General features: G+C 41.9%; 31 protein-coding genes and 3 pseudogenes. 20 read left to right on the top strand and 14 right to left on the bottom strand.

Translation table 11 applies throughout. The features are described from left to right. Positions 1-25: 25 nt before the first annotated feature. The 4 genes from F7734_RS36955 to F7734_RS36940 form a co-directional block, all read right to left on the bottom strand. Positions 26-2,227, bottom strand: coding sequence for a DEAD/DEAH box helicase (locus F7734_RS36955; protein WP_155749448.1), 2,202 nt, complete (start codon positions 2,225-2,227; stop codon positions 26-28). Between the two features lies 1 nt (position 2,228). Continuing rightward, positions 2,229-3,566, bottom strand: coding sequence for an ATP-binding protein (locus F7734_RS36950; RefSeq protein ID WP_155749447.1), 1,338 nt, complete (start codon positions 3,564-3,566; stop codon positions 2,229-2,231). Between the two features lie 71 nt (positions 3,567-3,637). Then, on the bottom strand, positions 3,638-4,915 hold the full coding sequence (locus tag F7734_RS36945) for a tellurite resistance TerB C-terminal domain-containing protein (RefSeq protein WP_155749446.1): 1,278 nt from the start codon (positions 4,913-4,915) through the stop codon (positions 3,638-3,640). A gap of 40 nt (positions 4,916-4,955) precedes the next feature. Then, positions 4,956-6,305 carry an ATP-binding protein gene (locus F7734_RS36940; RefSeq protein ID WP_155749445.1) on the bottom strand — a complete coding sequence of 450 codons (1,350 nt, stop codon included), beginning with the start codon at positions 6,303-6,305 and terminating at the stop codon, positions 4,956-4,958. Positions 6,306-6,488: 183 nt separating this feature from the next. Here F7734_RS36940 and F7734_RS36935 point away from each other — a divergent pair, with 183 nt between their 5' ends. After that, positions 6,489-6,809, top strand: coding sequence for a TMEM14 family protein (locus F7734_RS36935; RefSeq protein WP_155749444.1), 321 nt, complete (start codon positions 6,489-6,491; stop codon positions 6,807-6,809). Between the two features lie 387 nt (positions 6,810-7,196). Beyond that, positions 7,197-7,550, top strand: coding sequence for a hypothetical protein (locus F7734_RS36930; RefSeq protein ID WP_155749443.1), 354 nt, complete (start codon positions 7,197-7,199; stop codon positions 7,548-7,550). A gap of 91 nt (positions 7,551-7,641) precedes the next feature. Here F7734_RS36930 and F7734_RS36925 read toward each other — a convergent pair whose 3' ends face one another. Together F7734_RS36925 and adhE are read right to left on the bottom strand one after the other, a co-directional pair. Beyond that, positions 7,642-10,458, bottom strand: a complete 2,817-nt coding sequence (locus tag F7734_RS36925) for a bifunctional acetate--CoA ligase family protein/GNAT family N-acetyltransferase (RefSeq protein WP_155749442.1) — start codon at positions 10,456-10,458, stop codon at positions 7,642-7,644. Positions 10,459-10,518: 60 nt separating this feature from the next. Continuing rightward, positions 10,519-13,218, bottom strand: a complete 2,700-nt coding sequence (gene adhE, locus F7734_RS36920; RefSeq protein ID WP_155749441.1) for a bifunctional acetaldehyde-CoA/alcohol dehydrogenase — start codon at positions 13,216-13,218, stop codon at positions 10,519-10,521. Between the two features lie 353 nt (positions 13,219-13,571). Here adhE and F7734_RS36915 point away from each other — a divergent pair. The 6 genes and pseudogenes from F7734_RS36915 (at position 13,572) to F7734_RS36890 (ending at position 22,011) form a co-directional block, all read left to right on the top strand. Next, a protein-coding gene (locus F7734_RS36915) for an IS630 family transposase (protein ID WP_243147252.1) occupies positions 13,572-14,710 on the top strand; the annotation gives its coding sequence in 2 pieces (ribosomal slippage) (positions 13,572-13,992 and positions 13,992-14,710; 1,140 coding nt in all). A 76-nt stretch (positions 14,711-14,786) separates the two neighbouring features. Further along, positions 14,787-15,950 (top strand): annotated as a pseudogene (locus tag F7734_RS36910) (IS630 family transposase). Between the two features lie 136 nt (positions 15,951-16,086). After that, the gene (locus F7734_RS36905; protein ID WP_155749440.1) at positions 16,087-16,518 is read left to right on the top strand and encodes a hypothetical protein; all 432 of its coding nucleotides are present in this window, start codon (positions 16,087-16,089) and stop codon (positions 16,516-16,518) included. Positions 16,519-16,529: 11 nt separating this feature from the next. Continuing rightward, positions 16,530-19,232 (top strand): AAA family ATPase, encoded by a 2,703-nt coding sequence (locus F7734_RS36900; protein WP_243147293.1) that lies wholly within the window; start codon positions 16,530-16,532, stop codon positions 19,230-19,232. 92 nt (positions 19,233-19,324) lie between these two features. Continuing rightward, a complete protein-coding gene (locus F7734_RS36895; protein WP_155749438.1) occupies positions 19,325-20,371 on the top strand; it encodes a Fic family protein in 1,047 nt (348 codons plus the stop codon). Positions 20,372-21,297: 926 nt separating this feature from the next. Then, a complete protein-coding gene (locus F7734_RS36890) occupies positions 21,298-22,011 on the top strand; it encodes a hypothetical protein (RefSeq protein ID WP_155749437.1) in 714 nt (237 codons plus the stop codon). A 361-nt stretch (positions 22,012-22,372) separates the two neighbouring features. On the opposite strand, the gene F7734_RS36885 is transcribed toward F7734_RS36890, so the two are convergent. Further along, complete coding sequence (locus F7734_RS36885; protein WP_166482389.1) at positions 22,373-23,311, bottom strand: calcium-binding protein; 939 nt, start codon at positions 23,309-23,311, stop codon at positions 22,373-22,375. 800 nt (positions 23,312-24,111) lie between these two features. Between F7734_RS36885 and F7734_RS36880 the strand changes: the two genes are divergently transcribed. The 4 genes from F7734_RS36880 to F7734_RS36865 all read left to right on the top strand — a co-directional run bounded on the left by F7734_RS36880 (position 24,112) and on the right by F7734_RS36865 (position 29,595). After that, complete coding sequence (locus tag F7734_RS36880) at positions 24,112-26,619, top strand: tetratricopeptide repeat protein (RefSeq protein ID WP_166482388.1); 2,508 nt, start codon at positions 24,112-24,114, stop codon at positions 26,617-26,619. 54 nt (positions 26,620-26,673) lie between these two features. After that, positions 26,674-26,970 carry a DnaJ domain-containing protein gene (locus F7734_RS36875; protein ID WP_155749435.1) on the top strand — a complete coding sequence of 99 codons (297 nt, stop codon included), beginning with the start codon at positions 26,674-26,676 and terminating at the stop codon, positions 26,968-26,970. A 64-nt stretch (positions 26,971-27,034) separates the two neighbouring features. Beyond that, complete coding sequence (grpE, locus tag F7734_RS36870) at positions 27,035-27,802, top strand: nucleotide exchange factor GrpE (protein ID WP_155749434.1); 768 nt, start codon at positions 27,035-27,037, stop codon at positions 27,800-27,802. Between the two features lie 50 nt (positions 27,803-27,852). Then, positions 27,853-29,595: an Hsp70 family protein gene (locus F7734_RS36865; RefSeq protein WP_155749433.1), complete on the top strand. Its 1,743-nt coding sequence runs from the start codon at positions 27,853-27,855 to the stop codon at positions 29,593-29,595. Between the two features lie 104 nt (positions 29,596-29,699). Here the strand turns inward: F7734_RS36865 and F7734_RS36860 are convergent, their stop codons facing one another. Next, a complete protein-coding gene (locus tag F7734_RS36860) occupies positions 29,700-29,885 on the bottom strand; it encodes a hypothetical protein (RefSeq protein ID WP_155749450.1) in 186 nt (61 codons plus the stop codon). Between the two features lie 57 nt (positions 29,886-29,942). Between F7734_RS36860 and F7734_RS36855 the strand changes: the two genes are divergently transcribed. The 3 genes and pseudogenes from F7734_RS36855 to F7734_RS36850 all read left to right on the top strand — a co-directional run bounded on the left by F7734_RS36855 (position 29,943) and on the right by F7734_RS36850 (position 31,345). Continuing rightward, positions 29,943-30,359 (top strand): hypothetical protein, encoded by a 417-nt coding sequence (locus tag F7734_RS36855; RefSeq protein WP_243147292.1) that lies wholly within the window; start codon positions 29,943-29,945, stop codon positions 30,357-30,359. A gap of 133 nt (positions 30,360-30,492) precedes the next feature. Further along, positions 30,493-30,843: pseudogene (locus F7734_RS64260) on the top strand (HNH endonuclease); the annotation flags it as partial. A gap of 97 nt (positions 30,844-30,940) precedes the next feature. Beyond that, positions 30,941-31,345, top strand: coding sequence for a hypothetical protein (locus F7734_RS36850; protein ID WP_155749432.1), 405 nt, complete (start codon positions 30,941-30,943; stop codon positions 31,343-31,345). 50 nt (positions 31,346-31,395) lie between these two features. On the opposite strand, the gene F7734_RS36845 is transcribed toward F7734_RS36850, so the two are convergent. Then, entirely contained in the window at positions 31,396-32,556 is a 1,161-nt protein-coding gene (locus F7734_RS36845; RefSeq protein ID WP_155749449.1) for a M28 family peptidase, read from the bottom strand. A 329-nt stretch (positions 32,557-32,885) separates the two neighbouring features. Here F7734_RS36845 and F7734_RS36840 point away from each other — a divergent pair, with 329 nt between their 5' ends. Both F7734_RS36840 and F7734_RS36835 read left to right on the top strand, forming a co-directional pair. Continuing rightward, positions 32,886-34,133: a sulfite exporter TauE/SafE family protein gene (locus F7734_RS36840; protein ID WP_155749431.1), complete on the top strand. Its 1,248-nt coding sequence runs from the start codon at positions 32,886-32,888 to the stop codon at positions 34,131-34,133. Then, positions 34,108-34,797 carry a hypothetical protein gene (locus F7734_RS36835; RefSeq protein WP_155749430.1) on the top strand — a complete coding sequence of 230 codons (690 nt, stop codon included), beginning with the start codon at positions 34,108-34,110 and terminating at the stop codon, positions 34,795-34,797. Before F7734_RS36840 ends, F7734_RS36835 begins: the two co-directional genes overlap by 26 nt. A 100-nt stretch (positions 34,798-34,897) precedes the next feature. On the opposite strand, the gene galE is transcribed toward F7734_RS36835, so the two are convergent. Next, positions 34,898-35,896: a UDP-glucose 4-epimerase GalE gene (gene galE / locus F7734_RS36830; RefSeq protein WP_155749429.1), complete on the bottom strand. Its 999-nt coding sequence runs from the start codon at positions 35,894-35,896 to the stop codon at positions 34,898-34,900. 256 nt (positions 35,897-36,152) lie between these two features. Between galE and F7734_RS36825 the strand changes: the two genes are divergently transcribed. Together F7734_RS36825 and F7734_RS36820 are read left to right on the top strand one after the other, a co-directional pair. Further along, complete coding sequence (locus tag F7734_RS36825; protein WP_155749428.1) at positions 36,153-36,836, top strand: hypothetical protein; 684 nt, start codon at positions 36,153-36,155, stop codon at positions 36,834-36,836. A gap of 198 nt (positions 36,837-37,034) precedes the next feature. Next, complete coding sequence (locus tag F7734_RS36820; protein WP_155749427.1) at positions 37,035-38,786, top strand: ABC transporter ATP-binding protein; 1,752 nt, start codon at positions 37,035-37,037, stop codon at positions 38,784-38,786. Between the two features lie 422 nt (positions 38,787-39,208). Here the strand turns inward: F7734_RS36820 and F7734_RS36815 are convergent, their stop codons facing one another. Together F7734_RS36815 and F7734_RS36810 are read right to left on the bottom strand one after the other, a co-directional pair. Next, positions 39,209-39,526 carry a clan AA aspartic protease gene (locus tag F7734_RS36815; RefSeq protein WP_155749426.1) on the bottom strand — a complete coding sequence of 106 codons (318 nt, stop codon included), beginning with the start codon at positions 39,524-39,526 and terminating at the stop codon, positions 39,209-39,211. Next, positions 39,523-39,798: a hypothetical protein gene (locus F7734_RS36810; RefSeq protein WP_155749425.1), complete on the bottom strand. Its 276-nt coding sequence runs from the start codon at positions 39,796-39,798 to the stop codon at positions 39,523-39,525. The genes F7734_RS36815 and F7734_RS36810 overlap by 4 nt, the downstream gene beginning before the upstream one ends. An 81-nt stretch (positions 39,799-39,879) precedes the next feature. On the opposite strand from F7734_RS36810, the pseudogene F7734_RS64255 reads away from it, so the two are divergent. Then, positions 39,880-40,074 (top strand): annotated as a pseudogene (locus tag F7734_RS64255) (ABC transporter ATP-binding protein); the annotation flags it as partial. 302 nt (positions 40,075-40,376) lie between these two features. Here F7734_RS64255 and F7734_RS36800 read toward each other — a convergent pair. Then, entirely contained in the window at positions 40,377-41,639 is a 1,263-nt protein-coding gene (locus F7734_RS36800; RefSeq protein WP_155749424.1) for an MFS transporter, read from the bottom strand. A 76-nt stretch (positions 41,640-41,715) separates the two neighbouring features. Continuing rightward, complete coding sequence (locus tag F7734_RS36795) at positions 41,716-42,399, bottom strand: Uma2 family endonuclease (protein WP_155749423.1); 684 nt, start codon at positions 42,397-42,399, stop codon at positions 41,716-41,718. Positions 42,400-42,887: the final 488 nt, after the last annotated feature.

Here is a 42,887-nt window from a genome sequence, read left to right as displayed (position 1 = left end):
GGTGGGGTAATAAATATTTGATACATCAATCATGACTTTGAAAACATCCTCTAAGCTCTATCATGTCTAAGTAATCGTTAGCAAATGCTTTCCGTAGAAGTGGGTCAGGAATAAATTCATCGTACTTTTGCATCTGCGGCGCTTCCGAAGTACTGACTAAAGCTTCATTAGGAATTCTTTGCTCGCATAAAGACATGATTTCTGATTGTAAATATTTTACTTTTTCTGGCGCTAGTTTTATAACTAAAAAATAAGGATTACTCCCATTCATACTTTTAATTTCTAGAGATTCCCGACAAAAAGAGTTTAGCAATCTTTCTAAAGTTCGATAAGCAACTGTTCCCATCCAAGGAAAAATGCAACACTTGCCTTTTTCTAATTGCACAATATAACTTGTATCTAATCCAGAGGCTTTTGCCAATTTGCGAGCAGATCGCAACCGTTGTAAGGCATTTTTTTGTAAATAGCTGTATTCTGTCTCTTCACACAAAACTTGACGCATTTTTTGCAAAATTTTTGTATGAATATTGCCACTACCACCACGCCAGTAAATACTCGATTGACCTTCTCCCGGTTTTACCAAAACAATTCTTTTCTTGAAATCAACTTCTGTAACTTCCCAAGTTCTCCCCGCTAAAGCAAAGGTATTTCCTACAGGAAGTGGTTTGACTATACTACCAATTTCTGTATTTCCTTGTTTGACACTATACTCCCGCTCTTCGGCAAAAACAGCATAAAATTGAAATTTTCCTACAACTTTTTCTCCAGCCAATCCAAGAATAATTTTCCCTTGCTCAGTTAATTGAATGTGATTGATATCAAGCAAATAATTTATGAAAATTTTAAAATCATCTCTAGAAATATCGGCAAAAGTTGGCAAACTTAAAACTTGTTTTGCCAAGTAAGCAGGTGAAATTTCCCCTTCAGACACTAAAATACTCATCATTTGTTGATACAACAAACTCAAAGGATATTTAGGAGTCTTAATTGGCTCAATCCAACGCTCCTCTAAATAAAGTTGAATAATCGCAATACACTGCAAAAGTTGCCATGGGATTTGTTCTGGTAACGACTTTTCCGAAGATATCTCCTCTTCAGCACAGACAAAACGCATATCAGCCGCTTCTCCTCTTCTCCCAGTACGCCCCAACCTCTGTAAAAAACTCGCAACAGAAAGAGGAGATTCCAACTGAATCACGCGTTCCAAATAACCGATATCAATACCCAATTCCAAAGTTAAAGTTGCAGCAGTCACAGCCGGACGATTCGGTTCCCGCATCGCACTTTCAGCCGCTTGGCGCAAACGAGCAGAAATACTCCCATGATGCACGTAATAAATATCCTCCTCCCCCTCCTCACCAGCAATTTTACGTAACGCCCCAATAACCGATTCCGTCTGAGACTTATTATTAGCAAAAATCAAACACTTTCGCCCTTTACTCAAACTAAAAATATACCTCTCACACTCACTTATCTCCTCCTCTCTTTCCTCAGCGCCCTCAGCGCCTCTGCGGTTCATCCCACTAATATAAAAATGCTCCACAGCCAATTTAATTTGACGCTTACCCACCTCCACTCTTGGAGTTATCACCGCTCTTTTAGTCCCAGAACGCAACCACTCCTCAGCCATGGAATAATCTCCCAACGTCGCCGATAAACCAATTCTTCGAGGTTCTTTTTTAATCACCCTCTCCAACCTAGCCAACTGGCAAAGAATTTGACCCCCACGTTCCGAACCCATAAAAACGTGAATTTCATCAATAATGACAAACCGCAAATCTCCAAACAGACGAAACAATTCATTGTGCTTGTTAATCAACAAACTTTCCAAAGATTCCGGCGTAATTTGTAAAATTCCTCTAGGGTTTTTCAAAAGCTTATTTTTATGACTTTGAGAAACATCACCATGCCAACAGCAAACAGGTATCTCAGCTTCTTTTAACAAGTCATTCAAGCGTTCAAATTGGTCATTAATCAGAGCTTTAATAGGACCAATATACAAAGCGCCAATTGTAGTCGCAGGATTTTCATATAATTCAGTCAAAACAGGCAGAAAAGCTGCTTCCGTTTTTCCAGAAGCAGTTCCAGCCGTCACCAGTAAGTGAGCATCCGTGTTAAAAATCGCTTTACAGGCTTCGATTTGAACGGGTCTTAACTCAGTCCAGTTGCGATCGTAAATATATTCCTGAATAAAGGGGGCAAGTTTAGAAAAAATAGCCTCTCTCATTTCACAAACTTATTTCCGCAACATCATCATCTTCATCCAAATTAATCTCTATATTTTTACTACCAGAAGTGGGTTTAAATTCATTGCCATGAATGAGTTCTTTGAAAGTAAAACTAGGATGTTGGTAGAGAAGATTCATGACACTGATAAAATCTCGGACAATTTCACCTGGAGTCAGTAAGGCTTCAGCCCCCAACCGACTGACAATTTCTCTGACAAACTCTTTCAAGTCTCGATTTGTCAAAGTTGGTTCGTAACCATAGTTAAAAGCATGAATCTCAGCTAACCTTTGCAAAAGCATGAGAATTTCCTCTTCTTCAAGCGGATTCAGCCGCAGCACGGGACCTAGAAATTCCTGCACACCTGCTTGTGACACAAAACGACTTTCTTTGGTACGTCTTCGCCAAGCAGAATCAGAAAAAAGTCCCCGATTTGGATCTTCTAAAAATCTTGTGGTTCCACCAATAATAATCCCAAGATGTTCTGCTTTACACTGCATGGTGTCGTTAAACATCCCCAGCAATCTGTTGTAATTTTTCTCACGGGTGACTGTAGTCGGTATTTTGTACAAATACACGGCTTCATCAAGCAGAACAACAAGCCCTTTATAACCAATTTCAGCAACAAACTTGGCTAGTAACTTAACATAGTCATACCAAGTTTCATCGTCAATAATGACGCGAACTCCTAAGGCGGCTTTTGCCTCAATTTTTGTGGCAAATTCTCCCCGCAACCACTTGAGGGCAGCATTCTTTAAATTATCGTCATCCAAACGATAGCCCCGCCAGTAAGCAACAATAACGTTTCCAAAATCAAAACCATGAACTAAATCTTCGATATACTGAACAACTTCTCGAATTTTGTCTTCAACTTTGTCATCAAAACCTTCATCGTTGGGACGCATTCCAGTGTCTTTTGCGACCTCTTGTTGGATTTTGTTAATCCATCCTTCTAAAATGGAAACTAAAGCACCACCATCAGGGCGAGTTTTTGTGGCGAGGTGGCTCATTAATTCTCGATAGGTTGCCAAGCCTTCGTTGTTACTTCCTGCAAGCCGACGTTCTAAGGATAAATCGGCATCAGCAACGACAAAACCTTGCTCCATCGCATAGCTGCGAACTAACTGTAGCATGAAGCTTTTTCCAGAACCATAGTTCCCAACTACAAAGCGAAATGCTGCTACACCTTCGGCTATATCATCAAGATTTTGCAATAAACTTTTTAGTTCTTTTTCTCTCCCTACTGCTATGTGTTCTAACCCTACTCTTGGTACTACCCCTGCACCCAGAGAGTTCATTAAAGCAGTGGATACTTTTTTTGATATTTTCAGCTTTGCCATGTAAATCACCTCGTTCTATTCTCGTTGTTTGGCTTAGCTCCAGTGACGAGAATATAAATATGTAGATGCCTTTATTTTCTTGAGGTTTGCCTAGCCATTATATCTTGGTGGATTGCGATCGCTTTTCTGACATCTGTCATGTACTCTTGATAAATTACAGGATTTTCCGACCCTGTATCAATTAACAGTTCACCAATTGTATCTCTAGCGAGTTCGTTGATAGAGTCAATGAGCAAATTTGGCATTGTGATGTTGTCTTCCGCGATCTTTTTGATTGTAGGATTGGGATTCTCTTGTTCTAGTATAGCTTTTAAAACCTGAATTTCATAATTTGGTAGCTGTTCGACAAATTTAGCCCATTCTTCAGTTGAATCTTCCGAATTATCTGCTAAACTATTTACTGGTTCTAAAGAATCCATAAATTCAGAGAAGGGGAAAAACTCTGCTTCTCTGTTTTGCTCATTGTTATCAAATGAAGGATCGGATGTTAAAGTTTCCATTTGTTGGAGCAACTCCCAGACTTGGTTTTGTAATTGGTCGCGTTCCTCAAGAAGTAATGAAACTTGTCCTTGTAACTGTTCTAGCTCTCGACGTTGCTCCGTAAGTTCCTCCTGTAAAGAATTTAAGCTCGCTTCTATGCTTTCTCGCTCAGCTTTTTTAGCTGTCAGTAACTGAGATTGCTGTTGTTCTTTCACTTCCATCTCGTGAATTTCAACCCGCAACTCATATAATTTTTCTTCAAGTTGCGGCTTGAGTCTGTTAAGAAGGGTAATACTACTTTCTAGTTCTTGTTTCTGTTGTTGAAGTTCAAGAAGCTGATTCTGTAAATTGGCGATTTCAGCACGAGATACATTACAATTTAATTCTAAACGGCGCTTTTCAGAATTGAGAGCAGAGAAAGAATGGTTCAAATCTGTTTTTGTTTTATCCAAAGTTTGTAACTCGTTTTGAAGATAATTAATTTCTGCTTCTAACTTTTGTTTTTCTATAAAAAAAGAGCTAAGCTCTCGATGGAGACTATCTCTCTGATTGCGCCGTTCTACAAGCTGATTTTGTAATTTACTTGATTCCGAATATAATAGAGCATTATGTGCTTCAAGTTGCTTAATTTCTGAAAAAATGCGAAATTTAAGCCCCTCAAGTTCTTGAATTCTCCTTTGGAGAGAATCTAAAACAAGCATTTCATGATTTCGGCGTCGTTTATCTACAAAAAATGCAGCTAGATAGGTTGCAGGTACAGTGACTAAACCTGTAAGAAAAGCTTTATTAAAATCCCAACTCAGGAAGAGGCTGAGAGCAAAACTCACACAAAAAGCAATTATACCTATAATGAACCGATTACTATTCATAGTTGATTGGTTACTAGTAATTTTTAACATAATCAAGTTATTAAAAAAGGGATTGGTCACTGGTCAGGTGGTCACTGGTCACTGATTTAGATAGTGCCAAATCTGATTTTAAGAAGTCAACAAATTGTCGTGCTGTCCTTCCAGAACGACCGTTATGACGGGTTGCCCATTGTAAAGCTTGACGTTCTAAGTCCTCCTGAGATATTTCAATTTCCGCTTTTAGTGCAAGATGACGGACAATTTGCAGGTAAGTTTTTTGATTGGCTGGTTCAAAAGTCAAAGTTAAACCAAAGCGATCGCTAAAAGACAGTTTTTCCTGCATGGTATCCCAAGCATGAATTTCGTCATTTTCCTTAGGAGATGGTCTCTCGGCAAAAAATTCTCGAATTAAGTGACGGCGGTTTGATGTGGCATATACGACTGCATTTTGAGGTCTTGCTGTCAAGTTCCCTTCTAACACCACTTTGAGTGCTTTAAAAGCATCATCATCTTCCTCAAAAGACAGGTCGTCAACAAAGATAATAAATTTTTGTGGTAAACCCCGTAACTGTTCCACAATTTTTGGTAAATCTTTTAATTCAGATTTTGCCACTTCCACCAAACGTAAGTTCTGTTTCCCATATTCATTTAACAAAGCTTTGACTAAAGAAGATTTGCCCGAACCACGGCTCCCGTACAGTAGTACGTGCAAAGCTACCTGTCCTGACAATAAAAACTCAGTATTTTTTAACAAAGCTTCCTTTTGAGCCTCATAACCAGTCAATTGATTCAAACGAATTGGATCGGGATGGTATATTCCAACAAACTGTCCTGCTTCCCAGCGCAAAGCTTGACACTCTGCAAACAAACCAGTACCGGATTTACGATAATATACAGCTAATTCTTCTACTGCGTCAGCCCAAGTTTCTAAATGTTGTAGTTTTTTTATAACGGGTAATTCATTATCTCCCACCGCCTCCTCTGGCTCCACATACCACACGACTGGTGATATCGGTAAATATGCCCCTGTTTGCACCCACTCGCTTAAAGTCGCGCTGCTGCATTCATAAAGACTTTGCAGTGCTTGTAAATCGTGCTCTGCTGCTGCTATCAAAGAATATGGCAATTTCTCGAATTGTTGCTTTTGAGCAAGTCGAGAGAAAGGATTGTCATCTCTAAGGATTTGAGTCACGAGATAATCTTCCCAGTTTTGACCTCTTGCAGCTAAGCATCTGAAGTAACTGCCGTAGGCTTGAAGACAACCTCGCGCATCCGCATCAATATAGCGTATAGCTTGCAACAAATCAAGAAACGCTTTCCCCGCTTCGCCTTGGAGAACAGATTGGTAGAGTAAAAGTGATGCCGCTTGACGTTGGAGGAACTGAACCTTTGCAACTACTTGATTATCCATCAATTCATACCATTTTGGATTTTGGATTTTAGATTTTGGATTGATAAAGCCTTGCTAGGGCTTATTTTCACCCAATTATCTGTAGCATTCTTCAAATGGTATATTAAAGTGATGTGGGTTAAGAGTTGTTGTAGATGGTCTGCCAATGCTTGCAGCAAAATCAAAATCTACCAGGTTTTAACAATGACTTTAGGTATTGTTGCAGCGCTTGCCTACGGCATATTAGTCGTCATTGGTGGTATTATTGGCTACTTTAAAAGTAGTAGTACAATTTCGCTTGTCAGTGGTAGTTTAAGCGGCGTATTATTGCTTTTCGCGGCTTTTGTCCAATTTCAAGGACAAAGTTGGGGAGTAATGCTAGCATCTGTCGTCACTGCTGTTTTAGTCGTTTTCTTCGCATTCCGATTAGCTAAAACGCGGAAGTTTATGCCTGCGGGATTGATGATTCTCCTAGGTGCATTGGCACTAGCAATCATGGTGAAGCAATTAACAGTGGTGAAATAAACTAGTACTCGCTCCCACCTCGTTCCCAGCCTCAGGCTGGGAATGCCTCACCGGGAGGCTCCGCCTCCTGTGCTCTACCTTACCCACCGCTCGGCAGCCAGTTGCGATCGCGTCTTGACCTGGGAAAGACTTTCTGTACTCTATCGTACCTGGAGTGCGAGGCAGAGCCTCGCAACCTGCATTCCCAGGCAGAGCCTGGGAACGAGAGGTATGCGGAACAAGTGGCAGGTGGAAGTTTATAAAACTTAATAGTAATTTCAATAGATTTACGGTTGCGATAGCCCACCCTCACAAGTTCCTCATATTGATTATCTACATTGAGAGCATAAAAGTAGAACCTGTATACAAGTCCCAATAAAAGGTTTGTAGGGTAAGGGAGACGGCATTATGAAAACTATTGTTAATTTAACTTTGGCTGCTGTTGCTAGGGAAATTGAAGAGGTTTTAGAAACTTATCCCCATCATCCCTATCAAAAAGCTTTTTCGATTCCCGACTTACGTCAAGAACTGACTGCTCATGTTCTCAGTCAAATTTCTAATTGCTATGTCGTTGTCGATCATACTCAAAAACTATTCATTACCCTTAATTCATTGCCTTGTTCTTTGGACGAAAAAGAATGTATTAAAGACTTGATTCATCGGGAAATTGAAAATGTTTGGCATAAAAAAGAAAAAGAGCTTAGCCATCAAATTCCTGAAGAACTTGACCCTGGCTTTGCTCCTTCCCATTGGTTTGGTTAATTTTGTTAGTGGTTAGTGGTTAGTGGTTAGTGGTTAGTGGTTAGTGGTTATTAGATACGAACCACCAACAAACAACAACCAACCAACAACATTATAAACGTATTTCCGCTTTCACTACAGAAGCTTCTGAACTGCGGTAGATATGGAAACCTAGTTTTTCACAAACTCGTTGCATTCCATAGTTTTCTGCCAAGATTTCGGCAGAAATTCGCTCTAACTTTTCATCGCGACCAACTTGTATCAGTTGTCTAACTAACTCCGTTCCCAATCCGCGACATTGATATGGATCGCTGACAAGCATGGCAAATTCTGCTTCATTTTTGCCGTGCAATTTGCTTAACCGCCCCACTGCTAAAATCTGATGTTCTCCTGTTTGGGGATTGGTATAATCAGCAACGAGTGCCATTTCGCGATCGTAATCAATAAAACACATCCGCGTGAGCCTTTCGTGAGCTACTCTGGATTTCAACTTAATCATGTGGAAGTAGCGCAAATAAACGCTTTCTTCAGATAAAGTTTTGTGAAATTTTACTAACAAAGGTTCATCTTCTGGCTGGATGGGGCGAATGACGATTGGAGTTCCATCTGCTAATGTCCATGGAGCTACATATTGGGTGGGATAAGGTTTAATGGCTAACTTGGGAAGTTGCTCTAGATCGGTATCCGCATCATGCAGAACAATGCGAGCATCTAAAGCAATGAGAGAGGGGTGTGGGGAGGTACTATTTTCTTCTACAGGTTTTGCCAATAAGGGATTAATATCAATTTCTTTAATCCATGGTTGCTCAACAACAAGTTGGCTAAATCGAACGAGCAGTTGCTCTAATGCTCCCATATCTACTGATTCCCGTCCCCGAACTCCTTGGAGTGCTTTGTAAATTCGGGTTTGTTCCATCATCCGACGTGCTAAAGTGCTGTTGAGTGGTGGAAGAGCGATCGCACGATCTCCAAATACCTCTACAAGTTGACCACCCGTACCGAACAATAACACCGGACCAAACTGCGGATCTATACTGCTACCAATAATTAACTCATAGCCATCCAGTTTGACCATGGGTTGCACGGTGACTCCTTCAAAGAGAGGGGAATTATCTTCATCTTCTTGCTTTCTTGTCTCTGCCCACTTAGCAACGGAAGATTGAATAGAACGGTAAGCACTCCGGACTTCGTCAGCATCGGTGAGATTTAACTTCACACCACCAACATCAGTTTTGTGAGTAATCGTTTTGGAAAGCAGTTTGACAACAACAGGGTAACCAATAGCTTCTGCACAAGCAACTGCTTGCTCTTCACTTCTTGAAATACACGTTTGTACGGTAGGGATACCGTAAGCTGCTAGCACCTGTTTTGATTCAAACTCAGTGAGCAGAGTCCGGTTTTCCTGTTGGGCATTTTGAATAATTTTTTCAACCTGAGTGCGGTTGAGTACACCTTCCCCAAAAGCACACGGTAAAACTGGTGTTTCGTAAATCCCTCTTAAGTTATAGCTAGACTTCCACATATAGCTAAATGTCCGAGCCGCCGCATCAGGATAATTATAAGTGGGAATACCTGCTTGATTGAGAATAGCTTCTCCTTCTGCTACATCGGTTCCACCCATCCAACTTGCTAGAATCGGCTTACCGCGCAGGGATGTTGTCTTTAAAGTCTCTACAGAAGCTTGAAACTGTTTGGCTGTTTGGCTTGGGTCAGTCATAGCTTGAGGGGTAAGTATGACTAACAATCCATCACTTTTGCGATCGCCTGCTGCAATTTCCAGTGCTTTAATATACCGTTCTGGGTCAGCATCACCCAAAATATCTATAGGATTGCAGTGACTGCCATGCGGTGGCAGGATCTTTTCTAGAGCTGTGTGTGTATCGAGAGATAAATCTGCTAATTCTCCACCACTACCAATTAGGGCATCTGTTGCCAGAACACCCGGTCCCCCTGCATTGGTAATAATTGTAAGGCGGGGTCCTTTTGGACGGGGCTGCTTTGCCAGCACTTCTGCCATATCAAACAAGTCAGCGATACTATTAACTCGCAGTACGCCACAACGACGAAAAGCTGCATCTAGAACAGCATCACTACCAGCCAAAGCCCCTGTATGGGAAGCTGCGGCTTTTGCAGCTGCTTCAGTACGACCTGCTTTAATGACAATAATTGGTTTGGTGAGGGCAACTTCCCGTGCTGCTGAAAGAAAAGAACGGGCGTCCCCAATAGACTCCATATAAATAACTATACTTTTTGTCTGCGGGTCATCACCGAGATAGTAAATCAGATCGCCCCAATCTACATCCAGCATGGAGCCAATGGAGACAAAGGCGCTAAAACCTACATTCTCCCGTCTGCTCCAATCTAAAATAGAAGTACAAAGCGCTCCACTTTGACTGATAAAACCAACCGTACCGGGTCGAGCCATGCCATTAGCAAAGGTAGCATTTAAACCTGTAATGGGATTCATGACACCCAAACAGTTAGGTCCGATCAGTCGCATCTTGCCTTGGCGTACTCGCTCAAGCACTTGCTGTTCCAATTCAACTCCAGCCGCCCCTGTTTCCTTAAAGCCGGCTGATAAAATTATTGCGCCCTTGACTCCTGCATCCACACATTGACTGATAATCCCTGGAACCGTGGGGGCTGGTGTCGCAATGACAGCTAAATCCACTTGTTCTGGGACTTCCGCAATGCTGGTATATGCTTTAATTCCTAAAACATGACGACGCTGTGGATTGACAGGGTAAACCGTACCGCCAAAAGAATTACTGATGAGATTCCAAAGTAAGGTACGTCCAACACTACCAGGTCTTTCTGTTGCGCCAATGACTGCGATCGCTTTGGGTGTAAAAATAGTATCTAGAGGGCGGTATTCGGCGCGGAGAATATCGTAGGCGCGGTCTGGTGTGCGTTCCGTTAACTGTTGCATGATTGAAATTCCTTATTTAAGATTTGTAAAGACGCGCCACGGCGCGTCTTTACAGGAGCCCTAATTTGCTGCTAATTCAGTCGTAGGTGTTGCATACGATTCTTCATGAAATGGAGCCGCACTTTTCTGACAGCCCAAGTAAGCTAAGATGTACAATTCCTTGAGATCGCCAATCAAAGGATAACGTGGATTTGCGCCCGTACACTGGTCATCAAAAGCACGTTCCGCCATCTCTTCAACTTTGGCATAAAACTCTTGTTCTGTCTCGTTAAGAGTTTCTTTAATTGTGGCAGGCACTTCAACTTCCCGCTTCAAATTTTCCACAGCTTCCACAAGTTTCTCCACTTTTTCCTCAAGAGTATTGCCACCCAATTTCAGATAATCGGCAATCTCTGCATACCGTTCTTTGGCACGAGGATATTTATATTGTGGGAAGATAGCTTGCTTAAAGGGTATATCTGTAGCGTTGTAGCGGATCACGTGAGAAATCAGCAGTGCATTTGCCAACCCGTGAGGAACGTGGAAAGTCGATCCCAACTTATGCGCCATGGAATGACAAACTCCCAGGAAAGCATTCGCAAATGCCATCCCAGCAATTGTTGCTGCATAGTGGACTTTCTCTTTTGCCTCTGGATCTTTAGCACCATTCTGATAAGAACGTGGCAAATACTTAAACAGTAGCCCAATTGCCTCAAGCGCCAATCCTTCTGTAAATTCCGTTGCTAAAACCGATACATAAGCTTCAAGAGCATGAGTCAGAGCATCCAAGCCACCGTAAGCTGTGAGTTTCTTAGGCATACTCAGCACTAACTCAGGATCGACAATTGCCATGTTTGGTGTCAAGGCATAATCGGCAAGAGGATACTTCACTCCCACACTGTCATCTGTAACCACTGCAAAGGGTGTTACCTCTGAACCCGTTCCAGAAGTTGTGGGGATCGCTACCATTGTTGCTTTTTGACCCAATGCGGGGAGTTCGTAAACTCGCTTGCGGATATCCATAAACCGCATAGCCAATCCTTCAAATTCTACTTCTGGATGTTCGTACATCAGCCACATAACCTTAGCAGCGTCCATTGGTGAACCACCGCCAATAGCAATAATCACATCTGGTTGATAGTTTCTGAGTAAAGCCAGCCCCTGATTGACATTGGAGAGAGTGGGATCGGGTTCAACATCATGGAAGATATCGTAACTGACTCCGAGTTCATCTAGAACTCTAGTCACCTTATCCAGGATGCCTAAATTAAACAATGGTTTGTCAGTGACAATAAAAGCTCGTTTTTTATCTGCTAGTTCGCGCAATGCGACAGGTAAACAGCCGTACTTAAAGTAAATTTTGGGCGGTACGCGGAACCAGAGCATATTTTCCCGTCGTTCTGACACTGTTTTAATATTAAGTAAGTGGTGAGGAGCGACGTTGTCTGAAACTGTATTACCGCCCCAGGTTCCACAACCTAGAGTCAGAGAGGGGTCGAGTTTAAAGTTGTAAAGGTCGCCAATCGCACCTTGAGAAGAAGGAGTGTTGATGAGCAGTCTTGCTGTCTTGAGAGTATTCTCAAAGTAGACGATATCATCTAAATTCGCTGGGTCTGTGTAAAGTGCTGCAGTGTGTCCGGGACCGCCAAAAGCGACCAATTTTTGAGCTTTTTGAACGGCTTCGTGATAATTGCTAGCTCGATACATAGCAAGTATTGGCGAGAGCTTCTCATGAGCAAAAGGTTCGCTACTGCTAATCTCTTCTACTTCAGCCACTAAAACTTTGTAACTGGTGGGTAATGGACAATATGCTCGTTCTTCACCATTTGCGATCGCAACCCGTTTCAAATCAATTCCTGCCAAAGAAGCCAGAGACTCAACCGATTGTCCAACAATCGCTGGATTTAAACGACCATCTTTCAGCACTAAATTGCCTAATTTTTCTTTTTCTTCCTCTGAGAGAAGATAAGCCCCACGACGGATAAATTCTTGTTTAACTTGCTCGTATACTGAATCCACTACAATGACAGACTGCTCGGAAGCGCAAATCATGCCATTATCAAAGGTTTTACTGAGAATAATGGAGCTCACCGCCGTTTGAATATCTGCAGAACTATCAATGACAGCAGGAGTGTTTCCAGCACCTACACCTAGTGATGGATGTCCCGATGAATAAGCAGCCCTCACCATTGCAGGTCCGCCTGTTGCCAAAATCAGCTTCACTTCAGAGTGTTGCATCAATGCTTTGGAGAGTTCCACAGTAGGTTCATCGATCCAACCAATGATATCTTCAGGCGCACCCGCAGCTACAGCCGCATCTAGGACGATTTTTGCCGCTTCCATCGTGCAACGAGGCGCACGGGGGTGAGGAGAGAAGATAATGGCGTTTCGTGTTTTGAGAGAAATGAGGGCTTTGAAGATAGTGGTTGATGTCGGGTTGGTGATAGGAACAATCCCGGCTATGATTCCTACTGGTTCGGCAATTTTTTGAATACCAAAAGATTTATCGTCTTCAATGACGCCACAAGTGCGTTCTTGCTTGTACTTGTTATAAATATATTCAGACGCAAAGTGGTTTTTAATAACTTTGTCTTCTACAATGCCCATACCTGTCTCCGCAACCGCCATTTTTGCTAGGGGTATGCGTTGGGCGTTTGCAGCTTGAGCCGCTTTTTTGAAGATGTGGTCTACTTGCTGTTGAGTGTAGGTGGCAAAGACGTCTTGAGCCGCTTTGACGCGTTGGATAAGTTGTTCTAGTTCTTCGAGATTTGTGACTCTCATAGTTTGTTTGTGTCCTTTGTGAAATATTTGTGGAATATTCACTTGCCTCACTTGTTAAGTTAGAAGCCAAAATTGAGGAAGTTGTGAAGAACTAGTGGTCTACCACATAAATTTCGATGGGCTGTCACCTCGTTCCCAGGCTCAGCCTGGGAATGCCTTACCGGAGGCTCAGCCTCCCGAATGCGAGGCTCTACCGAGCAGACTGCATTTGTGGTAGAACCACCGGATCGAGAGAGGAAAAATCATTTTACCCATCAAATTAAAAGTTGCACCACTAGTAGTCCGCCACACCAACTTTGCTGGGTGAGGCAGATTTTATGATACCCTTAGTTTAAGGCTTTGAGGGTAGCATCATGGCAAAAAAGTATACCGTAAATTTGAGTAATGAGGAAGTCGAAAAGCTGCAATCGCTAATCAAAAAGGGTGAGGCGAAAGCTAGAAGCATCACCCGCGCTCACATACTGTTGATGGCAAGTGAAGGCGAGATAGACACAACGATTGCGGAACGCTTGAGAGTACATATTTCGACAGTAGAACGAACCCGTGCAAAGTATGCCCAAGGAAGAATCGAGCAAGCGCTATTTGACCGCCAACATCCTCCCAAACCTCGGAAATTAGATGGTGAACAGGAAGCGTTTTTAGTTGCGACAGCATGTTCAGCACCACCTGATGGCAGAACTTGCTGGACAATGCAACTTTTAGCAGACCGATTAGTAACCATAGGTATTATCGATTTAATTAGCGATGAAACGATACGTCGCACTTTAAAAAAAACGAAATTAAACCGTGGTTAAAGGAACAATGGTGTATCCCCAAAGTGGATGCTGAGTATGTTTTACGAATGGAAAATTTGTTGGATTTATATAGCCAGCCTTACGATCCAAAACGTCCTGTAGTTTGTTTTGATGAGCGTCCATACCAACTTTTAGAAGACGTTAGAGAACCTTTGCCTACTCAACCTAAACAGCCAGAACGCTATGATTATGAGTATCAACGCAATGGTAATGTTAACTTGTTTGCTTGCTTTCAACCGTTAATTGGGTGGCGACATATTGAGGTGACTGAGCAACGTACTAAGGCTGATTTTGCATTGCAAATGAAAAATTTAGTAGATATATATTTTCCAGATGCTGAAGTAATTCGTCTAGTATTAGATAATTTAAACACCCATAATCTCGCTGCTTTATATGAAGTTTTTCAACCCCAAGAAGCACGTAGAATTGTAGAAAAATTAGAGTTGCACTACACCCCCAAACATGCTTCTTGGCTAAATCAAGTTGAAATTGAATTATCTGTATTGTCTCGTCAGTGTTTAGAACGACGAATTAGCGATCGCACGATTCTGGAGTTTGAGATTGCCGCTTGGGAAAAACAGCGTAACCAAGAAAAAGCAAGTGTCAATTGGTGCTTTAAAACCACTGATGCACGTAGAAAGATGGGACGCTTATATCCATCTTTTTCACCCAGCAAAGTTGGTGTGGTGGACTACTAGTAGTCTGTCACATCAACTTTGCTGGGTGGCGCTGATGTTATGGTAAGCTATTTACAAAAGTGGTCAAGGTGACATCATGGCAAAAAAATATACTGTAAATTTAACTAAGGAGGAAGTAGAAAAACTGCGATCGCTAATTAGGTGCGGCAAAAGTAAAGCCAGAAGTATTACCCGCGCCCATATACTTTTGATGGCATGGGAGGGAGAGACAGACAAAGCGAGCCTCCAGGCGGAGGAGCTTCGCTAACGCAGACAGATTGCGAGTCAGCATCTCGACAGTTGAGCGCACCCGCGCCAAGTACGTTAACAGTGGAATTGAGGCTACGCTGAGCGATCGCGAGCATCCACCCAAACCACGAAAACTCGATGGTTTTCAAGAAGCATTTCTGATTGCAACAGCGTGTTCAGAACCTCCGGATGGACGTACAAGATGGACACTACGGCTTTTAGCAGACCGGATAGTGAGTTTAGATGTTGTGGATACTGTTAGTTATGAAACTGTGCGTTCCTATTTAAAAAAAACGATGTCAAGCCGTGGCTAAAGGAACAGTGGTGTATACCTAGGGTGGATGCCGAGTATGTTTTACGGATGGAAGATTTGTTAGATTTATATGGCGAACCTTACGATCCAAAACGTCCGGTAGTTTGTTTCGATGAACGTCCATATCAATTGTTAGAAGATGTCAGAGAACCTTTACCAGCCGAGCCAGAACAACATCTTCGATATGATTACGAGTATAAAAGAAATGGTAGTGTCAATATATTTGCTTTCTTTCAACCATTAGCAGGTTGGCGACATATGGAAGTGACACAACAGAGGACAAAAGTAGATTTTGCAAAACAAATGAAGGATTTAGTAGATGTTTATTGCCCAGAAGCTGAAGTTATTCGTCTAGTACTTGATAATCTGAATACACATAATCCAGCCTCTTTGTATGAAGTTTTTGAGCCACAAGAAGCGCGTCGAATTATCCAAAAATTAGAGTTTCACTACACACCAAAACACGCCAGTTGGTTAAATCAAGTTGAAATTGAATTTTCTGTTTTATCCCGACAGTGTTTAGAGCGACGGATCAAAGACGTACAAACGTTGTCGCAGGAAATCGCTAGTTGGGAACAACAACGGAATGCTGTCTATGCCAGTGTAAATTGGCGCTTTAAGACTACTGATGCACGGAGAAAGATGGAGCGCTTATACCCAAGTGTCTTACCCAGCAAAGTTGATGTGACAGACTACTAGTACCTAACCAAATTGATTCTGAAGCGAGCATCCAAAATGTGCAAAATGCCCTCAGAATAGAATTCTGGGGCTATACAAACAAAGGGGGCGCTATCCCAGTCCCTCAATTACAGTAAACCTGCATATTTTACTGAGTATGGAAGATTATCAGTCTGCTTTTATGCATCGTCATATTGATACTGAAACACTACATCGATCTGGAAGAAAAATAGCTACTATGCACTTCGGTGGTATTACTATTGAGTGTCTGCTAAAGTCAATGATTTTTGCCACTCTACCGAAAGGGGCGAGTCAGGAATGGAAGACAGAATCGAATAATCCCGGACATACTATCACGAACCCAGGACATAGCTACACTGAGGCTTTGAATCGACACAATCGGCTAAGATCCAGATTAGATAAGTTTCCAGAAGTAAGAAAATGGCTCGATGAGGTTGAAAATCCCAGCCAACATTTCATTGATATGCGTTATTGTTGCAATGAGCCTGACGATGAAAATTACAAACGTTGGTTAGATAAATATCAGCGTCTCATAAAGTGGTTACAAAAGCAAGCCACTTCACTGTAAGGAGGATGAAAATGCAACAAACAAGGCAAGGCTCGCTTAAGCAGCTAATTACAGCACAATTTGTGAATAATCCTCAAGAGTGGCTTGAGATGAATATTTCTACATCAGGCTTGTTGAATCTGACTATTGTGAGCAATCGCTTTGTTGGTTTATCCATACCTCAGCGCAAAGAGCAAGTGCTGAGTTTCCTCGACCAATCACAGGTTCCTCATTTCTCTCCTGGTTTTTTCTCCTTATATACGCTTCAAGAAGCTGAATCTCTTAATATTTCGCGTCCACAAGTTATTAATGAAGCATCGATATACACATGGCAAGATTTAGCAATAAGTGCAGCAAACCCTCAAAATCTATCTCAAGCACAAGTGCGAGAACCTCGTGTACCCCGCACAGTGACATTTTATTCCTTTAAAGGAGGGGTAGGTCGAACGACTGCATTAACTCATGTCGCTTGGATTCTTGCGATGCGCGGTCGCAAGGTTGTTGCTGTTGATTTAGATTTAGAAGCACCTGGGTTAAGTACAGCATTGAACCTAAATCCGCAACCAAAGTACGGGATTGTTGACTATTTTTATGAGCGTTCTTACTTACCGGAGGGGAGTAGTCCTAGTATTTCAGTTTCTCAAATATTTGGTGAGGTTAGAATACCTAATGCTACAGGAAGGTTATTTGTTGTCCCTGCTGGTGATTTAAATCTTGATTATCTTTCTAAGGTTGATGACCTGAGGGCTACCACCATTATTGGTAGTGGTGACAATCTTTGGTCTGTTTTTAGCAGTGAAATTATAGAACAGTTAAAGCCTGATATTCTCCTGGTTGATTCACGAACTGGAATTAATCAATGGGGAGCTTTTTCCTTGCTTCAAGCAGCTGATGAAGTGATTATATTCCTATTCCCTAATGAACAAAACCGACAAGGAATTGATTTGCTTCTACAATCACTTCAAGTCTTAAAAAATCTTTCAATCAACTTCGTTTTCACACCAGTTCCAGATGTAACTGAAGTTGGGATGGCTAAAGTGAGAAAGATTTGGAAGTCTTTGTATGAAAAGATTAATAAAATAACATATGAAAACGATGAAAGAAATGAAGATGAAACCTATAGTAGTGGATTAGATTTAGATGAGCCTCAGTCTGAAGTTGCAGATCCTCTGGTAGTTCCTTATCTATCACCAATTGCTTTGGCAGAGAACTATCCTGTACCAGCGTTGGTAGATTACTACACTCGAATTGCTAATTTCATTGATGAGGAAACAGACGATTTACAAAGAAGAACCGTTTTAAGTAGCACAGATAATCGCTGGGAGATTATTGAAAATCTTCAATTTCCTGAAGTAAATGCTGCCGATCCAAGACAAAATCTCAGCCTACTATTTCAGCGAACTACTGATTTTGAAAGATTTTTAGATGATACTACTTGTCTCATACGAGGTCGGAAAGGAACTGGCAAAACAGCACTTTATTGGCTTCTGCTGCAACATAGTGAAGTGGCTCAAAAATTAGCTCGTGGTCGGTTAGATAATACAGTTTGCTTTTCATCTCACGGTAGATTTTATGAGAGTCGCCCATCTCGTGATGAATTTCGAGTAATTCATAGGAGTTTACAAGAAGGAGGGTCTTGGGAAGCTTTTTGGAGAGGTTATTTACTTCTAAGAGCTTTTCAGGAAGAACATTTTAGTTTTCCCAGAGGTCAACAAGGTAAAAAATTTAGTGATTTTAAAGAAATTATAAATAATCTATCTAAAGAAAGATGGCAATATGAACACACTCAAGCACTAGTGCAATTATCTACTGAACCTCGGTTGCAACTTATAGTCAAAGATGCAATAGATATTATTAATGAAAAGGCTCGAAAACAATCTCAGATAATTTGGTTTCTTTATGATGATTTAGATGAAGATTTGCCGGAAGAAGGTGAGGTTAGACAGCAAGCTTTAACAGGTTTGTTCCAGTTTGTCCAATCTTGTGATGCACGTCGATTGACAGCAATTCGGTTCAAAATATTCTTAAGAGAAGACATTTGGAATCGCCTGAGTTTCGACAATAAAAGTCATTTTAATGGGCGTGATATTCTCTTGCAATGGACTAGAATTGACTTTCTGCGATTAGCACTTCGACAAGCAATTCAATCAACAAAATTTAAGAATTTGGTTGATAGATTCTCTCCAGTTGAGAGTATCGATCAAGCTAGCGAAGAGGCGATAGATCGAGCCTTGGAATTGCTTTGGGGAAGTCGTCGAAGACGTGGTGACAAAGCTAAATATGTATCTAGATGGGTTTATGAACGTTTAACAGACTCCAGTAGTACTACTTTTCCTAGAAGTTTAAGCATTTTGCTTCAAGGAGCAAAAGAGCAAGAGTTAAGCTACAGAGGACAAACATCGATAAAGTCGCCCACAGATCGATTACTTAGAGGAAAATCTCTGGAAATCGGATTGAAGAAAGCATCCGAAGAACGCTGTAGTGCGATTAAAGAGGAATATCCTAATTTGAGTAGGTTTTTTGACTCTCTCAAGGATGTCTCAGCTCTATTGTCAAAAGAAGAATTGCAAACTATATGGCGGGAATCAGCACAAGATGTCATATCATCATTTGATAACTTCGCAATTTTCTTGAGCGAAATTGGTCTTGCTGAGTGGCGTGAAAAAGAGCAACGCTACAAGTTTGCAGATATTTATGTATATGGTTTTGAGATGATTCGCAAAGGTACGGTGTAGCTGCTAAAATTGCTCAAGAAATATGTAAAATACCTATTAAATAGGTACTGAGCAACTGTGTAGTACCTATTTAACCGAGATAAGGTCACTTCATGCAATCGTTTGAACCAGGTTTTATTGAGCGCCAACCAATTTCTCAAAATTTACTGCGTACCATCCGTCTTCTTGGAGAGTACAAAGGGAAGCAGGAGTTATTTAAAGAACAATCGCCTCAAGTTCTTGAAACCTTACGCCAAGCTTCAATTATTCAGAGTACCGAGTCTTCTAACCGGATCGAAGGCATTACAGTACCTCTACAACGAATTAAAGAACTAGTCTCTGAAAAAACAACGCCTCGCGATCGCTCCGAACAAGAAATTGCTGGCTATCGAGATGTGCTAAATACTATCCATGGTAGCTATGCTTACATTCCCTTTACTCCTGGGGTAGTCTTACAGCTGCATCGCGACCTTTACCAGTTTACTGTTGGTGAAGGTGGACGGTGGAAGTCAGTAGATAACGTTATTAGCGCAACTTATCCAGATGGTACAAAAATTGTTAGATTTGAGCCAGTTAAAGCTGCTGCAACGCCGTTAGCGATGGCAAGCTTACATGAAAGGTTTAATACTCTCTGGCAATCTGGAGAGATTGAGCCATTACTGTTAATTCCTACTTACATCTTAGATTTTTTGTGCATTCATCCTTTTAGTGATGGTAATGGAAGGATGGCTCGCCTGCTGACGCTACTGCTTCTGTACAAAGCAGGTTACGAAGTTGGTCGGTTTATCAGTTTGGAACGAATTGTAGAACGTACAAAGGAAAGCTACTATGACACGCTTTACCAATCTTCACAAAATTGGCATACAGGAAAGCACAGCTTATCTCCTTGGTGGGAATATTTTCTGGGAGTCGTGGTATTGTCAGCATATCGAGAGTTCGAGAAACGGGTTGGATTGGTAACTTCTGCAAAAGGTGCCAAAACCGCAATGGTTCTAGATGCTGTCAGCAATATACCCGGAGATTTTTCTATCAAAGATGTACAAGAAAGATGTCCTACAGTGGGGATCGATTTGATTCGCCGTATTCTCCGCCAAGAACGAGATGCTGGGAGGCTGGAATGTTTGGGACGAGGTCCAGATGCCCGTTGGCGAAAGAAATAGGTACTGTACCTATTAAATAGGTACTGGCAGGCATCATAGTACCTATATAAAAAAGGAAACATTTTATTAACTCGTAGACAAAATTCATTATTAGTATAATTCAGCACCATGAGATGATACCTATTTTCATCTTTTAAAAAACGCTATATTATCTTGTGTTATGTAGATTAACAATAGAGTTACTCTATCCGGAAAATGAAAATATTCTCTGGTAGATAAAGGTTGTGGCTAAGTATTTCTCATAATACAAACAGGTAAAGGGTGACAAGCTCTAAGTAACAATCGCCAGCTTGGCAATTGTTTATAGCAACCATTTAAGCAGCGCAGGTATGTGAAAGCATAGGAGTTGAGGATGGCAAAAGTTGCATTACTGGTTGGGGTCAGTGAATATGAATTAGGTTTAAACCCTTCTAACAAACTAATGAATGTACGAATGCTCTAGAAGCCAAGAAATTACTTAGAATAATTTTATTCAAATCTTTGATAGAAAAATTATCCTGTAAAAAAAAGCACAAAAAAAAATAAAAAACATTAGTAGTGACAAAAAATAAATATAATAATAATCACAAGCGCTCGGATTAAAGATTCATTTCTAAAAAACTTACTTCTCTACATACATACTTTTTTCAAGTTTTTAGTAATATAAGATACATTATCATATAAATTTTTATTGCAAAAAACCTTCATATAAAGAAAATATTTCAGGCAAGTTAAACCTTGCTACTTTCATATTTCCTTCATAAGCGCTCCTCAATACTTAGATTTTTTACAGTTTCTTTCTTGATTATCAAAGATTTTTATGGCATTGATGACATAACAAAAATTCAGTTATTGTGCCGATTTGAAAACAATTTAGGCAATGTTAGTCTTTAGGCAGTTGAGAGATATCAACTAAAAACTTTTTTTAAATAAATGGGAAGTGAAAAATGATTAAGCGCACAGTAAGTAAATTTTTGCTTGCTTCAACAGCAGGATCTGTTATTGGTTTAGCAACAATTATTTCATCGATTAGTAACTCTCTTGCTGCGGTACAGTCTGTGACTATTAATACTCCAAACACACATTCAATATCACATATCGTTCTGTTCTTACAATCTCCTTCTGGAACAATTAGCAGAGTTAAAATTGATGGTTTTCCTGACGGGATTATGAGTTACGACCCAACTAAAATTTTGAGCGAGAATTCAGATTCTAAACTAATAGCTTACTCAGTCAAAGCAGGAAACAATAAAGTTGGTGATACAAGCGATGGAAAGCCAGTTTTTATCGATAAGAGTCTAGAGGGTATTCTACTGCCGACTACTCAAGCGGATCAAAATAACACTCCAGTATACGACTACAAGAAATATCCTACTGGTAGCAGCACCATTCCTGTAGCTTCAAATCCAGCCCCGGAACCGACTGCTCCTGAATCTCCAACTCCAGATCCTGAAGTCAGTGCTCCTGAATCTCCAACTCCAGATCCTGAAGTCAGTGCTCCTGTGGCTTCAAATCCACCCAGTGTTAACCTAGAATCTAGCCAGCCTGATAGTGGCATACCTCATGGTTCTAAGACAACTCAAGTTCCCGAACCAGGTGCAATCGCTGCGCTTGCCTTCTTTGGTTTAAGTGGCTTGCTTGCCAAGAAAAAAGTCAAGTAGTAAAATTGCGTGATTCACAACATCATTCCTAGGGCTTGCTACTGGTTAGCATCTATTTTCACCAGTTACTCATAAAAAGTAAGATTGGCATTCCAGATCTGAAAACTCAAATATATGTCCGGAGAACTGGTAAGCACATGAGCCATCAAAAATCATCAAAATCCCCTCACTAACAATACTGCAAGGGATCTCGAGTTTTTGTAGGTTGGGTAAACCCTTGTGTGAAACCCAACAAATGTTTGTAAATGTTGGGTTTCGTTCCTCAACCCAACCTACGTAATTTCATTGTTTAAGCTTAACCGACAAGTATTGCCCTCACTAAAAATTTTAGTGAGGGGAAAATTATCTGAGTTTGCTTTCTTTACAGAAATTGGAAGTAATCGTCCTCAAGATTTAAACTTGATACACCTTGCACGATCGCAATCAATTCCTGCAAATTACCACTCACAACATGAATTGCCACCCCTTCTGAGGAACCAAACGGAGACGATCCCAAAATATAGTCAGTACTTTTTCCTACTAGCTGGATAATATCCTCATTGGGTTTAAAGTCAGCAATTACGGCATAGTCATCATCATGACCAGCGCTTGTTTCATAGAGATCGTCATAGTAAACAGAAAAAGTCCCAGCAGCATTTCGTCCCCCTAACTGAAACGTATCTCTCCCTTGCCCTCCAACGAGGATATCTCTTTCATTAAGACCAAAGATACCACCAGTCTCAGAGGGGATAAAGCCAGCCGCAGTCAATCGATCGTCACCGTTTCCACCAAAAAGGCGATCGTTTCCTTGCCCGCCATCAAGAACATCATCTCCATTTCCACCATCAAGAACATCATCCCCATAGCCTGTTTTGTAACTGCCATCATATAACACATCGTTTCCGTCACCACCGATGAGGTTATCATTACCAAAACCGCCATCTAATTTGTCATTCCCATGACCCCCATCCAGATAATCATCACCCCAAAGAGCCTTTATTATGTCATTTCCAGACTCACCATATAAAAAATCTCTTCCAAAAGAGCCAAAGAGTAAATCGTCGCCTTTACCTGCGTACAACGTATTCTCACCTTGTGGATCTGCTCCATATCCCGGTGTATAAGATAAATGACTTAGCCCAGCATAGAGCATATCATTTCCATCACCCCCCTCTATGCGATCGCGACCTTCTCCTCCCTCCAAAAAATCATCACCAGATAGACCAATGAGAATATCATCTCCTAAATCACCAATCAGGAAATCATCGTCTTGCGTTCCCTCTAAATAATCGCTTCGTGTAGTGCCTTGAAGAATAACCATAAAAATTCCCTCTTGAAAATAGGGCATTGGGGAGCCAGTGCGTTGCACGAATAGCAGCGCTGTCCTCTGGTTACCACCAGTTGTTCGCGAAGCGTCTCCGCGACTGAGATAGCTCCGGGCGTCATTGAGTATGGGAAAAGAATTATTTTTATGCCCGGTTTGTGAGCAATCGCCTCTAACATCTGGCTAAGTAATTTAAGTTTGACATTGTAAAGCACATCTGAAATCAATCAATGGGTAGGATTGATTGGTTAAAGAAGTCAAAAAATAAATTATCCCATCTTGTGCGTTACATATCCTTGTGTGTCCTTTATTAGTAACAGGCTTTTCTCCAGCACACACAAAATTTTGGAATATTTTTTTATTTGGAAATTTTCGATCTAAATTTGTTATCTTAGAAGATCTTCTAACTAGTGACTGTAACTAGTCCAGCGGTGCAGGTTGGTTTCCCGCGCTCTGGCGACTGGCATATAAGCCTTGCTGGCATGGCCTGCGGCATTTGCTCTAAAAGTAACAATTTATGTAGTTTGTAATACCAAGCTACCAAAAATCGCTCACTCTCTTTTGGATGACGAATGGTGTTTTAATATAATACGTAACTAATCCTTGAATGGTTTTGGAAAATTCTTGCTTTTTTTTAGTTTGGTTGGTCAAGTTTTACGTAGTTCATGGGCAGGGAAACTTTACAGAGGGTTGTAAAATTCATGCGATTGCCATACTAATATTGAAATTAACAGAGTCGTTAAAGCTACCCTTTCCTCTAAGGGGGAAAATCTGAAAACAATCAGGAAGACAGTCCAGTGGCTAAACATCAGTCCAAACACCGCTCCGAAAGACACGTCTCTAGCACAGGGACAGAGCTTACTGAAAAATCCTTTGAGATGCAACTGCAAGAATTGCTGAAGCAGAAAAAATATCGGCAGGCATTGGAAGAAATCAAAAAAATTCAGCGATCGCACCCTGAAATTGAATTTACTCCCAAAGAATCAGAGATTTGGTTTTTGCGGGGTCAGGAGGAATTTCAAAAGCACGATTTTAAACAAGCAGAAAAATCCTTTGGACGCGCTCTAGAATTAGGTCTGGTAGGAGATATTTACTACTGGCAAGCTAAATGTCTGTTGGAATTGAATCGATTGGACGTGGCTCTAAATTTACTCCGAGGTGCTTTTGAAGCAGGCAACCTCATCAAAGACTACAGCATCTGTTATCTCAAGCTCCTATTACTTAAAGGAGATACTGCCACAGTTGAACAGTTAATCAAGCAACAATCCAAAAGGTTTAGTGCAGCCCAACTCCATTGGATACGCGGTGTGCTGGCTCTCAAGCAAGGACAACCAGAAGACGCTTTGACATCCTTTCAAAAAATTAAGCGCCCCATCACACCAGGAGATTTACCAAATGCTTGGATTATTTACAGCCAGCAAATGAGCGGTAATTGGAATGCAGCTGCTAATCTGTTGGGGTTGCAGTCATCTAAAAAGATCGTCGGCAGACCAAAGTATTTAGAAAATCCAATTTTAGAGCGATTGGCAATTGCCCAGCAGGCAAAGACAGGAGAACTCCCCCTAAAACCCCAGAATCTAGAGCAAGAAGATCCATTTATCCAAGACGCAGTATCAACCTTGACGATTGTACAACTCGTTAATGCAGGAAATCATCACGATGCTGCCCATGTCTTGGTACGAAGAGAACGGCGTTCAACTCGCTTCCCGGAATTAGAAAGCCTGCGGATACCTCTGTTAACCCTGGCAGGTCAACAGGCACTGAACCAAGGACAAACAGAGTGTGCAGAGCTATTTTGGCAGCCTTTGTTATCAGAAAAACCCTTCAACCCCCAGTTGGCAGTCAACCTGTTACAAGTTTTGAATGCTAATGATTCTGACAAAAAACGCCAAAGTGTTTTAACTCAATTGTTGCGGTGGCTGGAGCTCGAAGGGAAACAAAAACCGCAAGAATGGCCAGATACACGCTTAAAACCAACCTTAGCTCATCTGCACTGCTGGATGGCAGATGCTTACATGGCAATACATCGCGAACGCGCCGCTTTAGGAGCTTTGCAACAAGCAGAACGCATCTGTCCCACATCGCCAGAATTATTGGGGCGCAAGGGATTAGTCGCGGCAATGGAGGGAAATTATACTGAAGCGATCTCACTGATTACCCAAGCTCTTGAAGGCGGGTGTCGTTATAAAGAAGCTTACGATACCTTACTGACTTGTTTGGATGAACTGGGAGATAAACAAGCACGTAATGAAACCCGTCGCCGTTTTGGTAAACACTTTGGTGACCTAAGTGTTGAGACTGAGGTGGAAAGATTACCTTGGGTAGATGCTTTATCTACGTTAAATTATCCCTTATTTAGTCGTTCGGTGCAGGCAAAAGATAAAAAAGATCCAGCTATACGTGCTTGTCAGATATTCGCGAATGCAGTACAAAGTCAAGTCAATTCCGGCGGTCGAGTTTCGTTGAACCAAAAAGCAGCAGTCGAAGCATGGGATAGTCTGCTGCAAAAATTATCTGGAAGCGAGCAAATTCCTGTGTTGCAGGCGATCGCTCTTTCTATCAACCTCTTCGCCAAAAAGGAAAAAGGCATCGCCGCTTTAATAAATCAGTATGTACAAAAATTGTTCAACCTATCAACAGAACACCCAGAAGCTAGAATTGCCCATTTAGTTGTCTTAGCTGTCAAAGAAAATAGTCCTCAAAAACTAGAGTTTCCCTTGCGCGTTTACCTTGACACCATGCCCCAACCAGGTAATGCTTTAGCAAACATTCAACTTCATGCCCGTCGTTTTGGCTGCATAACCACACTCGTTCCTGCCTTAGAGGAAGCACTACGTCGAGAACCGCAAAACCCATTGCTACTACTAGCTAGAGCTACTACCTACCATGTCGAGCACCCAAAATACGAAGAATTGAAGCAAGAGGGATTTGAATTAGCCCGTCGCCTGCAAGATGCCAAAGCATTACAAGCATTTCGGGAAGAACAGGCGTTTCTCTTTGCTCGAGAAGCGGTTAGCATCATGCCGACTCCAGAGGAATTGGAGAATCAGAATGTGTCAAATCTGGACGATTTATTAGAAGGGATGCTTCAAAAATTATTTGGTAACAAAATTCCCAAAGCTGAGTTTGAAAGGATGCTTCCAGAACTTAAGCAAAAGATATTAAACAAAATGCCTGATTTCTCAGATGAGGAGGAGGATGATGATGATGATGAACTAGATTTAGACTTTATCTTTGGAAACTTACCGCCTGCGTCTAGAAAACAAAAAAATAAGAAAAAAAGAGGTTTCCAGGAATTCTTGTAAAAGAAATAGAAGTTTTTTAAAGAACTACGAATTACGAATTGGAGCACTCGCGACTTGACTTCCCACTACGAACAATTAGGAATTTCTCCAGGAGCTACTCCCGCCCAAATTAAAGCAGCATATCATGCTAAGTTGCGGGAATTTCCTGCTCACACTCATCCAAAAGAGTTTAAGGCAATTCGAGAAGCTTACGAAGCACTTCGCAAAGGCGAGACAACTCAAAGAGATGATTTATTGAACATTCGTCCCCTAGAAGCAGAACTGAACCCAGAAATATTAAAACAGGTGGAAGAAAAAGCGATCGCTCAACTAGAAGTTAATCTAGATGATTTAATTCGTGCCACATTTTAAACTATAATTCATAGTGGTGAGTTATTGATTTTTCTAAGACCCGCTAACTATTGACAAATAACAAATGACTAATGATAAAGAAGTTTTATTTGCCAAATTTTTAGATTATTTACAATCAGAACAATCATCTCCTGAGTATTTGGGTGAACCACCAGAATCTGCTAATTCTTTCGATCCCTATCAAATGGTGGCAGAATGGACTGCCCTACGCCATGAACTCAAACAACAGGGGAAATTACTGCGTTCAACTCAAGATGCTCTGGAGCAAGCATTGGAAGTAACTCGCGCAGATCGAGAACAGCTGCAAATACGTCTGGAAGAAACCCAAAAACAGGCATTGGGACAATTCGAGCAACAGCAAGAGAAACTACTAAAAGATTTGCTGGGTATCCTGGATGCTTTAGATCGGGCTTGTACTTACTGGCAAGAAGAATTAAAAGTGTTATCTGCTACTTCCATTCCAGCCCCAGAGGCACAAAAAAGCTTTTGGAAAAAGCTAAAAGAGTGGTTTGCTGGTAAAGAGCCTCAATCTACGGTGTCTGAAAAATCACAAATGTCGGAATCCTTAAGTGAAATTTTAAGCAGCAATCAACAGGGTGTGGAGTTAGTTAGGCGATCGCTTTTAGAGGTGTTGAGACAAAGGCGTGTTGTTCCCATTGCTGCTCGGGACAAACCATTTGACTCCCAGACAATGTATGCTGTGGGACGTGAGTTAAAAACAGACGTTACAGAAAATACTGTGATTAAGGAAGTAGTACGGGGTTATTTATGGGGCGAACGCGTGCTTAGGGAAGCACAGGTGATTGTGGCGGTACGGGGAACTGGTGATTAGGACTGGGGACTGGAGAAATTAACACAGTTAACTTAGAAATTTTGAATTTTATGAAAGCAGTTGGTATTGATTTAGGCACAACAAATTCCGAAGTGGCAGTTGTCGAAAACGGACAGGTGCGGGTATTGCCAGGAGAAGATGGCGACCTAATTTTACCTTCCTGTGTGGGATTTAGCGATACGGGAAAACTACTAGTAGGACGTGAAGCACTCCGTCAGTATGCAGCAGCACCCGAACGCACCGTGAAGTCAATTAAGCGGTGGATGGGAACTGACCACAAAACCACTTTAGGAGATAAAGAATACTTACCTCATGAAGTTTCTGCTATTATTCTCCGCGCCTTGAAACAACGGGCTGAGAATGCTTTGGGAGAAACAATTACCCAAGCAGTGATTACAGTTCCAGCCTACTTTACAGACGCTCAACGGCAAGCAACTAAAACAGCAGGCGAGATAGCTGGTTTGGAGGTACTGCAAATTATCAACGAACCAACGGCGGCGGCTTTAGCTTATGATTTGCGCTCCGAAGAGACAGAACGGGTTGTCGTTTATGACTTAGGAGGCGGTACTTTTGACGTGTCTGTTGTGGAAATTACTGGCGAAGTCACAGAAGTACTAGCCAGTCATGGTAATAACCGCTTGGGTGGAGACGATTTTGACAGGCTTTTGCAACTCTATCTAGCAAATTTATTCCGCAAACAGCATGGTGTGCATGTGCCAGATGATGCTGCCACCCAGGCACGTCTTTTGCGAGCAGCAGAGCAGTTAAAAATTGACTTGAGTTCCCATGCTTTTGCCACAGTTCGAGAGGCTTTTTTAGGTAGTAAAGGCAAAACTCCACTACATCTAGAGATAGAAGTAGCGCGAACAGATTTTGAAAAATTGATTCGCCCACTATTAGAAGAAACCTTAGAGGCTATTGACCGCGCTCTCACAGATGCGAACTTGGAACCAAAAGACATCGATCGCATTATTCTCGTTGGTGGTTCCACACGCATTCCTATAGTGCAACAAATGATACAAGAGCATTTGGGGCAAACTCCCACTGATGGTATTCAACCAGACCTTTGCGTGGCGTTAGGAGCCGCTTTGCAAGCTGGGGTAAGGACAGGGGAATCTGTGGATGCCATTCTTGTAGATGTCATTCCCCATTCTTTGGGTATTGCTGTGGCTGTACCTACACCAATGGGTATTATGCCTGGGTTTTTTAGTGTCATCATTCCTCGCAACAGCGTTGTTCCCGTTTCTCGCTCTCATGTTTATTCCACTGTGTTTGACGAACAAGAAGCAGTAGAAATTGAAGTTTTTCAGGGTGAAAATGCGGTGGCTGAGGAAAATGTTCCTCTCGGTTCCTTTAAAGTAGAAAACTTACCATCCAAACCAGCAGGAAGCATTCAAATCGAAGTTCACTTTGACTTCGATCTCAACGGTATTCTCACTGTTACCACCACCGAGAAAGATAAAGGGCAACAAGGGACATTAGTAGTCAATAATGCTGGTATACAAAAACTTTCTAGCCATGAATTAAAGCAAGCAAGGGCAGATTTAGAGGCATTATTTGAAAGTGATGAAACAGTTGAAGTTTCCTCAGAAGATATCAGCGATCCCGTAGAAATCTCACCAGAATTAGCAGCACTTTTAGAGCGTGCTCAACAAGCACTTCTTACCGTAGATGCAGAACAAGCAGAGGAATTACAAGATTTATTAGACCAGATTAAAAACGCGATCTCTAACGATAGTGCAGAATTACCCCAGTTACAAGAAGAACTAGAAGATTTTCTTTACTACACCTAAAATACGAGGGAGCGTGGTAGCCCCGAAATACGAATCTCAAGAAATTAAATGAATTGAGATTCGTATGTTATTTATATCGGGGCGGAAACGCGACCCGACCCGATTTATCGGGCGTGACATTTTCTTATCAATTGCTCAAGGTATTCACTACAACTTATCCCACTTTTAGCTGATGTTTCTTGAACTAAGCTCCAAGATAAATCAGTCAAATAAACGCCACGCATCTTTTTCAATCCTTCATATAGAACTGGTTTATTTTTTACTCTTTTTATGCCTTTACCTGTTGACATATCTAGAACCATTAGTTATACTCTATAGAGTTTAACAGTACAAGGAGGTGATTGTAAATGGCTCGGAAAAAGGTTCCATCATTCATTACAGAGATTCCATTGATAGTAGACAGCACTCAAGAAAAAGAGTTGTTGTCTAAATTTGAAGCTTCTAGGCAACTCTATAATGCTTGTCTGAATGAAGCGATAGTCAGAATGGAGTTAGTACGTAATTCCGAGTTATTTAAAACCGCAAAGAAAATACCAAGAGCTAACAAAAAAGAACGAACAGATGCTTTTAGTGCGGCACGTCAAGCTTATAGGTATTCCGATTACGACCTTCAAGCTTACGCCAAGTCTAAAAATCGTGCGGTTGTCAATGAAATCCTAAGACATGGCAATGTAATTAAAGCTGAAAAAGTATCTGTAAAGGCTTGGCAGAAACGTTATGGTAAAGCAATAGCCGCCAAGTCACTCTTGTTTTGTACAATCTGAATTGCAACGCAAAGCTGAAAATGCTGGCGGAGCGTTCATTACATTTTCTACTCAAAAAACTGCACTGTCACAAACTCATTTGAATGGGCAACGTATCAAGAAACCCAACAAGGTTTGCCAAAAACTCACGCTTATTGACGCTGCCTGTGTTGGTCAGTCCACTCCAACATTGAACACCAAAGGGGTTAGACCTTTACTAATCACAGCGAACGGTCACGGCACGAGGCAGATGTGCGGCACCGATAAATACGGTTTCCCGACTCGTCATCGCTCCAGAACCAAGTTCCACTTTGGTTTTCAAACTGGCGATATTGTCAAAGCGGTTGTCACCAATGGCAAAAAGATTGGTCGATATGTTGGTAGAATCGCAACTCGTGCTACTGGGAACTTCAACATCTCGACCAACAATGGACTGGTTCAAGGCATCTCACACAAATACTGCGAACTTGTTCACTCAAAAGATGGCTACAGTTATGCATTTTAGGATTTTTTCACGCCCGATAAATCGGGTCGTGTCGAGGTTCCTCCGCGAACTAAAGTTACGCGGCTTCCCCTCTCCCAGAGGTTTTTAGGTGAGAAATATGAAATGTCCTGTCTGTGGTGCAGTTTATCGTCCACCAAAGGGAAGCATAGAATCTCCCTTATTTAGCACTGCTTCTTCCTCCCCAAGTTGCAGACGCTGTAAAGCGGATTTGTCTGACTTGGTCCGTCTGCACGACCAAGCCATCTGGTATCACAAACAAGCAGTACATTTATTGGCACAAAGGCTTTATCCAGAAGCCGCAGCGCATAACGATCGAGCTCTAGCTTTGTATTACGGCAATGCAGACTTTCATGCCTTGGCGGGTAAATTATCAGCATTGCAAGGAGAATTTCGAGAAGCGAGCTCATCTTGGCAACAAGCACTCAAGTTTGACCCACAAAATGCCATCGCTTGTCATTGCCTGCAAGCGATGGAGCTAATGGCAAAAAATTATGATACCTAGTCTCATCTCGTTCCCAGGCGGAGCCTGGGAACGAGAGTGGGGGCAGTGCATTAACCACGTTCCAACAACTTACTTGCCGCATTCACAACAAGTTGTGCTGTTCCCGTAAAAAACTCACGGTCAAGAGTCGCTGGGACATCAGTGGGTTTATGATAGTGAGGAGTACGTAAATTAGCTGTATCCGTCACCAAAACAGCACCAATGCCTTGATACCAAAACGGCGCATGATCGCTACGCAATACATCGGGTGTGAGCAAACCTTTGAGAGGTACTGGCAGAGTCAGTACGGATGGCAATGTAGGAGAAGAAGTGATTTCACCCTTTACCTTTTGGGCTTCCTTATTGAATGCAGTTTGGGAAACATTTGCTTGGTGAAAAGCATTGAGAATTGGCAAGTGTTCGGCATCGCCAACGACTGCTACAAAATCACCTTTGTCGCTGGTAGTCGTCACAGGCAAACCCGATGGGTACTTCTGACATCCGGAAGTATGGCAAGCATAACCCACCATATCCATTACAATAACGCCCTCTAGATTTTCTAAGTGAGCTTTATTTTTGACATACGCTTTGCTACCTAAAAGCCCTGCTTCCTCCAAATCAAAAAAAGCTAACTGTAGAGTTTTGGCAGTAGGGCGCGAACCGAGGAGTCGTGCAAGTTCCAGGACAACAGCAACTCCACTAGCATTATCATCAGCACCAGGGGAGAAGAAAACGGTGTCGTAGTGTGCTGCTACTAGGATAGAACCTGCTTCTTTACTTGTACCGGGTCTTTCCGCAAAAATATTAATGCCTTCTCTAGTTGTATCTAACTGTTTTTCAGTAAATTCCTCAAATTGGGGTTGCCAACCTAATTTCTTGAGTTCCGAACTGATGTAAGAGCGTGCTCGCGATCGCTCCACGGGAGTATGACGTATAAAATTTAACTTTTGAAGATGAGAAAACAGCTGCTCGCCAGACACTTGTGGGGTACTGGTTGTCTGTTCTCCATCTGCCTTTTCTTGTAAAGACGGATGTGGAGAAGAGGCAGTGACTTGAGGGCTCCCCGTGTTCTTATTAACCACATCTTTCTTTACAGGAATAGAATTCTCAACTCTAATACTATAAATAACCGATTCCTGATGCTGTGGAAACAATCCTTTAGCAACCAGTACAAAAACCATTGTTGTCAAAGCCAACAGCAACAACCACAACCATTTTTTCTTTGCTTTCATTAAATAAACCCTTTCTTGTTTATTTTGCACCGGACAGCGTTCGCATGGCAGCGCCGCCGTACCCGGCTTATCGTCACTCCAGCTAATAAAGTAACGAGCTGCCTGAGAGTGTCCTAATTTTCCGACATCAGACGTTGTCACCACTCTTGTTTGACACTTTGTCTTTTGACAGAAGCACCAACTTCATCTAGAGTTCCCCATATGGTTGTCAAAGTACATACGATGCTCCAAAAATTTTATCGCCCTTCGGGCAAATCAGGAGACAGGAGGCAGCTATGTAAGAATTGTGTTGTACTAAGCCAAGCCTTCTTCAATTATTGAAAGTTCTAATGTTACATTTGTTGCTCATCACAACCCTGGGGTTTCTTGGAAGTTTTGGACACTGCTTTGGAATGTGCGGTCCTCTTTCAGTGGCATTTTCTCTATCGCATAATTCAGAAACAGGAAGTGCGAGATCTGGGCAACCCGGTTGGCAAGAGCAATTCCGGTTTCACCTATTGTTAAACTTGGGGCGAATGTTAAGTTATACTCTGGTTGGTGCTGCAATTGGTACGCTAGGTGCTGTGTTACTCAAAAGCGGACATTTAGCAGGAATTGGTAGTGAATTACGCCAATGGATGGCTACTATAACCGGTATTCTGCTGATTTGGTTTGGTATTAGACAAATAAATCCAGAGTTTTTGCCCAGTCTTCCAGTGTTACATCCTTTTTTGCAAGGCAATTTACATAACCGCCTGAGTGCAGAAATGGTCAAGCTTTCCCTACAAACTAAGTGGTGGACACCTGCACTTTTGGGGATAACATGGGGTTTAATGCCCTGCGGATTCCTCTATGCTGCCCAGATTAAAGCGGCTGAAACTGGTAACGGGTGGATGGGGGCAGCCACAATGCTAGCTTTTGGCATAGGCACTTTACCCACAATGCTGGGTGTTGGCGTATCTGCAGCCTTAATCGGTAAAGATAGGCGCAGTCAGCTATTTCGCTTGGGTGGTTGGGTGACTCTCACTATAGGTGTACTAACACTTTTGCGAACTGGTGATACTATGGTAGATTACAGTGGGCATATTGCGTTGGTGTTTTTAGTACTGGCGCTGATTGCTCGCCCCATTAGCGGTTTGTGGGCAAAACCTCTACGTTACCGTCGTGCTTTGGGAGTTGGTGCTTTTGTGCTGTCATTAGCTCATACAACTCACATGATGGAACATTCACTACAATGGAACTTCGCCGCCTTCTTTTTCCTACCACAAGAGTATCAGTTAGGAATGGTGGCTGGTTCTGTAGCATTGGTTTTGATGACTCCTGCTGCCTTCACTAGTTTTGATTCCTTGCAAAAGTTCCTGGGCAAGTTTTGGAGACTAATTCATTTATTAAGTTTGCCTGCTTTACTGTTAAGTACTTTTCATGCTGTGACAATTGGTTCTCATTACTTAGGTGCTTTACGGTTAAGTTGGGAGAATAAGTTAGCAGTGTTGCTTCTGGGCGTTGTAACACTGAGTGTTTTGTTGGTACGTTGGCGCTTTTTTTGGTCAATTTTATCTATACAAAAATACTATGTTTCCTCTACTAAGTCGCGTTAACTCCACTCCTTCTCTCTCTTCTCATCCAGAGTTAAGCAAAAGTACTCCCCATTCTCTGCTGGTTAAGAAAGTTATCTGGTGTAATATAATACTTTTTGTATTTATTTTTCTCCCAAATTCTACTGCCCATGCTCACAAGGTGAAAACTGCAGCAGATGTGGGTGCGACTCTCCATTTAGAACCAAATGATAATCCTCGTGCTGGGGAAGCAACAAAAACCTGGTTTGCTCTCACTCGCCGAGGGGGAAAGGTTATTCCTTTAACTGAGTGCAATTGCCAATTAGCTGTTTACGCTGAACCTTATTCTCAGAAAGAACCTCCTTTGCTAGAACCATCTTTACAACCTGTAGTAGCAGAAAAGTATAAAGGCATACCAGGCTCGGAGATTATCTTTCCCAGACCAGGGGCTTATTTATTACAGCTAAGTGGCAAACCAAAAAAAGAAGGGAGTTTTCAGCCCTTTGAGTTAAAGTTTTCCGTCACAGTCGCTGCAGGTTCAGCAACTACAGAACCTGTAGCAGTAAATAATACACAAGTACAAGACCCCAGTTCTGATGTTAACCCCAGCCAGTCCCAAGGTACACCAATTTGGGCGATCGCTTCATTAGCCCTTGCTGTTTTAGGTGTATCTTTTGCAGTACTGCGAAGCAGAAAGAGGGACTAGGGAATTGGGACAAGGAAGAGGGGGTAGACAAGGTAGACAAGGAAGCAAGTTCTACGTTGTCTCCCTTGTCTCCCTTGTCCTCCTTGTCTCCCTTGTCTCCTCACTTATGCCGCTTCTGATGCCACTGCCAAGCGTGAGAAATAATGTTCTCTAAAGATGAGTACTGTGGATTCCAGCCCAAAATTTTTCTAGCTTTTTCACCACTTCCAATGAGTGATGGTGGATCGCCCGAACGGCGATCGCATTCCACGACTTTGATGTCCTTTCTTGTAACTTTCTTGGCAGTGTCAATCACTTCTTTTACTGAAAAACCATTGCCATTTCCTAAGTTAAACACTTCGCTGTTTCCTCCTTCTAATAAGTATTTCAACCCTAAAACGTGGGCATCTGCTAAATCGGAAACATGAATGTAGTCTCTAACACAAGTGCCATCGGGAGTAGGGTAATCCGTTCCAAAAACGGAGATAGAGTCGCGTTTACCCATAGCTGCTAGGAGCACTAGGGGAATCAAATGAGTTTCTGGATTGTGATCTTCTCCTAACAAACCTTCTGGGTGAGCGCCTGCAGCATTAAAATAACGGAATCTTACTGATTTAAAATCATAGGCAGCATCAAAGTCAGAGAGAATTTTCTCTACCATGAGTTTTGTTGCTCCGTAAGGATTAATAGGGTTTTGGGGATGGTCTTCAGGAATAGGTACAACTTGGGGTACACCATAAGTTGCACAAGTAGAAGAAAATACAAATTTCTTAACAGATGCGGCTAGCATCGCTTCTAACAGGGTGAGAGTGCCAGTAACGTTGTTGCGGTAGTATTTTGCAGGATCGGTGACCGATTCTCCTACGTAGGCGTAGGCTGAAAAATGCATCACAGCGGCAATGTCATGTGTTTTAAATAAATCATTCAAAAGTGCTTGGTCGTTTGTGTCCCCCTGCACAAGTTTGACCTGTAAAACTTGTTCTACCAAATCGCGGTGACCATAAACCAAATTATCTAGTACTATAACGTCAAAACCCTCAAGCTTGAGGGCAAGCACCGTGTGGGAACCAATGTATCCTGCTCCGCCTGTCACCAAAATGGTGGGTTTTCCATGAGACATAGTTTGTCCTTGCGTATCGTGAAACTACTATCTAAACTAACTTAGTCTACAGGAGGCAAATTACTGATGAAGAAAATTACAGATTCATTGTTTCATTTGGAAGATTTTGCTCTAAAATCACTACGACGGTAGTCGTTGTGTTGTGGATGTGAGGTATTTTATGTCAAGTAAGAGTGCTTTTACAATTTGGCAGTACAATAACCCCACTACCTAAAACCTGAGGCTGACCGAAAAATTCAGATTTGAGAGTCAATCTATGTTTGTACTGTTAAGCCGAGTATTACTGTGGCTGCTTGTGGGAGCCATCATATACTCTCTGTTTCAGAGATTCTATCCTCAAGGCAATTTCGTTGCTCGATTATTCTTGGTGGTTCTGTTCGTTGTGGTGTTGCTATCTTTCGTCAACCCCACCGAACCTGCTATTGCTTCCTTATGGAGAGTAGTGTCGTTCCCACTCAAACCTCTAGGAGCATCGATTTTGCTGATGATTCTTGCAGCCCAAAATATGGACAAAGGTGGGTTAAAACAACCAGGAGGATATTTACTGGGTTGGGCATTGGTGATTTTATTGTTGGCAAGTACACCAGCAGTTGCTTATTTTCTGGTGCGATCGCCAGTAGCAGCGATGGTTGTCGATCCATCCATCACCAGTCAGGTTATGTACCAAAATGGGCGGTTAACTGCTTCTATGGCAGATCCTTCCACTTCTGGATATGAAACACTTGTAGCATCAGCATACAGTCCAACAGCAGTTGTGTCAGATGTTGGAGATGCGGTTATTGCCAGAGCACCATATCTGGCGCAAACCCCAGCCGACACTGTAAGACGAGGATTGCGGCTTGAAGACTTCGTCCCTAATGCCGAAACATTGGCGCTAACATCGCGAGTGTGGGAAACTTACCTCAACTATATTTCAGGCTTCTTGCGTGGTGGAAGGTAATTTTTCCTAAAAGGATAAAGTATGAAGTATGAAGTATAAAGTACACCCTACCAATTGGGTTAGGGGATTCTGTCGGAATACGATTCTTTATTCATCCTTTATCCTTCATCCTTCAAACTTTATTCAAATTGCCCCACAGTCAGAAGACGGCTATATTTGGGTTAGAGATAAGATAAAAAAGTTGCTTTCTGGGCTGGAATGGCAAAATCACGACGGCTAGCTAAACTTGGTGCATACCTGCGTCCTTATTGGCGGGATGCAACCTTAGGGATTATTTCTTTATTAATCGTCAACGGATTGGGTGTTTACATCCCTTTGTTGATCCGTGACACCATAGATAAACTCTCTACAGAATTTACTCCGACCCAAGTATCATATTTTGTTATCAGAATAGTATTGTTTACTTCAGCAATGTGGCTGATCCGTATGGCTTCGCGCATATGGATATTCGGTGTGGGGCGTCAGGTTGAATTTGATCTGAAACAAAGGATTTTTGAGCACTTACTGAAGTTAGAACCATCATATTTTGCCAAAAACACTGCTGGGGATCTGATTAGTCGGGCAACAAGCGATGTAGATAATATCCGTCGGTTATTGGGTTTTGCAGTTCTCAGTCTGGCAAATACCCTGTTTGCTTACACGCTCACTTTACCAGTGATGCTAGCTATTAGTGTGGATCTCACATTAGCGTCGTTGGCAATCTACCCCTTCATGTTTTTGTTAGTTCATTTGTTTAGCGCTCGCCTTCGCAACGAACAACTTGCTGTACAGGAGAAACTTTCTAATATTAGCGAACTGATTCAAGAGGATGTGAGCGGTATTGCCCTGATAAAAATCTACGCTCAAGAAGAAAATGAACGCCGTGCTTTTGCCGAGAGAAACGAACAGTTATTGCAAGCTAACTTAAACCTTGCAAAAATCAGAAATACATTGTTTCCACTGATTGGTGGTTTAGCCACTATCAGTTCTTTGATTATTATTTGGCTGGGGGCAACCCGGATAGCTGCCGGAACTCTTGCTGTTGGGGATTTCGTTGCACTGTTACTCTATGTTGAACGCCTCGTTTTTCCCACAGCATTGTTAGGCTTTACCATCACGACGTATCAGAGGGGTGAAGTCAGTATCGACCGCATTGAAACAATTTTCACCGTTCAACCCAAAATTCAAGACAGCTTAGATGCTACTCATTTGCCAAAAGAGGAAGTTAAAGGACAACTAACAGCTAAAAATTTAAGTTTTACCTACCCCGGTTACTCTACGCCCGCACTCGATCACGTTAACTTTAACATATCTCCTGGTGAATTGGTAGCAATTGTAGGTGCTATTGGTTCGGGAAAATCCACTTTAGCAAATGCTTTGCCCAGGCTGTTAGATATCGAACCGGGGCAGTTATTTTTAGACGGTGTAGATATTACTAAAATAGCATTGAGAGATTTAAGAAGCGCTATTGCTTTCGTTCCCCAAGATAGTTTTCTTTTCAGCACCACTATTAAGAACAATATTCGTTATGGCGATCCAATTAGCGAACAAGTAGAAGTAGAATCAGCAGCAAAACTAGCACAAATTCATCCAGAAATTGTGAACTTTCCCCAACAGTACGAAACAATAGTTGGTGAACGCGGTATAACTTTATCTGGGGGACAGCGCCAACGAACTGCTTTGTCTAGAGCCTTACTAGTTGATGCTCCTATCTTAGTATTAGATGATGCCCTTTCTAGTGTTGATAACCAAACTGCTACAAAAATTTTAAATAATTTTTCTAGCGGCAGGCAAAAGAAAACAGTTGTGTTTATCACTCATCAGCTGTCTGCTGCTGCGGCTGCTGACCGAATTTTTGTGATGGATAAAGGTAAGATTGTTCAGACAGGAACGCAACTGGAACTTTTGCAGCAACCAGGGCTTTACAAAAAATTATGGAGCCAGCATCAGGTGGAGGAATTGTTGCATTAGAGGTAGAGGTTTTAGTCTTTTTTACCCCACCCTAACCCTCCCCGATGGATTGGGGAGGGAATTGGAAATATGGTTTCCCCCAATCCATCGGGGGGATTACCACTTTCCCCCCTTTATAAGGGGGGATTAAGGGGGGTAAATCTAACTTGTGTGATGGGGTAGTTTTTTTAAGGGGGATCGCCTGTCCCAACATTTAGAGAAACAGTCTAAACTTAACCAGTAAAAAGTGCATCACTATCGAAAAAATAAATATATAAGTATGAGGGAGAATTCTAGTTTTTTGGGGAGAGCGATCGCATTGATTTCTTTAACTTGATTTTGATAGGACAATTGCTATGATATTTATCTAAGTAAGAATCTTATGACGTTGGAGATTGTATTTTTTCTAACGAAACTAAACCATTGTCTTCAAAATCTATCTCTCAATGATATCCTGCCATCATCGCAGTTCCTAGTAAAGGTTTATAACCAGAAGCTAAAATTAGGATGACTTTTTCTACATCATCCCAAACAATAGTCGCTAAGTGTATAGCTGATAAAGCTTCACTACCATCAGCTAACCTTATAGGTGTACTGGAATATAGAGGAAGATTCATTGCACTGACTGCTTGTGGTGGTAAGGTAAGATAGCCGTTGAATCCAGTATCGATGGCAAAATCCACAGAAAAATCCGGTTGTTGTGGTAAACGAAAAATTACTGGAACTATTGCCTTGTGGTCAATCAATCTTCCGTAAATCATTCAACTGTACGCTTCAATGGAGCATTGCCAAAACTAAATGCAACATCATAACCGATTCGTATAGTAAATAATCTGGCGTTTGGATTCTTCTGCTTTAAGCTTAATGCTGATTCTACAACAGTTTTATCAATTCCATATTCGCCAGTTTCAGCATCAATAACAATCATTTTGCCAATATTATCGCTATGCTCGACCTGTTGCCGAATCCCATCCTCATAAAACTGTTTGGCTCTTTGGGCAACTTCCTCTACAGTCCAAAAAATAGCCTGCATAATTACACCTACTTTTACCTATCATTTTCCATATTCTTATTATAGATGCGTGCGAGCAAGTAGGGATTTTTGTAAATTCAGGCACAAATTCATCCAGAAAATATGAACTTTCCCCAACAGTACGAAACAATAGTTGGCGAACGCGGCATAACTTTATCTGGGGGATAGCGTCAACGGACTTCTTTGTCTAGAGCCTTACTAGTTGATGCTCCTATCTTATGTGTGATGGATAAAGGCAAGATTGTTCAGACAGGAATGCAACTGGTACTTTTGTAGCAACCAAGTCTTTATAGACAATTATGGAGCCAGCATCAGGTGGAGGAGTTACTGCATTAAATGTTTACTAAGTTACAATCTTCCGAGTACCAGGTTAGGTAGGACAGATGAGATCGTGAAATTTTTTTTGTACATCAGGGTCAAGCATTTTAGATTGTTTGACAAGATTTAAACACCGAATTTCACTATTTTTTCCAAGGCAATTGATTTTCCCGAGCATCTTACTGCCAGTAATGGGAGTTGCGTCGTAAGATAACTCGCTCAGATACGCGTTTCGATACCTTGGCGTCTAACTTCTTAAGTTAGTACTTAATCATCCGTGTTAACAAAAACATTACGCCTGCTGCTAGCAAAGCACCGATAACAATACTTAAAATTGCTGCGTCAAAACTACCAGTTGCTGCAACGATTGAACCAGGAATCAGCGAACCACCAACACCTCCAAACAGAACGGAAAGACCGTTGTATAGCCCTGTACCAGCACCTACTCGGTTAGTCGGTAACAGACGTTGAACAATTGCGTATTCTTGAGCACCATAGGCACTTTGGAAGAAGACTGCGATCGCAAAGAATACCACTAACAGACCTAACGTATTAACACTTGATGCAATATAAACCATAACACCAGCAATCAGAAAACCAACGCTTGCAAGCAGTATTCGGCGCTGTAGTTTATCCCCCAAGTATGCCATCACAACAATACCTACGATACCTGCTGCAAAAATGAACGCTAGGGGCCAACCCAATTGCTCGAAGTCAATCCCTTTGGCACGGTTGAAGTAAGTTGGTAACCAGTTGAGTATACCAAAGGCACAGAAGGCGTTGAGGGTACCGCCTAAAACCACCAACCAAAATCGGCGATCGCGTATATAACTTCCTCTTGGTATTCTCATTCCTGCATTCTCAGCAATTCCCCTTCCTGTACGAATATATACCAACTCCATATCGCTCACACTATGGTTTTGATGTGGCTCATCCTGCACAAAAAACCAAACGAGTGGAATTGACACTAACATCCCGACAGCACCTAATAAAGCAAAGGTAGGACGCCAACCAATGGAGTGAATCGACGGAACGATAAGTAGAGGAGCCGATGCAGTAGCAAGGATAATTCCAAGACCCCAAATCGCATTGGCTCGCGATCGCTCCGTGTCTGGGAACCAATGGCTGGTCATTGCACTCAGCATCGGGATATGAACTCCCTCACCAAGCCCTAACAGCAAGCGCAGAACGATCAGCGCAGTGAGGGACTGTCCCAACGGCGCACACAGAATTGTGAATAAAGAAAATGCTGCTATGGCTGCGATTGTGCTGCGTTTGGGACTAAACCGTTCGGCAAGTGGGCTGAGGAGCATGTTTGACAACCCATAAGATAAGAAGAACGCGCCCAACAGCCATTCACCATTTGAACCAATTTCGCGATCGCTCCAGCCAAAGTCGCGAGCAATTTGTGGTAGTGCTAGCGAGAGATTGTTGCGGTCTAAATAGTTGACGAATAGTGTGACAGCGAGAACTATTGGAATGCGCCACCGTATTTTTCCGATAGACGCTGTAGCTGTTGGCATAGGAACCTCTTTTGCTCAAGGGAACTGCAAAAAGTAAAGACGCATATTAATAATGTTCTCAATTCTACCGAGAGCGTTACAATCGCCCTGCTAACTCCTTAACAAACGCTTGATGTTTCGGGTCACCAATACCTGCTTGCAGCACATTTAGCACTTCCATCATGTTGCCCTCTAATAAAGCCGACACCAAGAGCCACAACCCCGGAAACACGCTACTACGAATTATCCCATCAGCATCGGGTTCAATTAATACAAATTCCTCTGATTGTAACCGGAACCAACTGAAGCGATTTTCAAAGGTTTGCCACACCAAATACTCTTGCACGCCATTGCGGCGGTAGACATTTCGCTTAGTCCCTAAATCAATTGCTGCACTGCTGGTCGCAATTTCCGCTACTAATTCCGGTGCCCCTTCAATGTAGCCATCTTCACTGATGGTCGAGGTACCACCAATTTCAACCAGCAGTAGGGCATCCGGTTGGGGTTCATTGTCCAAGTCCAGCCTAGTTGTGGCGTTATCCGACCCGCTTACACCCGGAGTAGCCGTACTGTATACTCCCAGCCAGGTAATTAAATTGAAATGAGGATTACTATGAAAGACTCGTACAGGGGATGCCACGTAAACCACTCCTTCAATCAATTCTGCTTTGAATTTTTCTGGGGTTGCTTCATAGCGGCGCTCAAACTCAGCACGAGTCAGGCGATCGCCACTCTCTAAGGGTGGAATAGGCGTAGAACGGGCAGGCTGGTGCAACACCATAATTAATCTTTAGAGAATGAAGGGAATGAAATTATCTTAGCTTAAACCATACTGAACTCATCCTGAGAAATCGATATTTTGAGAAGATGGCGAGCTGGTAAACCGTCTCCTAGGGTGTACTGCTACCACCGTTGCGAGCGAGCAAATACTCCCATGTCCGTTGAATTTCAGTCTGGGAATGAGTTATTTTACGAAATTACTGATTAAAAACTCATTAAGTTAAATTTATCAGTTGATTATTTCCGTATATTTTCTCATATCTTAATTTGTTTTTTTTGATAAAACTAAAAAAACACTTTTTCCTATTTATGTAAGACTTTTCTTCTGGTTATTTGAAAAAAAAGTGAGAATTAAGTAACTTCGTAAAAAATAGAAATTGATGTTATTTGTAACATAACAACAGAGGATGAAAAGGTGAATGCAATTCTTAGAGGATGTTTGAAAAGTCATGATTGATGTATCAAATATTTTTTACCCCACCCTAACCC

The sequence above is a fragment of the Scytonema sp. UIC 10036 genome (assembly GCF_009725235.1).
The sequence above is the reverse complement of the archived record's forward strand: the minus strand, read 5'-3'. Positions and strand labels throughout refer to the sequence as shown.

What these genes read in the sequence shown, in the direction of transcription:
- F7734_RS36840 (WP_155749431.1), top strand. Translation starts at nt 32,886, where the DNA reads ATGTTACATTTGTTGCTCATCACAACCCTGGGGTTTCTTGGAAGTTTT.
- F7734_RS36815 (WP_155749426.1), bottom strand. Translation starts at nt 39,526, where the DNA reads ATGATTTACGGAAGATTGATTGACCACAAGGCAATAGTTCCAGTAATT.
- grpE (WP_155749434.1), top strand. Translation starts at nt 27,035, where the DNA reads ATGACTAATGATAAAGAAGTTTTATTTGCCAAATTTTTAGATTATTTA.
- F7734_RS36930 (WP_155749443.1), top strand. Translation starts at nt 7,197, where the DNA reads ATGAAAACTATTGTTAATTTAACTTTGGCTGCTGTTGCTAGGGAAATT.
- F7734_RS36795 (WP_155749423.1), bottom strand. Translation starts at nt 42,399, where the DNA reads ATGGTGTTGCACCAGCCTGCCCGTTCTACGCCTATTCCACCCTTAGAG.
- F7734_RS36895 (WP_155749438.1), top strand. Translation starts at nt 19,325, where the DNA reads ATGCAATCGTTTGAACCAGGTTTTATTGAGCGCCAACCAATTTCTCAA.
- F7734_RS36845 (WP_155749449.1), bottom strand. Translation starts at nt 32,556, where the DNA reads ATGAAAGCAAAGAAAAAATGGTTGTGGTTGTTGCTGTTGGCTTTGACA.
- F7734_RS36865 (WP_155749433.1), top strand. Translation starts at nt 27,853, where the DNA reads ATGAAAGCAGTTGGTATTGATTTAGGCACAACAAATTCCGAAGTGGCA.
- galE (WP_155749429.1), bottom strand. Translation starts at nt 35,896, where the DNA reads ATGTCTCATGGAAAACCCACCATTTTGGTGACAGGCGGAGCAGGATAC.
- F7734_RS36925 (WP_155749442.1), bottom strand. Translation starts at nt 10,458, where the DNA reads ATGCAACAGTTAACGGAACGCACACCAGACCGCGCCTACGATATTCTC.
- F7734_RS36890 (WP_155749437.1), top strand. Translation starts at nt 21,298, where the DNA reads ATGATTAAGCGCACAGTAAGTAAATTTTTGCTTGCTTCAACAGCAGGA.
- F7734_RS36835 (WP_155749430.1), top strand. Translation starts at nt 34,108, where the DNA reads ATGTTTCCTCTACTAAGTCGCGTTAACTCCACTCCTTCTCTCTCTTCT.
- F7734_RS36800 (WP_155749424.1), bottom strand. Translation starts at nt 41,639, where the DNA reads ATGCCAACAGCTACAGCGTCTATCGGAAAAATACGGTGGCGCATTCCA.
- F7734_RS36860 (WP_155749450.1), bottom strand. Translation starts at nt 29,885, where the DNA reads ATGTCAACAGGTAAAGGCATAAAAAGAGTAAAAAATAAACCAGTTCTA.
- F7734_RS36940 (WP_155749445.1), bottom strand. Translation starts at nt 6,305, where the DNA reads ATGGATAATCAAGTAGTTGCAAAGGTTCAGTTCCTCCAACGTCAAGCG.
- F7734_RS36945 (WP_155749446.1), bottom strand. Translation starts at nt 4,915, where the DNA reads ATGAATAGTAATCGGTTCATTATAGGTATAATTGCTTTTTGTGTGAGT.
- adhE (WP_155749441.1), bottom strand. Translation starts at nt 13,218, where the DNA reads ATGAGAGTCACAAATCTCGAAGAACTAGAACAACTTATCCAACGCGTC.
- F7734_RS36935 (WP_155749444.1), top strand. Translation starts at nt 6,489, where the DNA reads ATGACTTTAGGTATTGTTGCAGCGCTTGCCTACGGCATATTAGTCGTC.
- F7734_RS36905 (WP_155749440.1), top strand. Translation starts at nt 16,087, where the DNA reads ATGGAAGATTATCAGTCTGCTTTTATGCATCGTCATATTGATACTGAA.
- F7734_RS36810 (WP_155749425.1), bottom strand. Translation starts at nt 39,798, where the DNA reads ATGCAGGCTATTTTTTGGACTGTAGAGGAAGTTGCCCAAAGAGCCAAA.
- F7734_RS36885 (WP_166482389.1), bottom strand. Translation starts at nt 23,311, where the DNA reads ATGGTTATTCTTCAAGGCACTACACGAAGCGATTATTTAGAGGGAACG.
- F7734_RS36825 (WP_155749428.1), top strand. Translation starts at nt 36,153, where the DNA reads ATGTTTGTACTGTTAAGCCGAGTATTACTGTGGCTGCTTGTGGGAGCC.
- F7734_RS36900 (WP_243147293.1), top strand. Translation starts at nt 16,530, where the DNA reads ATGCAACAAACAAGGCAAGGCTCGCTTAAGCAGCTAATTACAGCACAA.
- F7734_RS36850 (WP_155749432.1), top strand. Translation starts at nt 30,941, where the DNA reads ATGAAATGTCCTGTCTGTGGTGCAGTTTATCGTCCACCAAAGGGAAGC.
- F7734_RS36820 (WP_155749427.1), top strand. Translation starts at nt 37,035, where the DNA reads ATGGCAAAATCACGACGGCTAGCTAAACTTGGTGCATACCTGCGTCCT.
- F7734_RS36855 (WP_243147292.1), top strand. Translation starts at nt 29,943, where the DNA reads ATGGCTCGGAAAAAGGTTCCATCATTCATTACAGAGATTCCATTGATA.
- F7734_RS36950 (WP_155749447.1), bottom strand. Translation starts at nt 3,566, where the DNA reads ATGGCAAAGCTGAAAATATCAAAAAAAGTATCCACTGCTTTAATGAAC.
- F7734_RS36955 (WP_155749448.1), bottom strand. Translation starts at nt 2,227, where the DNA reads ATGAGAGAGGCTATTTTTTCTAAACTTGCCCCCTTTATTCAGGAATAT.